Below are 57671 nucleotides of genomic sequence, written 5' to 3'. Positions count from 1 at the left end.
TGGGGCCGCTTTCCTGGGACGCGAAAGGCGACCTGAAGGGCTTCGAGTTCGGCGTGTTTGACTGGCATGCGAACGGGACTGCTACTGACGCCAAATAATTTTCCCTTCGCCTTTCGCGCCGCAGGTGCGTTGGCTGCGTTATTCAACCCCGGTCACTTACTTATGTAAGCTCCCGGGGATTTCATAACTTGCCGCCTTCCTGCAACACGAAATGCTTGGGAAAAGCCGCAAAAAGGCAACGTAAGTTGCCTTTTTTAATGTTTTCTCCCTCTCCCTGTGGGCTGAGGAATCCCCAGTAATTTTTTACCTGAAGCGATGAATGTTGCATCAGTAAAATTAATGGCTTACAGCGACGCCCTGGTCCGGCTGTAAATCGCCGAAGCGTTTCCGTAAGGCCGGGGCGAGGCGCAGGGATGCGCCGAGATGGCGTGGCCTGCAGGGATGCAGGCTCATGCCCGACCCGATAGCCTGAAGGAATAAGCTGAGGGGACCGCGAAGCGGCGATTTACCGCCGGGAGCCCGGGTCGCCAGGGTGGTGGCGATTGAGCCACCCTGGCACGTTCACCGGTGATGTCCTTACAGAGTAGCAAGGAACGTAAAGTGAACGGAATAACCTCCACTGCCGTATGTTCCCCCTCACCCCAGCCCTCTCCCTCAATGGAGAGGGGGTCGTCCGTGCAGGCATTATTTTATGGGGATCCTTCACCCCTGTGGGAGAGGACCGAGGTGAGGGCATCAGGCCGCACACATCAACCCTGCCTCTTCTCCCACCCATTCTCCTGCGCCGTAAACCCTAACGCCTGCATAAATGCCGCCATCACGCCACGGTCTTCCACGCCCACGTCGGACATCCACCAGGAGGTCACGCTCGGGTTTTCGCGGATCACTTCTTCAATCAAATACTGCCCCACACCGCGACGACGGGTGACGTCACGCACGCGCAGTGAATCCAGCGCCCCTTCGGTGCCGCTCAGGGTCACGCGAACTGCAGCCAGCAAACGTTCATTAAAGCGCGCGGCATAAATGCGGTGGGTCTCGTCAACGCGTAGTGACGAAGGGGAATATTCCGGCCAGATCTTGCCCAGGTCGATATGATCCTGGTCGCTAAAGGTCACCAGACGAACGATTGTCAGTTTCATTAGCTTGTTGTCCAAATCAAATTGAGTAGGGGCAGTGTACTCAATTTATTCACTCAGCGGCTTCCTCTTTTTATTCTCATTAACCAGGTGATTAGTTTTTTGGCAACGCGATGGGCAGTTTGAAAACACATGGATCGAAAAATAAGCAGAATTTTAACCTGAATGGTAGTGATTTATTCGGCGCTTTGTACCGTTATTTTATGCTGCAAACTGCACTTTTATTTGTTTATCTCTGCCTGAATTCAGAATATTATCTTTGCTTAATAGCCTGAAAAATAGAGATTTTAGTTTGGTTTTTGTGAAAAAACTGCGCTAAACCATTAAAGGCACTGGTAAAAATAGCGTTGTGCATTAAAAGTACAGAATGCTTTTTAACCAGAATAAAACAAAATATAAACACGACATCACGAATGGGGATTCAGAGATGAAAAGGAACGCGAAAACGTTACTCGCGGGGATGGTTGCATTGTCGATTTCGCATGCAGCCATGGCGGAAGAGATTAAAGTTGCTGTAGTCGGTGCGATGTCCGGTCCTGTTGCCCAGTGGGGGGATATGGAGTTCAACGGTGCGCGCCAGGCCATCAAAGACATCAACGCCAAAGGTGGCATCAAAGGCGACAAACTGGTCGGCGTGGAATACGACGATGCCTGCGATCCCAAACAGGCCGTCGCTGTCGCCAACAAAATCGTCAACGACGGTATTCAGTATGTGATTGGCCACCTGTGCTCATCCTCCACCCAGCCGGCGTCTGATATCTACGAAGACGAAGGCATTCTGATGATCACCCCGGGTGCGACCAACCCGGAGCTGACCCAACGCGGCTATCAGCACATTATGCGTACCGCGGGTCTGGACTCCTCTCAGGGCCCAACCGCCGCCAAATACATCCTCGACACCGTTAAGCCACAGCGCATTGCCATTATTCATGACAAGCAGCAGTACGGTGAAGGCCTGGCGCGTTCCGTTCAGGACGGCCTGAAAAAAGGCGGCGCGAATGTCGTCTTCTTCGATGGAATTACCGCCGGTGAGAAAGATTTCTCAGCCCTGATTGCCCGTCTGCAAAAAGAGAATATTGATTTCGTTTACTACGGTGGCTACTACCCGGAAATGGGCCAGATGCTGCGCCAGGCGCGTTCGGTAGGGCTGAAAACCCAGTTTATGGGACCGGAAGGCGTGGGTAACGCCTCCCTGTCAAACATCGCGGGTGATGCCGCCGAAGGCATGCTGGTCACGATGCCAAAACGCTATGACCAGGATCCGGCCAACAAGGCTATCGTTGATGCGCTCAAGGCGCAGAAGAAGGATCCGAGTGGTCCGTACGTCTGGATCACCTACGCGGCTGTGCAGTCTCTGGCAACCGCACTGGATCGCTCCGGCAGCAAAGAACCGCTGGATCTGGTGAAAGATTTAAAAGCACACGGGGCGAACACCGTGATTGGGCCGCTGAACTGGGATGAGAAAGGCGATCTGAAGGGATTTGAGTTTGGTGTCTTTAAGTGGCACGCCGACGGTTCATCCTCGGCCGCCAAATAATTATCCCACCGCCCGGACTGACGGGCGGGTATAAAAAGGTTTGCATATGTCCGAGCAGTTTCTCTATTTCCTGCAGCAGATGTTTAACGGCGTCACGCTGGGAAGCACCTACGCGCTGATCGCCATCGGCTATACGATGGTTTACGGTATTATCGGCATGATTAACTTCGCCCACGGCGAGGTGTACATGATCGGTAGTTATGTCTCCTTTATGATCATCGCCGCGCTGATGATGATGGGTATCGACAGCAGCTGGTTGCTGGTCGCTGCCGGGTTTGTCGGCGCGATCGTGATTGCCAGTGCCTACGGCTGGAGCATCGAACGCGTGGCCTACCGGCCGGTGCGCAGCTCCAAGCGCCTGATTGCCCTGATCTCCGCCATCGGTATGTCAATCTTCCTGCAAAACTACGTCAGCCTGACCGAAGGCTCGCGCGACGTGGCGCTGCCAAGCTTGTTTAATGGCCAGTGGGTTGTCGGGGCGAGTGATAACTTCTCTGCGTCTATTACCACCATGCAGCTGGTTATCTGGATCGTGACCTTCATTGCGATGCTGGCGCTGACCTTGTTCATTCGTTATTCCCGCATGGGGCGCGCCTGTCGTGCCTGCGCGGAAGACCTGAAGATGGCGAGCCTGCTGGGCATTAACACTGACCGCGTGATTGCACTCACCTTCGTGATTGGCGCGGCAATGGCTGCTGTCGCAGGTGTGCTGCTCGGTCAGTTCTACGGTGTGATTAACCCGTACATCGGCTTTATGGCCGGGATGAAAGCTTTCACCGCCGCGGTGCTGGGTGGTATCGGCAGTATTCCGGGCGCGATGATTGGCGGTCTGATCCTCGGTGTGGCGGAAGCGCTCTCCTCGGCGTATCTGAGTACGGAATATAAAGATGTGGTGTCGTTTGCCCTGCTGATTCTGGTTCTGCTGGTAATGCCTACCGGTATTCTGGGTCGTCCGGAGGTAGAGAAAGTATGAAACCGATGCATTTTGCAATGGCGCTGCTCTCTGCCGCCATGTTCTTCGTGCTGGCGGGCGTCTTTATGGGCGTTCAGTTAGAGCTGAACGGTACTAAGCTGGTGGTGGACACCGCAGCAGACATCCGCTGGCAGTGGGTGTTTATCGGCACTGCCGTGGTGTTCCTGTTCCAGCTGCTGCGTCCGCTGTTCCAGAAGACGCTGAAAGGCGTTTCTGGCCCGAAATTCGTGCTGCCTGCGATTGATGGTTCAACCGTTAAACAGAAGCTGTTCCTCGTCGCCCTGCTGGTGGCGGCAGTGGCGTGGCCGTTCGTGGTATCGCGCGGGACGGTAGACATTGCCACCCTGACCATGATCTACGTGATACTCGGTCTGGGTCTGAACGTGGTAGTGGGGCTCTCTGGCCTGCTGGTGCTGGGCTACGGCGGCTTCTACGCCATCGGTGCTTACACCTTCGCGCTGCTGAACCACTATTACGGCCTCGGCTTCTGGACATGTCTGCCGCTGGCAGGGTTGGTTTCTGCTGCTGCGGGCTTCCTGCTGGGCTTCCCGGTGCTGCGCTTGCGCGGTGACTACCTGGCGATTGTGACCTTAGGCTTTGGTGAAATCGTCCGTATCTTGCTGCTCAACAACACTGAAGTGACCGGTGGCCCGAACGGTATCAGCCAGATCCCGAAACCGACCTTCTTTGGTCTGGAATTCAGCCGTACCGCCCGTGAAGGCGGCTGGGATACCTTCAGCAACTTCTTTGGCGTGAAATATGACCCGTCTGACCGTGTGATCTGGCTCTACCTGGTGGCGCTGCTGCTGGTGGTGATTACCCTGTTCGTGATCAACCGTCTGCTGCGCATGCCGCTGGGCCGCGCGTGGGAAGCACTGCGTGAAGATGAGATCGCCTGCCGCTCCCTGGGCCTGAACCCGACCCGTATCAAGCTGACCGCGTTCACCATCAGTGCCGCGTTTGCCGGTTTTGCCGGAACGCTGTTTGCCGCACGCCAGGGCTTTGTCAGCCCGGAATCCTTCACTTTTGCCGAATCTGCCTTTGTGCTGGCAATTGTGGTGCTCGGCGGGATGGGTTCGCAGTTCGCCGTTATCCTGGCGGCCATCCTGCTGGTGGTCTCGCGTGAGCTGATGCGCGACTTTAACGAATACAGCATGCTGATGCTGGGTGGTTTAATGGTGCTGATGATGATCTGGCGTCCGCAGGGCTTGCTGCCGATGACCCGTCCACAGCTGAAGCTGAAGAACGGGCAAGCGAAAGGAGAGCAGGCATGAGTCAGCCATTATTATCCGTTAACGGTCTGATGATGCGTTTTGGTGGCCTGCTGGCGGTCAACAACGTGAATCTGGATCTGCACAAGAAAGAGATTGTCTCCCTGATTGGCCCGAACGGCGCGGGTAAAACGACGGTCTTCAACTGCCTGACCGGTTTCTACAAGCCGACGGGCGGCACCATTATGTTGCGCGACCAGCACCTTGAAGGCCTGCCCGGGCAACAGATCGCCCGTATGGGCGTGGTGCGTACTTTCCAGCACGTGCGTCTGTTCCGTGAGATGACGGTCATTGAGAACCTGCTGGTGGCGCAACATCAGCAGCTGAAAACCGGGCTTTTCTCTGGCCTGCTGAAAACCCCGGCCTTCCGTCGCGCACAGGATGAAGCGCTGGATCGCGCTGCCACCTGGCTCGACCGCATCGGTCTGTTGCAGCATGCTAACCGTCAGGCTAGCAACCTGGCTTACGGCGACCAACGCCGTCTGGAGATTGTGCGTTGCATGGTGACGCAGCCGGAAATCCTGATGCTCGACGAGCCTGCTGCTGGCCTCAACCCGAAAGAGACCAAAGAGCTGGACGAGCTGATTGCTGAACTGCGCGATCACCACGACACCACCATCCTGTTGATTGAGCACGATATGAAGCTGGTGATGGGCATTTCTGACCGTATCTACGTGGTAAACCAGGGCACGCCGCTGGCAAACGGCACGCCGGAAGAGATCCGCAACAACCCGGACGTGATCCGCGCATACCTTGGTGAGGCATAAGATGGAAAAAGCGATGTTAACGTTCGACAAGGTCAATGCGCACTACGGCAAGATTCAGGCGCTGCACGACGTCAGCCTGCACATCAATCAGGGCGAAATCGTCACCCTGATCGGGGCCAACGGCGCGGGTAAAACCACGCTGCTCGGCACCCTGTGCGGCGACCCGCGCGCCACCAGCGGGCGGATTGTGTTCGATGGCAAAGACATTACCGACTGGCAGACCGCCAGAATCATGCGTGAAGCGGTGGCGATTGTCCCGGAAGGGCGTCGCGTGTTTTCCCGCATGACGGTGGAAGAGAACCTGGCGATGGGCGGCTTCTTCGCTCACCGCGATGAATACCAGACCCGCATCAAGTGGGTGTACGAACTCTTCCCGCGCCTGTGGGAGCGTCGTATTCAGCGTGCGGGTACCATGTCCGGTGGTGAGCAGCAGATGCTGGCGATTGGCCGTGCGCTGATGAGCCAGCCGCGATTGTTGCTTCTCGATGAACCGTCGCTGGGGCTTGCGCCAATCATCATCCAGCAGATTTTCGACACCATCGAACAGCTGCGTAAAGAGGGAATGACCATCTTCCTCGTCGAGCAGAATGCTAACCAGGCGCTGAAGCTTGCAGACCGTGGCTACGTACTGGAGAACGGTCGCGTGGTACTCTCTGATACTGGCGATGCGCTACTCGCGAACGAAGCGGTGCGGAGTGCTTATTTAGGCGGCTGAGCCGTCTTCATCGCCCGGTGGCGCTTACGCTTACCGGGCCTACGGGATCGAGTAGGCCGGGTAAGGCGTAGCCGCCACCCGGCTTTTTTTCACCCCCAACCCCCTTCACACAACCATCATCCCCCTGACGCCTGGCTGTCATCTACCTGTAAACAAACAGTTATTTTTCTGTCATTCGAGCATGTCATGTTACCTCGCGACCATAAAACGCGTGATATCGCGCATCCGGCATAATAAGAGAGACGACTATGACATCGTTACGACACACAGCTTTGGGTCTGGCAATCGGTCTGGCTTTTGCGACGAACGCAATGGCTGTCACCACCATTCCGTTCTGGCATTCCATGGAAGGGGAGTTGGGTAAAGAAGTTGACTCCCTGGCGCAGCGTTTCAACGACACTCATCCGGATTACAAAATTGTGCCGGTGTACAAAGGTAACTACGAGCAGAGCCTGAGCGCAGGTATCGCTGCTTTCCGTACCGGTAATGCACCTGCACTGTTACAGGTTTATGAAGTGGGTACCGCCACCATGATGGCCTCTAAAGCCATCAAGCCGGTGTATGAAGTCTTTAAAGATGCGGGTATCAACTTCGACGAATCCCAGTTCGTGCCAACCGTTTCCGGTTACTACACCGATTCCAAAACCGGTCACCTGCTGTCTCAGCCGTTTAACAGCTCTACCCCTGTGCTGTACTACAACAAAGACGCCTTCAAGAAAGCCGGTTTAGATCCAGAGCAACCGCCAAAAACCTGGCAGGATTTGGCGGAGTACACCGCGAAGCTGAAAGCGGCAGGGATGAAGTGCGGCTATGCGAGCGGCTGGCAGGGCTGGATCCAGATTGAAAACTTCAGCGCCTGGCATGGCCTGCCGGTGGCGACCAAAAACAACGGTTTCGACGGCACCGATGCGGTACTGGAGTTCAACAAACCAGAGCAGGTGAAACACATTGCACTGCTGGAAGAGTTGAACAAGAAGGGCGATTTCAGCTATTTCGGCCGTAAAGACGAATCTACCGAGAAGTTCTACAACGGTGATTGCGCTATTACCACCGCCTCTTCCGGTTCACTGGCAGACATCCGTCATTACGCCAAATTCAACTACGGCGTGGGCATGATGCCATACGACGCTGATGTGAAAGGTGCGCCACAGAACGCCATCATCGGCGGGGCGAGCCTATGGGTGATGCAGGGCAAAGACAAAGGGACCTACAAAGGCGTAGCCGAGTTCCTTGACTTCCTGGCGAAACCAGAAAATGCCGCCGAATGGCACCAGAAAACCGGCTACCTGCCAATCACCAAAGCCGCGTATGACCTGACTCGCGAGCAGGGCTTCTACAGCAAGAACCCGGGCGCGGACATCCCGACGCGTCAGATGCTGAACAAGCCGCCATTGCCTTACACCAAAGGTCTGCGTCTGGGCAATATGCCGCAGATCCGCACCATCGTCGATGAAGAACTGGAAAGCGTGTGGACCGGGAAGAAAACGCCACAGCAGGCGCTGGATTCAGCGGTAGAGCGCGGGAATCAGCTGCTGCGTCGTTTTGAGCAGTCGACCAAATCGTAATCTTTTTCCCCTCACCCTAACCCTCTCCCACAGGGAGAGGGCCGGGGTGAGGGGAAACCAACTAGAGTTATCCTATGTCCTCATCTCGTCCGGTGTTCCGTTCCCGCTGGCTGCCCTATCTGCTGGTCGCGCCGCAACTGGTCATCACCGTTATCTTCTTTATCTGGCCTGCGGGCGAAGCGCTATGGTACTCGGTCCAAAGCGTCGATCCGTTCGGGCTTTCCAGCCAGTTTGTTGGCCTGGATAATTTCACCGCGCTGTTCCATGACAGCTACTATCTGGACTCTTTCTGGACGACGATGAAATTCAGCGCGCTGGTGACCGTCAGCGGTCTGGTTGCATCGCTGTTTTTCGCCGCGCTGGTGGATTACGTGGTACGCGGCAGCCGTCTGTATCAGACGCTGATGCTCCTGCCTTACGCCGTTGCGCCCGCCGTCGCTGCCGTGCTGTGGATCTTCCTGTTTAACCCTGGCCGCGGGTTGATTACCCACTTCCTGGCAGAATTCGGCTACGACTGGAACCACGCGCAGAACAGCGGTCAGGCGATGTTCCTGGTGGTGTTTGCCTCGGTGTGGAAGCAGATCAGCTATAACTTCCTGTTCTTCTTTGCCGCGTTGCAATCCATTCCGCGCTCGCTGGTGGAAGCCGCGGCGATTGATGGCGCAGGCCCGATCCGCCGCTTCTTTAAACTGGCGCTGCCGCTGATCGCCCCGGTGAGTTTCTTCCTGCTGGTGGTCAACCTGGTGTACGCCTTCTTCGACACCTTCCCGGTGATCGATGCCGCCACCGCCGGTGGTCCGGTACAGGCGACGACCACGCTTATCTATAAGATCTACCGCGAAGGTTTTGCTGGCCTGGATCTCTCAGCCTCCGCAGCGCAATCCGTCGTGCTGATGTTCCTTGTCATCATCCTCACGGTGGTGCAGTTCCGTTATGTCGAAAGTAAGGTGCGCTACCAATGATTGAGAACCGTCGCGGGCTGACGATTTTCAGCCATACCATGCTGATTTTAGGGATTATTGTCATCCTGTTCCCGTTGTACGTGGCCTTTGTCGCCGCCACGCTGGACACCAAGGCGGTGTTTGATACGCCGATGACGCTGATCCCGGGCGGTCATCTTTTCGAGAATATGTCGACCATCTGGACGCAGGGCGTGGGTGTTAACAGCGCACCGTTCTGGTTGATGATGCTCAACAGTTTCATCATGGCGTTCGGTATCACGGTGGGCAAAATTACAGTGTCGATGCTCTCGGCCTTTGCCATCGTCTGGTTCCGCTTTCCGCTGCGTAACCTGTTCTTCTGGATGATCTTCATTACCCTGATGCTGCCGGTGGAGGTGCGTATCTTCCCGACGGTGGAGGTCATCGCCAATCTTGGGATGCTCGACAGCTATGCGGGCTTAACCTTGCCGCTGATGGCCTCGGCGACCGCCACCTTCCTGTTCCGCCAGTTCTTTATGACCCTGCCGGACGAGCTGATTGAAGCCGCGCGTATCGACGGCGCTTCACCGATGCGCTTCTTCCGCGACATCGTGCTGCCGCTGTCGAAAACCAACCTCGCGGCGCTGTTTGTGATCACCTTTATCTATGGCTGGAACCAGTACCTGTGGCCGCTGCTGATTATTCAGGACGTTAACCTCGGTACTGCCGTGGCAGGCATTAAAGGCATGATCGCCACTGGTGAAGGTACCACCCTCTGGAACCAGGTGATGGCGGCGATGCTGCTCACCCTTATCCCACCCGTAGTCATTGTTTTAGCCATGCAGCGTGCATTTGTCCGTGGCCTGGTCGATAGCGAGAAATAAGATGGCAGGTTTAAAACTTCAGGCAGTTACTAAAAGCTGGGATGGCAAAAACCAGGTTATTCAGCCGTTAACGCTCGACGTGGCGGACGGCGAGTTTATCGTGATGGTCGGGCCGTCTGGCTGCGGTAAATCCACCCTGCTGCGCATGGTGGCAGGGCTTGAGCGCGTGACTTCCGGGGATATCTGGATTGACCGTCAGCGCGTCACCGAGATGGAGCCGAAAGACAGAGGCATCGCGATGGTGTTCCAGAACTACGCGCTCTATCCGCACATGAGCGTGGAAGAGAACATGGCCTGGGGGCTGAAAATACGCGGGATGGGCAAAGGGCATATCGAGGAGCGCGTGAGAGAAGCGGCGCGCATTCTGGAGCTGGATGGCCTGCTGAAGCGCAGACCGCGCGAGCTTTCCGGTGGCCAGCGTCAGCGTGTGGCGATGGGCCGCGCGATTGTGCGTGACCCGGCGGTGTTCCTGTTTGATGAACCGCTCTCCAACCTCGACGCCAAGCTGCGTGTGCAGATGCGCCTGGAGCTACAGCAGCTGCATCGCCGCCTGAAAACCACCTCTTTGTACGTGACCCACGATCAGGTCGAAGCGATGACGCTCGCCCAGCGCGTGATGGTGATGAACAAGGGGATAGCTGAGCAGATTGGTACCCCGGTTGAAGTGTATGAAAAACCGGCCACCCGCTTTGTGGCGAGCTTTATCGGCAGCCCGGCAATGAACCTGCTGGAAGGGCGTATTAGCAGTGCGGGAACCCATTTTGAGCTGGAAAGCGGGATGGCATTGCCGATCAACTGGTACTATCGTGGCTACGCCGGACGTAAAATGACGCTCGGTATCCGCCCGGAGCATATTGGTTTAACCTCTCAGGCGGAAGGCGGCGTACCGCTGGTGATGGATACGCTGGAGATGCTGGGGGCTGATAACCTGGCGCACGGACGTTGGGGCGAGCAAAAAATGGTGGTGCGTCTGGCACATCAGGAACGCCCTAAAGCAGGCAGCACGCTATGGCTGCATCTGCCGGAAAATCACCTGCACTTATTTGACGGTGAAACAGGACAACGAGTATGAGCAACTGGCCTTATCCCCACATCGTCGCCCACCGTGGCGGCGGTAAACTGGCGCCGGAAAACACCCTGGCAGCAATTGATGTTGGCGCACGTTACGGCCACACAATGATTGAATTCGATGCCAAGCTGTCGAAAGACGGCGAAATTTTCCTGCTGCATGATGACAACCTCGAACGCACCAGCAACGGCTGGGGCGTGGCGGGTGAATTGCCGTGGCGCGATCTGCTGAAAGTGGATGCCGGAAGCTGGTACAGCGGTGAATTCAAAGGCGAGCCGCTGCCGCTGCTGGTGGAAGTGGCGGAACGCTGCCGTCAGCACGGGATGATGGCCAACATTGAAATCAAACCGACAACCGGCACTGGACCACTAACAGGCAAGGTCATCGCACTGGCAGCGCGTGAGTTGTGGGAAGGAATGACCGCACCGTTGCTCTCCTCGTTCGAAATTGACGCGCTGGAAGCGGCACAGGCGGCCGTACCGGAGCTGCCGCGTGGGCTGCTGCTGGACGAGTGGCGCGAGGACTGGCGTGAGCTGACGACACGCTTAGCGTGTGTCTCTATCCATCTCAATCACAAGCTGCTGGATGAGGCGCGCGTGAAGATGCTGAAAAACGCGGGTCTGCATATTCTGGTCTACACCGTCAATAAACCCCAGCGTGCAGCCGAACTGCTGCGCTGGGGTGTGGACAGCATCTGTACCGATGCGATTGACCTGATCGGCCCGGACTTTAGTTCTGCGGATTAAGCATACTGCCGTTCGACTGCTGCGGTAGCATATGCTGCTGGCCGCTGCTCTGCATTGTTCCGTTGCCTAACATGCCACCGTTATGGTTGGGCAACGGCTGTTCCCGTACCTGACCCTGCTGCACGCGCTGAGTGTTAGCGTTCATCTGATTTTGCAGGCTCTGCTGTTGCATCTGGGTCTGCGTTTTCAACTGCTGGTTAAGCATCCCTTTTTGCTGCTGCTGCTGGCTCATCATCTCCGTCTGCATACGCTGCTGGCTTGGAATGACATAACCCTGCTGGTTCGGATTGTTCATGGTATTCAGTGGCTGTGCGAGCGCGGTAAACGGTAACAGCGCGGTAAGAATCAGTAAGCGTTTCATTGTCATTTCCTCCTTTTGAGGCCTCTCTTAAGTTTACCCTGATTTCACCATGACGATGATTTTTTAGGAGTTGTGAACCAGGCTTAAGCGGGGAATATGGATCCCTTCACCTGGAGAACAATAATGATGAAACCAACATTTTTACGCTGGGTAGCGATCGCCGCGCTGATGGCTGGCGGCACATTTAGCGTGGCGGCCAACCCGCCAGCGGCACCGCCAGTCTCCTATGGCGTGGAGGAAGATGTTTTCCATCCCGTGCGGGCGACACATGGCATGGTGGCTTCGGTGGATGCGCTGGCAACAAAAGTGGGCGTCGATATTCTTAAGCAGGGCGGTAACGCGGTGGATGCGGCTGTTGCCGTCGGGTACGCGCTGGCGGTGACGCATCCGCAGGCGGGTAACCTGGGGGGCGGGGGCTTTATGATGCTGCGCACCAAAGACGGGAAAACCACGGCTATCGACTTCCGTGAAATGGCTCCCGGCAAGGCTTCCCGTGATATGTTTCTTGACGATCAGGGCAACCCGGACAGCAAAAAATCGCTGACCTCGCATCTCGCATCCGGCACGCCGGGCACCGTGGCGGGTTTCTCGCTGGCGCTGGAAAAATACGGCTCGATGCCGCTGAACAAGGTCGTCCAGCCTGCGATTAAACTGGCGCGGGAGGGCTTTATTGTGAATGACGCCCTGGCCGATGATCTCAAAACCTACGGCAGTGAAGTCATTCCGAACCATGAAAACAGCAAGGCGATCTTCTGGAAAAACGGTGAGCCGCTGAAGAAGGGCGATAAGCTGGTGCAGAAGAACCTCGCCAAAAGCCTGGAGCTGATTGCGGAGCACGGCCCGGACGCCTTCTACAAAGGCGCGATTGCTGACCAGATTGCTGAAGAGATGCAAAAGAACGGCGGGCTCATCACCAAAGCGGATCTGGCAGAATACAAGGTGGTGGAGCGTGCGCCGATCAGTGGAACCTATCGCGGCTATGAAGTCTTCTCCATGCCACCACCGTCCTCTGGTGGCATTCACATCGTGCAGATCCTCAACATTCTTGAAAACTTCGATATGCACAAATTCGGCTTCGGCAGTGCCGATGCCATGCAGGTGATGGCCGAGGCGGAAAAGCATGCCTACGCTGACCGTTCGGAATATCTCGGCGATCCGGACTTCGTGAAGGTGCCGTGGCAGGCGCTGACCAATAAGGCTTATGCCAAATCGATTGCTGAACAGATCGACATCAACAAGGCTAAGCCGTCGAGCGAGATCCGCCCCGGTAAGCTGGCACCGTACGAAAGCAACCAGACCACCCATTTCTCGGTGGTGGATAAAGACGGTAACGCGGTGGCAGTGACCTATACACTCAATACCACTTTCGGTACCGGGATTGTGGCGGGCAACAGCGGCATTCTGCTGAACAACGAGATGGATGACTTCTCTGCCAAACCGGGCGTGCCGAACGTCTACGGGCTGGTCGGTGGTGATGCGAATGCGGTGGGGCCGAAGAAACGTCCATTGTCGTCCATGTCGCCTACCATCGTGGTGAAAGACGGTAAAACCTGGCTGGTGACCGGTAGTCCTGGTGGTAGCCGTATTATCACTACTGTGCTGCAAATGGTCGTGAACAGTATCGACTTTGGGATGAACGTTGCCGAAGCGACCAATGCCCCGCGTTTCCACCATCAGTGGCTGCCGGATGAGCTGCGTGTCGAGAAAGGCTTTAGCCCGGATACGATCAAACTGCTGGAGCAGCGCGGACAGAAGGTGGCGGTGAAAGAGGCAATGGGGAGCACCCAGAGCATTATGGTCGGGCCGGATGGCGCGCTGTTTGGGGCGTCGGACCCGCGTTCGGTGGATGATTTAACGGCGGGGTATTAACGTATTGCCCGGTGGCGCTGCGCTTACCGGGCCTACAACTGCACGAACGTAGGCCGGGTAAGGCGAAGCCGCCACCCGGCAACACACTACTTCATTCTCGCCATATAATACGCATCGACATACTCGCCGTTGCGCAGCGCGTAACGTTTGCCGGTGCCTTCAATTTCGAATCCGTGCTTCTTGTAGACCGCAATGGCCGGTTCGTTATCGACAAACACCGTCAGCTCAATACGATCAACCCGCAGCCAGTTGTCGCACATATCAATCATGGTGCGAAGCAGCGCACTGGCAACGCCGCGGTTGTGCCACTGCACCCCTACACAAATACCGAAATCAGCGACGTGGCTGCGGCGCGGCCGCTGTGCGACATCGATCGTGAGATGCCCGACGACGATATCATCAATGCAGGCAACTAACTGCTTAATCCCAGGCTGATCGCTTAGCCGCATCTGCCACATTTCCATAGAAGGATGAGGGACTTGTAGCGTGTTGTGGTACACCTCCGGCTGGGCGTGGATCTGACGGATGGCGTCATAATCTTTCGGTTCAGCGTGGCGTATCACTATCTCACTCATTCCTTCGTCCTCTGTGGGTTAATGTCCTCTTTAACATCAGTGACTTTAAAATTTGAGTCAACCGCTATTTTTTGCAAAAAGTATTGGACAACTGCGAATGAGAATGATTATTATTGTCCTGCATTCAGGAAGACCGCTACGGGAACCTGAAAGCACGACATTGCTCACATTGCTTCCAGTATTACTTTAGCCAGCTTTTAGCTGGCTTTTTTTTTGTTATGGTAGGTCTCAGTAACCTTCCAAAAGGACTGAGCCATGACACTACATTGCGCATTTATTGGATTTGGTAAAAGTACGACCCGCTATCACCTTCCGTATGTCCTTCACCGTAAAGATTCCTGGCATGTGGCCCATATCTACCGCCGCCGCGCGAAGCCAGAGGAGCAGTCTCCGCAGTATTCCCACATCCATTTCACCAGCGTTCTGGACGAAATCCTTAACGATCCGCAGGTGAAACTGGTTGTTGTCTGTACTCATGCTGACAGCCATTTTGACTACGCGAAACGCGCTCTGGAAGCAGGTAAAAACGTACTGGTGGAAAAGCCGTTTACGCCGACTATCGCCGAAGCGAAGGCGTTGTTCGCACTGGCGAAAAGCAAAGGACTGACCGTTACGCCATATCAAAACCGTCGCTTTGACAGTTGCTTCCTGACGGCGAAAAAAGTGATTGAGAGCGGTAAGCTCGGTGACATCGTGGAAGTCGAAAGTCACTTCGACTACTACCGCCCGGTAGCAGAAACTCAACCAGGCCTGCCGCAGGATGGCGCGTTCTATGGGCTGGGCGTACACACCATGGATCAGGTCATCTCCCTGTTTGGCCGCCCGGACCACGTGGCATATGACATCCGCAGCCTGCGTAACAAAGCCAACCCGGACGACACGTTTGAAGCGCAGCTGTTCTACGGTGACCTGAAAGCCATTGTCAAAACCAGCCATCTGGTGAAAATCGACTATCCGAAATTTATCGTTCACGGTACGAAAGGCTCGTTTATCAAGTACGGTATCGACCAGCAGGAGACCAGCCTGAAGGCCAATATCATGCCAGGTGAACCGGGCTTTGCGGCGGATAATTCGGTTGGCGTACTGGAATATGTAAAGGCGGATGGCACGACAGCCAGAGAAGAGTTGAAGCCCGAGGTGGGTGATTATGGCCGCGTGTACGATGCACTGTTTGCGACTATCAATAGCGGTGCAGTGAATTACGTCAAGGAATCTGACGTACTGACTAACCTTGAAATCCTTGAACGGGCCTTTGAACAGGCTTCTCCTGCCACGGTAACCCTCGCGAAATAAGCAAAAATGGCTCCTCTGCACTTGTTCATAATTTTTGAACAGAGGAGTCAATTTTCACCCTCTATGATCCCAGGCCGTTTGCGTCCACACTTACTCCATCGAAACGAACTGAGGGTGAAAACAATGATCTACTTACGCAAAGCAAACGAACGTGGTCACGCGAATCATGGCTGGCTGGACTCATGGCATTCATTCTCGTTTGCCGACTACTACGACCCAAACTTCATGGGCTTCTCCGCACTGCGCGTGATTAACGACGACGTGATTGATGCAGGGCAGGGCTTCGGCACCCACCCGCACAAAGACATGGAAATTCTGACCTATGTGCTGGAAGGGGCGGTTGAGCACCAGGACAGCATGGGCAACAAAGAGCAGGTTCCTGCGGGTGAGTTCCAGATTATGAGCGCGGGTACCGGGGTGCGTCACTCTGAGTACAACCCGAGCAAAACGGAAAAACTGCACCTGTATCAAATCTGGATTATTCCAGAAGAAACCGGCATCACGCCACGCTATGAGCAGCGCCGCTTCGACGCGAAACAGGGTAAACAACTGGTGCTGTCCCCGGATGCGCGAGAAGGCTCCCTGAAAGTGCATCAGGATATGGAACTGTATCGCTGGGCGCTGGCGAAAGACGAACAGTCTGTTCATCAGATTGCTGCTAACCGCCGCATCTGGATCCAGGTGGTGAAAGGTGAAGTCACCATCAACGGTACTAAAGCAACAACGGCTGATGGTCTGGCCATCTGGGACGAGCAGGCGATCTCCGTACACGCTGACAGCGAAAGTGAAATTCTGCTGTTTGACCTGCCTCCGGTGTAATAAATCATAAATAAATGCCCAACCTTCCCTCTGACAGGGGAAGGTTGGGCTTTGTCCGTGATAAACTGAGCAAATCTCTCACTTCAAGATTTCTCAGGACGATGAAAAAGAAACGCCCCGTACTTCAGGATGTCGCCGACCGCGTTGGTGTGACCAAAATGACGGTCAGCCGATTTTTACGTAACCCGGAGCAGGTTTCCGTGGCGCTGCGTGGCAAGATTGCCGCGGCTCTTGATGAACTGGGGTATATCCCTAACCGCGCACCCGATATTCTCTCCAATGCGACCAGTCGTGCGGTGGGCGTCCTGCTTCCCTCTTTAACCAACCAGGTTTTCGCCGAAGTGCTGCGCGGAATTGAAAGTGTGACCGATGCGTTTGGTTATCAGACCATGCTTGCGCACTACGGGTACAAGCCGGAGCTGGAAGAGGAACGTCTTGAGTCCATGCTTTCCTGGAACATCGACGGCCTGATCTTAACGGAACGTACCCACACGCCGCGCACGCTGAAGATGATTGAAGTGGCGGGTATTCCGGTGGTGGAGCTGATGGACAGCCAGTCCCCATGCCTCGATATCGCCGTGGGTTTTGATAACTTCGAAGCGGCACGTCAGATGACGGCGGCGATTATCGCGCGCGGTCATCGTCACATCGCCTATCTGGGAGCGCGTCTTGATGAACGTACTATCATCAAACAGAAGGGATACGAGCAGGCGATGCTCGACGCGAACTTAGTCCCGTACAGCGTGATGGTGGAGCAGTCCTCTTCCTATACGTCGGGTATTGAGCTGATGCGTCAGGCGCGGCGCGAGTATCCGCAACTGGACGGTATTTTCTGTACCAACGATGACCTTGCTGTCGGTGCAGCGTTCGAATGTCAGCGTCTGGGACTTTCCATCCCGCGTGATATGGCGATTGCCGGTTTCCACGGCCACGATATCGGCCAGGTCATGGAGCCGCGTCTGGCGAGCGTCCTGACACCGCGTGAACGTATGGGCCGTATTGGCGCAGAACGCCTGCTGGCGCGCATTCGTGGCGAGACGGTTACTCCTAAAATGTTAGATTTAGGTTTCACCTTGTCACCGGGTGGATCTATTTGAGCTGACAAATTTGAACTAGCTCACACTTATTCACTTCTCGCACGTTTGGATATTGCTTCTATTTTGCCCCAGCAGGACAATGTTACCGATAACTGTTACCCGTAACAATTGACTGAGGGACACCCTTTGAGCACGACTAATCATGATCACCACGTCTACGTCCTGATGGGCGTTTCCGGTAGCGGGAAATCAGCCGTGGCCAGCGAAGTGGCGCATCAACTCCAGGCTGCGTTTCTTGATGGTGACTTCCTCCATCCGCGCAGCAATATCATGAAAATGGCCTCCGGCGAGCCGCTGAACGACGACGACCGCAAACCGTGGTTGCAGGCGTTGAATGATGCCGCGTTCGCGATGCAGCGCACCAACAAAGTTTCCCTTATCGTTTGCTCCGCGCTGAAAAAAACCTACCGCGACCTGCTGCGTGACGGCAACCCGAACCTCTCTTTCATCTACCTGAAAGGGGATTTTGAGGTGATTGAAAACCGTCTTAAGGCGCGTAAAGGTCACTTCTTCAAAACTCAGATGCTGGTGACGCAGTTCGAAGCGCTGCAGGAACCGGGTGAAGATGAGAAAGATGTCTTAGTGGTTGATATCGATCAGTCACTGGAAGGTGTTGTCGCCAGCACCATCGAGGTCATTAATAAAAGGCAGTAAGTTTTGAGTACATTAACGCTTGTTTTGACAGCAGTGGGTTCCGTGTTGCTGCTGCTGTTTTTAGTGATGAAGGCGCGTATGCACGCTTTCGTTGCTTTGATGGTGGTTTCTATTGGTGCAGGTCTCTTTTCTGGAATGCCGCTCGACAAAATCGCTGCGACCATGGAAAAAGGGATGGGCGGTACGCTGGGCTTCCTGGCGATTGTCGTCGCGCTTGGGGCAATGTTTGGCAAGATTTTACATGAGACAGGCGCTGTTGATCAGATAGCCGTCAAGATGCTGAAATCCTTCGGACATAACCGTGCGCATTATGCGATTGGCCTGGCCGGTCTGATTTGTGCGCTGCCGCTGTTCTTTGAAGTGGCGGTTGTGTTGCTGATTAGCGTGGCGTTCTCTATGGCGCGCCACACCGGGACTAACCTCGTGAAACTGGTTATCCCACTGTTTGCGGGCGTGGCAGCAGCAGCGGCGTTCCTGCTGCCTGGGCCAGCACCGATGTTGCTGGCATCTCAGATGCACGCTGATTTCGGCTGGATGATGCTGATTGGCCTGTGTGCGGCAATCCCGGGGATGATTATTGCCGGTCCGCTGTGGGGCAACTTCATCAGCCGTTACGTTGAACTGCACATTCCGGATGACATCACCGAGCCGCACCTGGGCGAAGGTAAAATGCCTTCCTTCGGCTTCAGTCTGTCACTGATCCTGCTGCCGTTGGTGCTCGTTGGGCTGAAAACCATTGCCGCGCGCTTTGTGCCGGTGGGTTCCAGCGCGTACGAATGGTTTGAGTTTATTGGCCATCCGTTCACGGCGATCCTGGTGGCGTGTCTGGTGGCGATTTATGGCCTGGCGATGCGTCAGGGCATGCCAAAAGACAAAGTGATGGAAATCTGCGGTCATGCGCTGCAACCAGCCGGCATTATTCTGTTGGTGATTGGTGCGGGCGGGGTGTTCAAGCAGGTTCTGGTTGATTCCGGCGTGGGTCCAGCTCTGGGTGAAGCGCTGACTGGAATGGGCCTGCCGATTGCGGTGACCTGCTTCGTGCTGGCGGCTGCAGTACGTATTATCCAGGGTTCGGCGACTGTCGCGTGCTTAACCGCTGTGGGGCTGGTAATGCCGGTGATTGAACAGCTGCATTACTCCGGTGCGCAAATGGCTGCGCTGTCTATCTGTATTGCGGGCGGGTCTATCGTGGTTTCTCATGTGAATGACGCAGGCTTCTGGCTGTTCGGTAAATTTACCGGTGCCACCGAAGCGCAGACGCTGAAAACCTGGACGCTGATGGAAACCATCCTCGGTACGACAGGCGCAATTGTCGGGATGATTGCCTTTACGCTGCTGAGCTAAATGCGGTGATGTGGCAAGGCTAAAAATAAGGCCCGGTAGCGTTAGCGCTTACCGGGCCTTAATCATTCTGCGAATGACAGGCCGGGAAGAGTGAAAACTCCGCCCGGCTTTTTATTATCACTCGCCCTGCGTTGAACTCTCAATCGTCAGACGCACATCAGACGTGATCAGTTCAGCCAGCATCTGGTAGACCTTCAGCGTCTCTTCCGGCTCGGCATCGCCCGTATCACTGATAAAGCCTTCATCACGCAGCGTCAGAACCAGTGAACTGAAGACCGCTTTGTCGAAGAATTCAGGAGCGTTAATACCGTGCAGAACGGACAGGCGCTGTGCCAGCGTCCGGCTCTCTTTCTCCAGCGTTCCACGGTTGATAGACGGGTTCGCACTGAGCAACCAGAATGTAATGGCATAACGTTGCAGCGTTTCACGCGCACCGGCCGCCAGCAGTTGCAGGGTACGGGAACGTGACGGATTGATGTGCAGCTCGTCGTTCACAACGGTGATCAGCCCCTGACGACGCAGTTCTTCCGTCAGTTTATCCAGCTCGCCAGCCAGCTCATCCTTGCTCCAGCGCAAGAACAGCTCCGCTTTCAGCATCGGGTAGAGCGTGTCAACGTGACGCAACAGCTCCTGACGTGAAATGCGACGATGCTGGGTGATGATAGCTGCCATGAGTGACGGCAGCATCAGCATATGGGCAATATTGTTGCGATAGTACGTCATCAGCACGGCCTGCTCGCGCGGCAGAATGACGATGTCGCCGATCGTGTCTTTTTCGACTTCAAACTTGTTCATCTGCAAAGCGTGATCAATAAGCTCACTGGCGCTCGCAGAAGGTGCCGTCGAGTCAACCGAGTACGGGACGTTACGCATCATATCGAGATAACAATCCAGCTGCTCTGTCAGTTGTTCGCGAGTCAGCGAGCGCTGACGAGACGCCAGAAGCGCGGTACAACACAGGTTCATGGCGTTAGCCGCACCAGCGTTGTTAATGCGCACCATCAGCTCAGACGCGATGCCGTTGACCGTTGGCGTCAGCCAGGCTGGACGAACGGCTTCGATAGGGTCGATAGACTCGCGCCACTCCGGAACGTGATGGTTCAAGTACGTCATCAGCGGCATCGGCTCGCCAAAGTTCACGTAGCCCTGGCCAAGATTACGGAGCTTGCTCAAACCGCGCAGCATTTGCGGCAGGCTCTCTTTCTCTTTGGTTGCACCACGCAGCTCTTTAGCGTAAGTCCCCACCTCCATCACATGCTCATAGCCGATGTAGATTGGCACCAGTGTGATTGGACGGGTTCCTCCGCGCAGCATGGCCTGAATGGTCATGGACAGCGTGCCGGTCTTCGGATCGAGCAGACGTCCGGTACGGGAGCGGCCACCTTCCACAAAGTACTCAACGGAATAACCGCGGCTGAACAACTCACCCAGATACTCGCGGAACACCGTGGAGTAGAGCTTGTTGCCCTTAAAGGTACGACGAATAAAGAATGCACCCAGACGGCGGAAAATCGGGCCAGCTGGCCAGAAATTCAGGTTGATGCCGGCAGCGATATGCGGCGGTACCAGCCCCTGGTGATAGAGCACATAGGAGAGAAGCAGGTAGTCCATGTGGCTGCGGTGGCAGGGGACATAGACAATTTCATGGCCATCGTGCGCCAGTTGGCGTACACGCTCGGCGTTATGGACGTTGATGCCCTGATAGAGACGGTTCCAGGTAAAGCTGAGAATACGATCGGACAGGCGAATCATCTCGTAAGAGAAGTTCGCTGCAATCTCTTCCATCAGTGCAATGGCGTTCTGCTGGGCTTTCTCATGCGAAATCTTTTTGCTGCGTGCTTCGTCTTCAACGGCACGGGCAATCGCTTTGGAGGCCAACAGCTTGTTGAACAGATCCTGACGCGCCGGGAGACGCGGCCCAACGGCAGCGAGGCGCTGACGGGCGAAGTGCATACGCGCTACGCGCGCCAGTTTTTGCGCGATGATCTTGTCAGTGCCATGCTCGTCCGCCATTCGACGCAGCGAAACGGAAGGGGAAAAACGCACAAAGCTGTCGCGTCCCAGCCAGGAGACCGCGAAGAACTTCTGGATGCCGTTAAGCATGCGCAGCGGTGGATTCTCTTCACCTTTTTCACGACCCGGGCGACGACCAAACATCACCGATACTGGCACCATCTGCACATCCAGATCAGGATTGCTGCGGTGCAGGTCGAGATAGTCATGGAACAGCTTGATGGACTCTTCTTTCGGCGTGTAATAGGTAAACACGCGCGGTCCACCGTGAATGAACACGTAGCGCGGCAGCAGCGTACCGTCAACTTCAAGCGGTTCAAGCGGGTCAGGTAAGTCATGCGCCAGGCATTGGGCGCGAAGCGTCAGTAAGTCTGCCTTCGAGTTATAAGGCAAAACGTACATAATGGGGCGCGACGTATCGAGCCCTAATTCCAGCGCGGGTTCTGCTGGGATAGACTTGCTTTTTACCAGGATGCTTAATGGTAAATTAAGTAATTTGTAGTAAATTCGTGGCCAGCCGGACATAAACGATGTAAAGCCTCTGGTTAATAATGCAATTGCGGCGCAAGGATAACAGAAAGCGCGCAAAATTTCTGTTGTTACCCGTCATACTTCAGGCGGCAGCGAAACGCGCTGCCACTCTAGTTACTGACGCTATTTCCAATAAAAGGTTCTTTTAATGGCCAATAATACCACTGGGTTAACCCGAATCATCAAAGCCGCCGGCTATTCCTGGAAAGGTTTCCGTGCCGCGTGGATCAATGAAGCCGCCTTTCGCCAGGAGGGCGTCGCCGCTATCATCGCGGTGATTATCGCCTGTTTCCTTGATGTTGATGCAATAACACGCGTTCTTCTGATCGGCTCCGTACTGTTGGTGATGATAGTGGAAATTCTCAATAGCGCTATTGAGGCTGTTGTTGACCGGATTGGCTCAGATTTCCACGAGCTCTCTGGCCGGGCAAAAGACATGGGCTCCGCTGCCGTGTTGCTGGCGATTATTACTGCGGTCATTACCTGGGTCACGCTGCTTTGGTCACATTTCCGATGAGCCTCGAGGAATAATTAAGTCCCTGGTTTTTTGTGCAGTTTTTGGTTCCAAAATCGCCTTTGACTGTATATACTCACAGCATAACTGTATATACACCCAGGGGGCGGAATGAAAGCGTTAACGACCAGGCAGCAAGAGGTGTTTGATCTCATCCGGGATCATATCGGCCAGACGGGTATGCCACCCACGCGTGCGGAAATCGCTCAGCGTCTGGGCTTCCGTTCTCCGAATGCTGCCGAAGAACACCTGAAAGCGCTGGCGCGTAAGGGCGTGATTGAGATTGTTTCGGGCGCGTCACGCGGTATCCGCCTGCTGGTGGAAGAAGAGACGGGCATTCCGCTGGTGGGGCGTGTTGCGGCCGGTGAGCCTTTACTGGCACAGCAGCATATTGAAGGCCACTACCAGGTCGATCCGGGGATGTTTAAACCAAGCGCTGATTTCCTGCTGCGCGTAAGTGGCATGTCGATGAAAGACATCGGTATTCTTGACGGTGATCTGCTTGCGGTTCACAAAACGCAGGATGTGCGAAACGGCCAGGTTGTGGTCGCGCGTATTGATGACGAAGTCACTGTTAAGCGTCTGAAAAAACAGGGTAATACCGTACAGTTGCTGCCTGAAAACAGCGAATTCTCCCCGATTGTGGTGGATCTTCGCGAGCAGAACTTCTCTATCGAAGGGCTGGCAGTAGGGGTGATTCGCAACGGCGAATGGCTGTAATCTCTTCCTGACAGGCTACGGCGTTGCTGTAGCCTGATTCCTTTACCTCTCCCGGTATTTTTCATGTCACTGCTGACGGCATCAGATAAGGCATTGTGGCGTCTTGCACTGCCGATGATTTTTTCCAATATCACCGTGCCCCTGCTGGGTCTGGTAGATACTGCTGTTATTGGCCATCTGGATTCACCTGTTTATCTTGGCGGTGTGGCGATTGGCGCGACGGCAACCAGCTTCCTGTTTATGCTGCTGCTCTTTTTGCGCATGAGTACTACCGGGCTCACGGCACAGGCATATGGTGCCAGAGATCCGCTGCGTCTGGCGCGCGCGTTGGTGCAGCCGCTCATTCTGGCGCTTGGTGCGGGGGCATTAATTGTTGTATTGCGCTCGCCCCTGATTGACCTCGCGCTTCACATCGTTGGCGGTAACGAGGCGGTACTGGAGCAGGCGAGACGTTTCCTTGAAATCCGCTGGCTCAGTGCACCCGCATCACTGGCTAACCTGGTTCTGCTGGGGTGGTTACTCGGCGTGCAGTATGCCCGCGCCCCCGTCATTCTGCTGGTGGTGGGAAACCTGCTCAACATTGTGCTTGATGTCTGGCTGGTAATGGGTCTGCATATGAACGTGCAGGGGGCTGCACTGGCGACGGTAATTGCCGAATACGGGACTTTTATCATCGGCCTGTGGATGGTCTGGCGTGTGCTGGCGATGCGCGGGATCTCTCTTGCGCTATTAAAAAACGCATGGCGCGGCAATATCCGTAAGCTGCTGGCACTCAACCGTGACATTATGCTGCGTTCACTTCTCCTTCAGCTCTGTTTCGGCGCGCTGACGGTTTTCGGGGCTCGGCTGGGGCCAGACATCGTTGCGGTCAATGCCGTATTGATGATGCTGCTGACCTTTACCGCTTACGCGCTGGACGGCTTTGCCTATGCTGTGGAAGCGCATTCCGGGCAAGCGTACGGTGCGCGCAAAAGCGGGCAGCTTCAGGATGTCTGGCGGGCAGCCTGTCGTCAGTCGGGGTTTGTGGCGCTGGCATTTGGTCTGGTTTATGCCGTTTTTGGCGAGCAGATTATTGCGTTACTCACCTCACTTCCCACACTGCGTGAACTGGCGAGCCACTATCTCATCTGGCAGGTGATCTTACCGGTAGTCGGTGTCTGGTGTTATCTGCTGGACGGCATGTTTATTGGTGCGACACGCGGGGCCGAAATGCGCAACAGTATGGCGGTGGCGGCAGCCGGGTTTGGTCTGACGCTGCTGACGCTTCCCTGGCTTGGCAATCACGGTTTGTGGCTGGCGTTGGCCGTTTTCCTCTCGTTGCGGGGGTTGTCTCTGGCCTTTATCTGGCGCCGTCACTGGCGAAATAATACCTGGTTTCCCTCGCGCCCCGATATATCGTGACGGTTAAAGATTCCGAATATGAAATTAACCACAGAATCCTTAACTACAATAATTATCACGTCCAGCAGAAAAGAACGTAACGGACGTTACGACCTAACGCTTAACATGAGGACACGATGATGAATAAAGACGAAATCAGCGGCAACTGGAAGCAGTTCAAAGGTAAAGCGAAAGAACAGTGGGGTAAGCTGACGGATGACGATATGACCGTCATCGAAGGTAAACGCGATCAGCTTGTCGGTAAAATCCAGGAGCGGTACGGCTACGCAAAAGACCAGGCGGAAAAGGAAGTCGGCGACTGGGAAAAACGCAACGACTACCGCTGGTAACCGGGTAATACCCGCAAGTACAAGGAAGTACACCCTGAGGGCGGCCATGAGCCGCCTTTTTGGTTGCTAGCGAGGTTTTTTCTTCACAACAATTGTGTGGTCGTGCTGGCACTTGTCGTGATGGCTGCATGATTCCACTTCGACACAGGCAGAGCACAGCCCGTGTGCTTCAATAACGTTATGACGCAAGGCAAAGCCCATTTTGGCCGCCAGCGTATGCATAATGTCTTCAACACCTTCAGCCCCTTCTTCTTTCACCACGCCACATCGGTCACAGATAAACATCGCCGATGTGTGGGTTGGCTGGTCAAACAGATGACACAGCACATAGCTGTTTGTGGATTCAACCTTATGCACGAAACCTTGTTCCAGCAGGAAATCCAGCGCGCGATAAACCGTAGGTGGTTTGGCCTGCGGCTCGCTTTCGCGGAGCAGGTCGAGCAGATCGTATGCGCTGATGGCTCCCTGTTGCAGACTCATCAGGCGTAATACCTCAAGGCGCTGCGGAGTCAGGCGCACATTGCGTTGCGCGCAGAGCTTTTCGGCCTGCGCTAACAGCTCTTTTGTGGACTTATCCATTTAGCACCCCGGATGTTATACGACGGAAAACCCTCACTTTATCATGTTCTGCTAAAAACACCGAGATCCGCCTGTCTGTGCTATACCTGACGCATTGCAAACCGGGAAATTAACAATGAAAAGACCTGACTGTATTCGACACTGGCGCGATGTGGAAGGCGCTGATAACTCAACTTATCCCGACAGTGACGAGCGTTTTTCCATCGGTGCGCCGTTGGCTCGCAAGCTCGGGCTTGGGCGTATTGGCATCCATCATGAGCGTCTACCCCCCGGACGTCGGACATCCTATCCCCATGCGGAAAGCGACGAAGAAGAGTTCATTTATGTGCTTGAAGGATATCCTGAAGCCTGGATTAATGGCTATTTGTGGAAGCTTGAACCTGGCGATAGCGTAGGGTTTCCCGCCGGAACGGGTATCTGCCATACCTTTATCAACAACACGGACGAAGAGGTTCGGCTCCTGGTGGTGGGCGAAGCCAACAAGAAGCACAACCGCATCTACTATCCGCTCAACCCAGTATATGCCGCCACGCGAGAGGATCGCTGGGTCGATCACCCGCCCCAGTTTTTCGGGCCGCATGATGGAAAACCTGGGAAAAAATAATTTCCTCTTCTATAAATATTGAGGACCGTCACAAATTACAACAGGTCTGGTTAGAATTTAACTTAAGGAAATGGCGGGTCTTTTTGTACTTATTCACAGCAATAGTTCGTACCTGTTTGGGTGATAACAGACAGGGGTTATTTCATAACAGACTATAAGACGAGCATACTGTGAAAAAACATTTTAAATTTTCGGTGGTTAGCATCGCTGTCTCCTTGTTTATGGCAAATCAGGCCGGAGCAGCCAATACCTGGACAGAAGCACGTAGCGATGCAATGGGAGGAACTGGGGTCGCGGCTGGGAGCTATGGCAGCGGGGTGTTAATCAACCCGGCGTTGCTTGCAAAGGCGAAACCTGACGAAGGCATTACAGTGATCCTGCCCTCTATCGGTGCGCAAATTTCAGACAAAGACAATCTGCGCGATAAGATTGATGACATCAGCGATGATGTCAGCAACTATCGCAGTACCCTGGATAATATCAATCCTATCGATCTCCTTAATCCTTCCAGCGCTGCATCGCGACAGGTCTCTGCCGCCGCAGGCGACCTTGCCGATCAACTGGATTCACTGAAAGGGAAAACCGCCAGCGGTAAAGCCGGGGGTGGGATTGCTGTAAGTATTCCTAATGACGTGCTCTCAGTGGCCTTCGTGGCCAAAGCCAATGCACGTGCTCGCGTGAGCTCTTACATCGATCAGGGCGATATCGACAAATTGCGCGCGGTGGAAGCCGTTCCGGCGGCCGTATTTGGGGTTGACCCGAATGATTTGAAATCAAAGGGTTTTGGTCGTGCGGCAATCGTTTCAGACTATGGTGTGGCAGTAGCGCGTCAGTTTGATATCAGCGGCGTGCCTGTTTCCGTGGGTATCACTCCTAAGCTGCAACAGACCTGGCTCTATAACTACACGGTCTCGATCTACAACTTTGACAGTGGCGATATCAACAGCAGCCGCTATCGCAACGACGATACCGGGTTTAACGTTGATGCTGGCCTTGCTGCTGATTTCGGCGAAAACTGGACGGTGGGGTTGACCGGGAAAAACCTTTTCTCGCGCGATATCGATACCAAAGTAGTGGATGGTGTGCGTGATACTTATCAAATCAGCCCTGTCGTTACGGCGGGTGCGGCCTGGCATACCGATCTCCTGACGCTGACAGCGGATGGTGACCTGACCGAAACCAAAGGTTTTAAAAGCGAAGAGAACTCCCAATATGTTGGCGTGGGTGCGGAAGTGACGCCATTGAGCTGGCTGGCGGTTCGCGCAGGTTATCGTGCCGATGTGAAAGACAATGACAGCAATGTCTTTACCGCGGGTGTGGGGTTTGCACCGCTTAACACGGTTCATATCGACCTGATGGGTCTGTATGGTGAAGACGAAACCTGGGGTGCGGGGGCACAACTGAGCATGACGTTCTAAAGTCCACCGGAGGCGCTGCGCCTCCGGCTTTTCTTTGTGCTATAGTAGCGCCCCTTTTCACCAGATGCTTAAAACTTCGCCATGTCGTCAGAATTACAGACTGCTTTCCCTGCACACCGTTTCTCCATTGCGCCAATGCTCGACTGGACGGACAGACACTGCCGCTACTTCCTGCGTCAGCTCTCCCGTCATACGTTGCTGTACACCGAAATGGTCACAACCGGTGCGATTATTCACGGTAAAGGAGACTATCTGGCTTACAGCGAAGAGGAGCACCCGGTTGCCCTGCAGCTTGGCGGTAGCGATCCGGCCGCGCTGGCGCACTGTGCGAAGCTGGCAGAAGAGCGTGGTTACGATGAGATCAACCTGAACGTAGGCTGCCCGTCTGACCGCGTGCAAAACGGTATGTTTGGCGCGTGCCTGATGGGGAATGCACAACTGGTGGCAGACTGCATTAAGGCGATGCGCGATGTCGTCTCCATTCCGGTGACGGTCAAAACCCGTATCGGGATTGACGACCAGGACAGCTACGAATTCCTGTGTGATTTCATTAATACGGTATCCGGAAAAGGTGAGTGTGAGATGTTTATCATCCATGCACGTAAAGCCTGGCTCTCCGGCCTTAGCCCGAAAGAGAACCGTGAAATCCCGCCACTGGACTACCCTCGCGTGTATCAACTGAAGCGTGACTTCCCGCACCTGACGATGTCGATCAACGGCGGCATCAAGTCGCTGGAAGAGGCCAAAGCGCATCTGGAACATATGGATGGTGTGATGGTCGGGCGCGAGGCGTATCAGAACCCGGGCATTCTGGCGATGGTCGATCGCGAAATCTACGGTGTAGAAGGCGCAGATACCGATCCGGTTGCGGTGGTACGTGCCATGTATCCGTACATCGAACGCGAGCTGAGCAACGGCACGTATCTTGGCCATATCACCCGCCACATGCTTGGCCTGTTCCAGGGGATTCCGGGCGCGCGTCAGTGGCGTCGTTACCTGAGCGAGAATGCGCATAAAGCCGGTGCCGACATCGAGGTGCTGGAACATGCGCTGAAACTGGTGGCAGATAAGCGATAAATTTCGCTAAAAGATCGTCAAATTCACCACGCCCTGCAAATTTTTGCGGGGCGTTTTTCTTTTATAACAAGGGGTTAGTTTTGGCATGCTTTTTGTAATGCTTACTGCATTACTCAGGAGCGTGTGGGAGAAAAACATGCTGGAACTACTTTTTGTGATTGGTTTTTTTGTCATGCTATTAGCCACGGGCGTTTCGCTGCTCGGCATTCTGGCCGCTATCGTTGTCGCCACGGTGGTGATGTTTATCGGCGGATTATTTGCCCTGATGATCAAGCTGTTGCCGTGGTTACTGCTGGCTATTGTGGTGGTGTGGGTGATACGGGCGATTAAAACGCCAAAAGTGTCCACTTATCAGCGTAATAACCGCTTTCGTTACTAAGGTATTGAGGGGTTCGTCACATACTTGTAACTTTTCTGGTGGCATTGCTTAGAACAGAATAGGATTTACTTATCGAATCTGTCACTATGACTGCCGCTAAAGAATTCATCGAGCTGTACCCTACATACAGCCGAACTAAAAAAAGAAAGGGCTTCCTCAGGGAAGCCCAATTTCTTTTCTGGATTCAGGGGATTAACAGACTTGAACCCTGCGTCACCCTGCTCTCAAGTACCTCATGCGCGCGTTGCGCATCGGCCAGCGGATATTTCTGCGCATCTGCCACATCCACTTTAATTACCCCACTGGCGATCAGCGAGAACAGCTCGTTACTGGCTTCCTCAAGCTCTTCCCGGTTAGTGATGTAGCCTTGCAGGGAAGGGCGAGTCACATACAGAGAACCTTTCTGGTTCAGAATGCCAAGGTTAACCCCGGTCACAGCGCCTGACGCATTACCGAAACTCACCATTAGCCCGCGGCGCTGCAGACAGTCCAGAGAGGCTTCCCAGGTATCTTTCCCCACCGAGTCATACACTACGCGCACTTTTTTGCCGTTAGTGATTTCTTTCAGCCGCTCGACAATGTTCTCTTCACGATAGTTAATCACCTGCCAGGCTCCCGCCTGCAAGGCGCGCTGCGCTTTTTGCGCATTGCCCACGGTACCGATCAGTTTTGCCCCCAGCGCTTTTGCCCACTGACACGCGATCAGCCCCACACCACCCGCAGCGGCATGAAACAGGAACTGCTCGTCAGGTTTAATTTCGTAGGTTTTACGCAGCAGGTAGTAGACCGTAAGCCCTTTCAGAAATGAGGCTGCAGCTTGCTCAAAGGAGATGGCGTTGGGCAGCAGGGCGGCTTTATCCGCCGGGACGTTGTGAACGGAACTGTATGCTCCCAGAGCAGACTGCGCATACACCACGCGATCACCCTCTTTAAGATGCTTAACGGCATGGCCAGTTTTGATAACCACTCCTGCCGCTTCGGTACCCAGACCGCTTGGCAGTGACGGAGGCGGGTAGAGGCCTCCGCGAATATAGGTATCAATGTAGTTAATACCTATGGCTTTGTTTTCAACCTGAACTTCGTTTTCGCCAGGTGCTACAGGGGTAAATTCCACCGCTTTCAGCACTTCTGGCCCACCGTGTTTCTGGAATTCAATGCGCGTTGCCATGCTCCCTCCGTAAGAAAAATATGGTAATCTTTCGACCCACTCTTTATCTCGGTAACTCCATTCACTATGGCAGGAAACAAACCCTTCAACAAACAGACTGAACCTCGCGAGCGTGATTACCAGGTCGCAGGATTAAAAGTCCCGCCGCACTCGATTGAAGCGGAACAGTCGGTGTTGGGCGGTTTAATGCTGGATAATGAACGCTGGGACGACGTCGCTGAGCGCGTGGTGTCTGAGGATTTCTACACCCGACCACATCGTCATATCTTTACCGAAATGGCGCGTCTGCAGGAGTCGGGCAGCCCGATTGACCTGATCACACTTGCGGAATCGCTGGAGCGACAGGGACAACTGGACAGCGTCGGTGGGTTTGCCTACCTGGCAGAATTATCGAAAAATACACCAAGTGCGGCGAATATCAGTGCATACGCCGATATCGTGCGTGAACGTGCTGTAGTTCGTGAGATGATTTCGGTAGCGAATGAGATCGCCGAGGCTGGTTTTGATCCGCAGGGTCGCACCAGTGAAGATCTGCTCGATCTCGCCGAATCCCGGGTCTTTAAAATCGCGGAAAGCCGCGCAAATAAAGATGAAGGCCCGAAAAACATTGCTGATGTGCTCGACGCCACCGTCGCCCGTATCGAACAACTGTTCCAGCAGCCACATGACGGTGTGACCGGTGTGAACACCGGTTATGACGATCTCAATAAGAAAACCGCTGGCCTGCAGCCGTCGGATCTGATTATCGTTGCGGCGCGTCCGTCGATGGGTAAAACGACATTTGCGATGAACCTCGTCGAAAACGCAGCGATGTTGCAGGACAAGCCGGTACTGATTTTCAGTCTTGAGATGCCCTCCGAGCAGATTATGATGCGTTCCCTGGCGTCACTCTCGCGCGTGGATCAGACCCGCATTCGTACCGGTCAGCTGGATGACGAAGACTGGGCGCGGATCTCCGGCACCATGGGCATTCTGCTGGAAAAACGGAATATCTATATTGATGACTCCTCCAGCCTGACGCCGACGGAAGTCCGCTCCCGTGCGCGTCGTATCGCCCGTGAACACGGCGGCATCGGCCTTATCATGATCGACTACCTTCAGCTGATGCGCGTCCCGTCGCTCTCCGACAACCGTACGCTGGAAATTGCAGAGATTTCCCGCTCACTCAAGGCGTTAGCCAAAGAGCTGCACGTGCCAGTGGTGGCACTCTCACAGCTTAACCGCTCCCTGGAACAACGCGCCGACAAACGCCCGGTCAACTCCGACCTGCGTGAGTCTGGCTCCATCGAGCAGGATGCTGACTTAATCATGTTTATCTACCGTGATGAGGTTTATCACGAGAACAGCGACCTGAAAGGGATCGCCGAAATTATTATTGGTAAGCAACGTAACGGCCCAATCGGTACGGTACGTTTGACCTTTAACGGACAGTGGTCGCGTTTCGACAACTATGCCGGTCCTCAATATGATGATGAGTAATTTCTAAGGAATTCAAATGCAAGCGGCAACAGTAGTCATTAACCGCCGCGCTCTGCGACACAACCTGCAACGACTGCGCGAACTGGCTCCCGCCAGCAAGCTCGTTGCAGTCGTGAAAGCGAACGCTTACGGACACGGTCTTCTTGAGACCTCGCGAACGCTCCCCGATGCCGACGCCTTTGGCGTCGCCCGTCTTGAAGAGGCCATCCGTCTGCGCGCGGGTGGGATCACACAACCCATTTTACTGCTGGAAGGCTTTTTCGAAGCCACTGATTTGCCCACTATTGCTGATCAGCACCTGCATACCGCCGTTCACAACGAAGAACAACTGGCTGCGCTGGAAACCGCCGAGTTAAGCGAGCCGGTAACCGTGTGGATGAAGCTCGATACAGGCATGCACCGACTGGGCGTGCGTCCGGAAAACGCACAAGCGTTTTATCAGCGTTTATGTCAGTGCAAAAATGTGCGCCAGCCAGTGAACATCGTCAGTCACTTTGCTCGTGCTGATGAGCCTGAATGTGGTGCGACCGAACAACAGCTCGATATCTTTAATACCTTCTGCGAAGGTAAGCCGGGAATGCGCTCGATTGCCGCGTCTGGCGGTATTTTGCTGTGGCCGCAATCGCACTTCGACTGGGCGCGTCCGGGCATTATTCTTTACGGCGTATCGCCGCTGGAGAACAAACCCTGGGGGCCGGATTTTGGCTTCCAGCCAGTGATGTCATTGGTGTCTAACCTGATTGCCGTGCGTGAGCACAAAGCGGGTGAACCCGTGGGCTACGGGGGAACCTGGATCAGCGAGCGTGATACCCGTTTGGGCGTTGTGGCGATGGGCTATGGAGATGGTTATCCACGTGCCGCGCCGTCGGGTACGCCAGTGTTGGTTAATGGTCGCGAAGTGAAGATTGTTGGTCGCGTGGCGATGGACATGATTTGCGTCGATCTGGGGCCGGAAGCGCAGGAGAAAGCGGGTGACGCAGTGGTGATGTGGGGTGAAGGCTTGCCTGTCGAACGCATTGCTGAAATCACGAAAGTGAGTGCTTACGAACTTATCACGCGCCTGACGTCGCGGGTAGCGATGAAGTACATAGATTAATCCATGGCTGGAGTGAGAGTGTTACTCTCACTCCACGTTTATTAACATCCCCTCGATCTTCTGCCATATCCGGTTTATTGTTGAAATCCCTGCCTCATCGAATTCCGGAGAACCATCGCGTGTTTCAGAAAGTTGACGCCTATGCCGGCGACCCTATTCTCTCCTTAATGGAGCGTTTCAAAGAAGATCCTCGCAGCGACAAAGTGAACCTCAGCATTGGTCTGTATTACAACGAGGATGGCATTATTCCTCAGTTGCAGGCGGTTGCAGAAGCCGAAGCACGCCTGAATGCTGTACCACATGGCGCATCGCTTTATCTGCCGATGGAAGGGCTAAATACTTACCGTAACACCATCGCGCCGCTGCTGTTTGGTGCCGATCATCCGGTGCTTGCGCAAAAACGTGTCGCCACCATCCAGACGCTTGGCGGGTCAGGTGCGCTGAAAGTCGGTGCAGACTTCCTGAAAAAATACTTCCCGGATTCCGGGGTATGGGTGAGTGATCCTACGTGGGAAAACCACGTGGCTATCTTTGAAGGCGCAGGTTTTAAGGTCGCGACTTATCCATGGTTCGACAGCGAAACCAACGGTGTGCGTGTAGAGGCACTGCTGGAAAAACTGCACACCCTGCCGGAGCGCAGTATTGTGCTACTGCATCCATGCTGTCATAACCCGACCGGTGCGGACCTCACTAATGACCAGTGGGATGCGGTAATTGAGGTACTGAAAACGCGTAATCTGATCCCATTCCTCGACATTGCCTATCAGGGCTTTGGCGCAGGCATGGAAGAAGATGCTTATGCAATCCGCGCCGTTGCCAGCGCAGGCCTGCCGGCACTGGTGAGTAACTCTTTCTCTAAAATCTTCTCTCTGTATGGCGAACGCGTCGGCGGTCTGTCCGTAGTGTGTGAAGATGCCGAAGCCGCCAGCCGTGTGCTGGGTCAACTGAAGGCGACGGTGCGCCGCATTTACTCCAGCCCACCAAACTTTGGTGCGCAGGTCGTCGCCACGGTTCTTGGTGATGAGCAACTGAAAGCATCCTGGCTTGCTGAAGTGGAATCAATGCGTACGCGCATTCTGGCGATGCGTCAGGAGCTGGTTAACGTCCTGAAAAAGGCCGTGCCGGGCCATAACTTCGACTATCTGCTCAAGCAGCGCGGGATGTTCAGTTATACCGGTCTGAGTGCCGCTCAGGTTGATCGCCTGCGCGAAGAGTTCGGTGTCTACCTGATTGCCAGCGGCCGTATGTGCGTGGCGGGGCTGAATGCCAGCAATGTTCAGCGCGTGGCGCAGGCATTTGCTGCCGTGATGTAAGTAAGTGATCACATTCTCTCTTCTTGCTGAAGAGAGAATGTGATCTTTCTTCTTTTTTCGCTGATCCATAAGCAAAAACTCCTTTCCTTCGCTTCCCGCTGGGGTTATGGTCGGATAGTTTTTTGACCATTCGCTCAAAATAAAACGATAACAAACTGAATATTCAGGGGAAAACATGCGCAAGATCACACTGGCGCTCAGCGCCGCCTGCTTATTGTTCTCGCTTAATAGTGCAGTCGTTGCGCGAGCTTCCGCACCGACACCGCTTTACACCGGAACCACCGCCGCCATCCTTGCCGAGCAGGCGCCTGTTCACTGGGTCTCTGTGGCACAAATCGAAAACAGTCTGATGGGGCGTCCGCCAATGGCTGTGGGCTTCGATATTGACGATACCGTCCTGTTCTCAAGCCCGGGTTTCTGGCGCGGCAAGAAAACATATTCACCAGACAGCGAAGACTATCTGAAGAACCCGGAGTTCTGGGAAAAAATGAACAACGGCTGGGATGAGTTCAGCATCCCGAAAGAGGTCGCCCGATCGCTTATTGCCATGCATGTTAAGCGCGGCGACAGCATTTACTTTGTTACCGGACGTAGTCAGACCAAAACGGAAACGGTATCCAAAACCTTGCAGGACGATTTTCTGATCCCTGCCGCTAACATGAATCCAGTCATTTTTGCGGGAGATAAACCCGGTCAGAACAGCAAAACGCAGTGGCTGGAGCAGAAAAATATCAAAGTGTTTTATGGCGATTCTGATAACGATATCACCGCCGCGCATGATGTGGGGGCCAGAGGGATCAGGGTGTTACGCGCCTCTAATTCGACCTATCGACCACTGCCGATGGCCGGGAAATTTGGTGAAGAGGTGATTGTTAATTCTGAATACTGAGGTATGCTGGTTTTTTGTACAAATCACGCCTGCCGGGTTTACCTTTTGTCGTCTTGCTGCACACTTAAAGAGGCAGGAACTCAGGTCGTGTCCAACCCATTTACAGGGGAGCTAAGATGACAATTTCGGAGATACTCCAGTACTGCATGAGTAAGCCCGGCGCTGAACAAAGCGTCCACAGCGACTGGAAAGCCACGCAGATCAAAGTGGGTGACGTGCTTTTTGCGATGGTGAAAGAGGTTGAAGGCCGTCCGGCGGCTGCACTGAAAACCAGCCCGGAACTGGCTGATTTATTACGCCAGCAGCACCATGACGTCCGACCGAGCCAGCATCTCAACAAGGCTCACTGGAGCACTGTCTACCTCGACGGCTCTCTGCCGGGCTCGCAAATTTACTATCTGGTGGATGCATCGTACAAGCAGGCAGTTGAACTGCTGCCGGAAACGACCCGACAGCAGCTCTCCGTGTGACAATTACAGCAATGGTTTAAGGAAGCGTGCGGTGTGCGAGGCTTCGCACTCTGCAACGGTCTCTGGCGTACCGGAGACGAGGATTTCACCGCCGCCGCTACCGCCTTCCGGGCCAAGATCGACAATCCAGTCAGCGGTTTTAATCACATCAAGGTTGTGCTCAATCACCACAATGGTGTTGCCCTGGTCTCTGAGCTGATGCAGTACGTCCAGCAACTGCTGGATATCGGCAAAGTGCAAACCTGTGGTGGGTTCATCCAGGATATAAAGCGTCTGGCCCGTGCCACGTTTGGAAAGCTCACGCGCCAGCTTCACGCGCTGGGCTTCACCACCCGAAAGCGTCGTTGCTGACTGACCGAGACGGATATAGGTCAGCCCCACATCCATTAACGTTTGCAGCTTACGCGCCAGCGCCGGGACGGCATCGAAGAACTCGCGTGCTTCTTCAATGGTCATATCCAGCACTTCATGGATAGTCTTGCCTTTGTACTTAATTTCCAGCGTTTCGCGGTTATAGCGTTTGCCTTTGCACTGGTCGCACGGCACGTAGATATCCGGCAGGAAGTGCATCTCAACTTTGATCACCCCATCGCCCTGGCACGCTTCACAGCGTCCGCCACGCACGTTGAAGCTGAAACGTCCTGGTGTATAGCCGCGTGAACGAGATTCCGGTACGCCAGCAAAGAGTTCACGTACAGGCGTAAAGACGCCAGTATAGGTCGCCGGGTTAGAACGTGGGGTACGGCCAATCGGGCTCTGGTCGATGTCGATAACCTTGTCGAAATGCTCCAGCCCTTGAATATCGCGGTATGGTGCAGGTTCAGCAAGCGTTGCGCCGTTCAGCGCCGTCTGTGCTATCGGGAACAGCGTATCGTTGATCAGCGTTGATTTACCGGAACCGGACACGCCGGTGATGCAGGTAAACAGGCCAACCGGCAGCGTCAGGGTGACGTCTTTCAGGTTGTTGCCGCGTGCGCCAGTCAGCTTCAGCACTTTTTCCGGGTTCGCTGCCACGCGTTGTTTCGGCACGTCAATCTTGCGCTTACCGCTCATATACTGGCCGGTTAGCGATTCAGGTACCGCCATGATATCTTTCAGCGTCCCTTCCGCGACCACCTGGCCGCCATGCACGCCTGCACCTGGACCAATGTCGATAACGTGGTCAGCGGCTCGAATCGCGTCTTCATCATGCTCGACCACAATCACCGTGTTACCGAGGTTACGCAGGTGGATCAGCGTGCCGAGCAGGCGTTCGTTATCACGCTGGTGCAGGCCGATAGATGGCTCATCCAGGACGTACATCACGCCAACTAAACCCGCACCGATTTGGCTGGCAAGACGGATACGCTGGGCTTCTCCGCCGGAGAGCGTTTCAGCGGAGCGGGAAAGTGTCAGGTAGTTCAGGCCGACGTTCACCAGGAATTTCAAACGATCCCCGATCTCTTTCAGCACTTTCTCGGCGATTTTCGCGCGCTGGCCGGAGAGTTTCAGGTTGTTGAAGAAGTCCATCGCGTGGCCGATGCTCATGTCTGAGATGGTCGGCAGCGCCGTGTTTTCGACAAACACGTGGCGCGCTTCCCGACGCAGACGTGTACCGTCACAGGTGGCGCACGAGCGGTTGCTGATGAATTTTGCCAGTTCTTCGCGTACTGCGCTGGATTCGGTCTCTTTGTAGCGGCGCTCCATGTTGTGCAGCACCCCTTCAAACGGGTGGCGACGCACGGAGGTATCACCGCGATCATTCATGTACTTGAACTCGATGTTCTCTTTGCCGGAACCGAACAGAATCACTTTGTGCACACTCGGGCTCAGGCTGGCCCACGGGGCTTCAACATCGAACTTATAGTGCTCTGCCAGCGATTTCAGCATCTGGAAGTAGTAGAAGTTACGCTTGTCCCAGCCGCGAATGGCGCCGCCCGCTAGAGACAACTCCGGGTTCTGGATCACTCTGTCCGGGTCGAAATACTGCTGAACGCCAAGGCCGTCACACGTCGGGCACGCGCCCGCCGGGTTGTTGAAGGAGAACAGGCGCGGTTCCAGCTCGCGCATGCTGTAGCCGCAAATCGGGCAGGCAAAGTTGGCGGAGAAGAGCAGCTCTTCTGCTTTTGGGTCGTCCATATCGGAGACTACGGCCGTGCCACCAGAGAGTTCCAGTGCCGTTTCAAAGGATTCCGCCAGACGTGTCGCGAGATCGTCACGTACTTTGAATCGGTCAATCACCACTTCGATGGTGTGCTTTTTCTGCAGCTCCAGCTTGGGTGGGTCTGACAGGTCACACACTTCACCGTCGATACGAGCGCGGATATAACCCTGGCTTGCGAGGTTCTCCAGCGTTTTGGTGTGTTCGCCTTTACGTTCTTTAATGATGGGTGCCAACAGCATCAGGCGTTTGCCTTCAGGCTGCGACAGCACGTTATCCACCATCTGGCTCACGGTCTGGGCCGCCAGCGGGACGTCGTGGTCCGGGCAGCGCGGCTCACCCACACGGGCATACAGCAGACGCAGGTAGTCGTGAATTTCGGTAATGGTACCGACCGTTGAACGCGGGTTATGCGAGGTAGACTTCTGCTCAATGGAGATGGCAGGGGACAACCCTTCAATATGGTCGACATCCGGTTTTTCCATCAGCGACAGGAACTGACGCGCGTACGCAGAGAGTGATTCAACGTAACGACGCTGTCCTTCGGCATATAAAGTGTCGAAAGCCAGTGAGGATTTGCCAGACCCCGAAAGCCCGGTCACGACGATGAGTTTGTCGCGAGGGATTATGAGGTTGATATTCTTGAGATTGTGGGTGCGGGCGCCCCGAACTTCGATCTTATCCATTCACCTTTCCCGGTTGGAACACGGATTGCCTGGTTTGTTTGAAGGACAAACGGCTGTCAGAAACGGCTAATTATGACACAATTTAACCTGTTTGAATATACAGTATTGGAATGCATTTTCCGATTGGCTATGTAACAATGTAGCGTTCGCACGAGAACTCTGGAATCCATCTCGCAGCTATCAAAATGCAGCATGGAAATGGTACACTCGCGCGTTTACACTATTAAGAAACGTATTCAGGAGACACGAACATGGCCAGCAGAGGCGTAAACAAGGTGATTCTCGTCGGTAATCTGGGCCAGGACCCGGAAGTACGCTACATGCCGAGTGGTGGCGCAGTTGCCAACATTACGCTGGCTACTTCCGAATCCTGGCGTGATAAAGCGACCGGTGAGATGAAAGAGCAGACTGAATGGCACCGTGTTGTGCTGTTTGGCAAACTGGCAGAAGTGGCCGGTGAATATCTGCGTAAAGGTTCTCAGGTTTATATCGAAGGCCAGCTGCGTACCCGCAAATGGACCGATCAGTCCGGCGCTGAGAAATACACTACTGAAGTGGTGGTAAACGTTGGCGGCACCATGCAGATGCTGGGTGGCCGTCAGGGTGGTGGCGCACCAGCAGGTGGTGGTCAGCAGCAGGGCGGTTGGGGTCAGCCTCAGCAGCCGCAGGGTGGCAACCAGTTTAGCGGCGGCGCACAGTCTCGCCCGCAGCAGCAGTCTGCTCCTGCACCGTCTAACGAACCACCAATGGATTTCGACGACGATATTCCGTTCTGATCCTCTGATATCCAAACAAAAAACCCAGACAATAGTCTGGGTTTTTTTATTCCGTAAGGGATCAGGTAATCACCATCGGCCAGTCTGGCGGTGTGTGGCTCATTGCTTCAACCATCACCACTTTAATATTTTCCCAGACGGCGGCAATGTCCAGCAGGGTGATGCCAAGCAGACCAGTGGCAAACCAGCAAGCTGCGCCTAACCCCAACAGAGTGCTGATGATAGCAAGGCCAGCGTAATCAGACTTACGAAACTGAATGTTCAGCGTGCTGGCTAAAAACATCAATACCGCACTCAACAACGGCCAGCGTAAGAGAACCATGCTGGTAGTAATGGTTGCCATAAAACCCATCCTCTACAAAACAGACTCACTGAATGAAACAGTGTTTATTATTACACAAGATATGTGAACTATATCACGTTTGATGATTTATTCGCCAGAGTCAGGGGCGTGAAAATGGGTGGATTTACAACTGAGTGAAGGGGGAGGTATCAGAAAGAAAATATATCTTTGCAGGCTAAGAAACCCTTTTCCCCTGCTCTTCATAACGAATTCATTGAGATAGCAAAACCTCTGCAAGACGGCGCCTGTTGTACAGCGTTTACAGCAATAAACCTATGGATTATGCTTGAGTGGACATATTAATTTACTCGCAGCTAACCTTTCAGGTTTTTGAATTTTATTATTATTTTATTTATTTGTCCGTTTTTAATTACACACAACAGTCGTTTCATTTCGCTGTGCTGATATTCAGCCTCCAGCTTTGGCTGACCAGTTTTTGAATCTGAAGAAAGTTGCGTCCGGTTTATCGCGTGATAATCGGCGAAAAGATGAAAAAAAAACGATGTGAGATTGTCAATGACAGCATGCAGGCTTTGCATGCACTGGCTAAGTTGATGCCCCAGCTTCACACTCAGTGTTCACTGGCAGAAATGCTGGAGACGATCAATCGATCTCTGGGGGCAAGCCTTGCCTGGGTTAGCGTTAATGATAATGACGGACTGCACCGTGTGGTCTGCGCGGGTGATGTAGCCTGCCACTCTTTTGAAGTCGCCGATTTTCTGGCGGGAACCCTGTTACAGCGACATCACCGGTCATGGCGGGTGGTCTACTGGAAAGAGAAGATTGGTCGCGCCTTATTTCCTCCGCAGCACCCTGGCTATACGCAATTGCAAAGCGGTGTACTATGCAAACTTTCGACCCATAACTGGCATTGCAGGGGATATTTCTTTCTGGCATTTGATGAGAAATTGTATTCTCTGCCAATCCTGAAAAATATCGTCGTGGTGCTGGTCGAAAAATTAAAAGACTATTTTGAGGAAATTATTGCCCGCGAGAAAACTGCACAGGAAATGCAGCGTGTCGTGACACAATATAAGACCCTGTTTGAACGGGCTCCGGTTTTAATGAACTCTTTCGACAAATTTAACCGCTGCGTGTTGTGGAATGCCGAGTGTGAAAAAGTATTTGGCTGGACGATGGCGGAGATCGGGGCTCATGCCGATCCGCTCTCGCTGTTTTACCCCGATCCTGAAGAGCGGCGTCGGGTAAGAGAGTCGGTAAATGTCTCTCCCCTCAAGGACATGTATGAGTGGCATCCGCTACGTAAAGACGGTACGCAGTTGACCGTATTGTGGTCAAACATACTGTTGCCGGACAACTCTATCCTGAATATTGGGCTCGACATTACCGAGCGGAAGAAAGCAGAGCAGCAGTTGGAAGTGAAAGCCACGATTGACGATCTCACCGGCTGTTTTAACCGTTCGGCGATTTTGCAGCAGCTGGAACTCGCTCAATCAGCAAATGCCAGGCGGGAGGCTAACAGCCATTTTTGTGTCCTGATGTTTGACCTGGATTTTTTTAAACAAATCAATGATGAGTGGGGACACCAGGTAGGCGATGCGGCGCTTCTTCACTTTTGTGATTGTATCCGTGAGTTAGCCCCTTCAGATTCTGCATTAGGGCGCGTGGGAGGGGAGGAGTTTTTGCTTCTGCTGGCGCAAACTCATGGTCATGACGCGGCGCAACTGTCCGCCAGGCTGCATACCGCGCTAAAAACCAAACCGCTGAGGGTTGGAGAGAAAAAACTGGAGCTGTCGTTTAGTGCTGGGGTCGTGGAGGTGTGCGGGGATCAGTTCGATACGTCGGCATTGCTGACGCGCGCTGATAAAGCATTATATGACGCCAAGCGTACGGGGCGGGGAAAAACGGTAGTGGCAGCTGACTATTTATAAATCAGCGAACAAAATACACCCGAAAAAATAGCATAGAATTTCATGAAGAAGTTGTGCTTTTTTCATGCTGTCAAAAGTTTGGCTTAATCAACGATCCTCTGTTGTGTTATCTTCGCACTTCCCTTATGGGATGGATAAATATTTTCCTTAATTGAAACGGAACGAATACTTACAGTTTAGCTTACGGGAAAATATTATCGTCATAACGAAATTTAAGATTTTTAATACTAAAAGTCAGTTGCTAACTTCGCATGATTCATGCAACGTAATCACCTGTTTAGCAAAGCATCCGGCCTTCATTACTACAGGCGTACAACATGCAGGGATATAGGGCGGGAAATGAATCGTAGCGCGCGGCGCAAGATGCTCAGGGTGGTAGGGATCATCATGGTAGTTATGCTACCGGTGATGCTTGCGCTATGGTTTGCCCAGCTAAGAGCCGTATCGGAAACAAGCGCTCAGCTACGTACCTTTGCTGAACTGGCTTTAGACAAAACAGAACTGGTTATTCAACAGGTTGAACTGGCCCGGGACGAGGCGACAAAATACCAGGGCGAACTTTGCACGCCAGGACATCGTCAATATATGCTGAACGTTGTTCGTGGCCGTCTGTTTGTCGCCGATTTAATTTATGCCGAAGGTCAGAATTTTCTTTGTTCGACCGTTTTTACACCGGAACATCCATACTCAATTTCCGTCGCCAATTACACGCGTAAACCTGACGTCGCTATCTATTATTATCGCGATACCCCATTTTATACTGGTTATAAAATGACATATATGCAGCGTGGTAATTATGTGGTGGTGGTCAATCCGCTTTCGTACAGTGAAGTGATGTCAAACGATCATTCCCTTTCATGGGGAGTGTACGACACGATAACCAACGCATTCTTTTCCGTTAGCCAAAAAGCCAATATTTCTTTATTAAATTCGATGATTCGGGATAAGGAATCGGTATTTCAAAAAGATAACCGTTTTTATACCGTCGTGAAATCGCCAAAAAGACCTATTGCGGCTATTGTGTCAACATCGAATAAACGCTTTTATGAAACGCTTTATCATCAGGCAACATTGACGCTGCCACTGGGGATGATCTGCAGCATTATTATTTTGCTGGTATGGTCGCGTACCCATCGTGAACTTAATTCCCCAGGGCGGTTGTTGCAACGCGCGCTCAACAAACGCCAGCTTTGTGTGCACTATCAGCCGATCATTGATATCAAGAACAACCAGTGTGTAGGGGCTGAAGCGCTGTTACGTTGGCCTGGTTTTAACGGACAGGTGATGAGCCCGGCTGAGTTTATTCCGCTGGCTGAAAAAGAGGGAATGAGCGAGCGGATAACGGATTATGTTGTTGAGGAGGTGTTCAGCGATCTGGGCCATTTCCTGGCTGCGCATCCGCATCTCTATATCTCGATTAACCTGTCGGCCACGGATTTCCACTCTTCGCGGCTGATCGCCATGATTTCTGACAAGGCCCGCCACTATGACGTGCGCGCGCAGCAGATCAAAATCGAAGTGACGGAACGCGGGTTTATTGATGTGCCAAAAACCACGCCGGTGATTCAGGCTTTCCGTCAGGCAGGTTATGAAGTGGCAATCGATGATTTCGGGACGGGTTACTCTAACCTGCATAACCTCTATTCGCTGAACGTTGATATCCTCAAAATCGATAAATCCTTTATCGACACCTTAACGACCAACAGCACCAGTCACTTGATCGCCGAGCATATTATCGAGATGGCACAAAGCCTGCGGCTTAAAACCATTGCGGAAGGTGTAGAGACGGCAGAGCAGGTCGGTTGGTTGTTGAAGCGCGGTGTTCAGTTCTGTCAGGGATGGCACTTCGCGAAAGCGATGCCGCCCCAGGAGTTTATGACCTGGCAGCAGCAACCTTTGCATTGATAGTGATTAATTCAACTGATGGCGATAATCGCTTGGCGTGCGGTCAAATTCGCGACGGAACACGCGGGAAAAGGTTTGTTGCGACACATAGCCAAGATCCATTGCGATATCAAAAATGGGCCGCTGCGTGGAGCGTAGCGCCTGAGCTGCCAGCAGCAGTCTGCGCTGACGAATGTATTCACCCAACGTCTGATGCATAACCGTCCGGAACATTCTCTGTAAATACCATTTCGAATAGCCCGATTTTTTAGCGACCACATCAATGTTCAACGGTTGGTCGATATGTTCATCAATCCATTCAATAAGTGTCTGAATAATCTGCTGATGCGACATACGGTTGCCCCTCTGTAGATACAACTTTCCTGGTTAATTCGTCGTTTTCTCTGCGGGGGAGTATAATTCCTCAAGTTAACTTGAGGTAAAGAGGTTTTATGGAAAAGAGATTGCCGCGAATTAAAGCACTTTTAACACCTGGTGAAGTGGCGAAGCGAAGCGGTGTTGCGGTATCGGCGCTCCACTTCTATGAAAGCAAAGGGTTAATCAAGAGTATCCGTAACGGTGGAAACCAGCGTCGCTATACCCGCGACGTGCTCCGCTATGTGGCGATTATCAAAATTGCGCAACGAATCGGAATTCCCCTGGCCACCATCGGCGAGGCATTTGGTGTGCTGCCGGAAGGTCACACCCTAAGCCCGAAAGTGTGGAAAGAGCTTTCATCCCAGTGGCGTGAAGAACTGGACAGGCGTATCCATACGTTGGTCGCACTGCGTGACGAGTTGGATGGTTGCATTGGTTGCGGCTGTTTGTCCCGTAGTGATTGTCCGTTGCGTAACCCGGGCGACAGGCTGGGTGAACAGGGGACGGGGGCGCGGTTGCTGGAAGAGGATTAATAAAGAACTAAAGCGCCACATAAGGGCGCTTTAGTTTTTCCCGGTCTTTGTCTTTCTCTCTATCCCGCTGGTTCACGGGAGGGTTTCCCCCGACATCAGCACCCCTCATGTCGAGCTGGTTGGGGAGGTTCCGGATTGTGCTGACACTTTAATTCTATGCAAGACCCGTCATTTCGCCAGCTACGCCGGTTGTTTTTTAGCCGAATTTTTTTCGCGGTGTTGTTCGATTTTCTATAGTTAAAAAGTATGAATAACAGGAGACAACCATGCTCACGGTACACCACCTTAACCAGTCGCGCTCACATCGCGTGATCTGGGCGCTGGAAGAACTCGCCCTGCCTTATGAGATCATTCACTACCAGCGCGAAAAGAATATGCTGGCTCCTGAGTCCCTCAAAAAAGTGCACCCGTTGGGCAAATCGCCAGTCGTCGAAGATAACGGCCTGATTCTGGCCGAGTCAGGCGCCATTCTGGAGTATCTGCAGGAAACGTACGATCCCGACTCACGGTTGAAACCCTTAGATCCCGCTCATAAGGTGCAATATCGCTTCTGGCTGCATTATGCCGAAGGGTCGCTGATGCCGCTGTTACTCATGAAGCTGGTGTTTAACAGCCTCGGTAAACCCCCTGTGCCGTTTGGTATCCGAACACTGGGCAAAGCGCTGGGGCAGGGAGTGCAAAAAGCCTATCTCAACCGTCAGCTGGAAACCCATGCACGTTTCATTGATTCACATCTTGCGGAAAACAGCTGGTTTGCCGGGGACGCGATGAGCATGGCCGATATTCAGATGAGTTTCCCGATCTTTGCCCTGCTGGCGCGGGGTGGCATCAATAATCTGCCGCATATTCAGGCATGGAAGAAAAAGATTGAGAATAGCCCTGCCTGGCAAAGAACACTGGAACAAGGTGGTCCTTTATCAATCCCGGGTGACGATTGAAATGTAAACGAATTGCGCATAAACGATAACGTTTGCGCATCCTCTGTTTATTTCTTCAGCGTCATAAGTGAATTTTAGCGAAAAACGACAAAGTTCAGTTGAAAAGGGCGGTGATTAGGCTAGATAATCGTTTGCCTTAATTTGACCACCCGTTTGTAAGTGCGGAGCTAAACGTTTGCTTTTTTTGTGACGCCCTTTCGTCACAAACGCAACTCAAGGATTTGACGTTTAGCTGGCAGTGGCGTCTCCACCACGCTTACGGACTTTCTAAAAAACTCTCAGGGGATGTTTTCTATGTCTACGCCATCTGCGCGTACTGGCGGTTCACTTGACGCCATGTTTAAAATTTCGGCTCGCGGCAGCACCGTGCGTCAGGAAGTTGTTGCCGGTCTGACAACGTTCCTGGCGATGGTTTACTCCGTCATTGTTGTGCCGGGCATGCTGGGCAAAGCGGGCTTCCCGCCTGCAGCTGTCTTTGTTGCTACCTGCCTTGTGGCCGGTGTGGGCTCCATCGTGATGGGGCTGTGGGCGAACTTGCCGCTGGCGATTGGTTGCGCCATCTCTCTGACGGCGTTTACCGCATTCAGTCTGGTGCTGGGCCAACACATCAGCGTACCGGTTGCGTTGGGCGCCGTGTTCCTGATGGGTGTGCTGTTTACCGTTATTTCAGCGACCGGCATCCGTAGCTGGATTTTGCGCAACCTGCCGCACGGTGTAGCGCACGGTACGGGTATCGGTATCGGCCTGTTCTTGCTGCTGATTGCCGCCAACGGCGTCGGTCTGGTCATCAAGAACCCGCTGGACGGTCTGCCGGTTGCGCTTGGTCACTTCGCGAGCTTCCCGGTGATTATGTCCTTGATTGGCCTGGCGGTGATTATCGGTCTGGAAAAACTGAAAGTTCCGGGTGGTATTCTGCTGACCATTATCGGGGTTTCTATTGTTGGCCTGATTTTCGATCCAAACGTCCACTTCTCCGGTATTTTCGCCATGCCGTCGCTGAGCGATGACAAAGGCAACTCCCTGATTGGTAGCCTGGATATCGTCGGCGCGCTGAACCCGGTGATTCTGCCAAGCGTGCTGGCGCTGGTGATGACCGCTGTGTTTGATGCGACCGGTACAATCCGTGCAGTCGCGGGGCAAGCGAACCTGCTGGATAAAGACGGTCAGATTATTGATGGCGGAAAAGCGCTGACGACCGACTCCCTGAGCAGCGTCTTCTCTGGTCTGGTGGGTGCGGCTCCGGCTGCAGTATACATCGAGTCCGCAGCGGGTACGGCGGCGGGCGGTAAAACCGGCCTGACGGCGATCACCGTCGGCGTGTTGTTCCTGCTGATCCTGTTCCTTTCTCCGCTGTCCTATCTGGTTCCGGCGTATGCGACCGCACCAGCGCTGATGTACGTTGGCCTGCTGATGCTGAGCAACGTGGCAAAAATCGACTTTGCTGACTTTGTGGATGCGATGTCCGGCCTCATCACTGCGGTATTTATTGTGCTGACCTGTAACATCGTGACCGGCATTATGATCGGTTTCGCATCATTGGTGATTGGTCGTCTGGTCTCTGGTGAGTGGCGCAAACTGAACATCGGCACGGTGGTGATCGCTGTTGCGCTGGTGGCGTTCTACGCGGGCGGTTGGGCAATCTAAGTTGTCCTTTGATGCGAAAACGGGTGGCTCAGGCCGCCCGTTTTTATTTTCAGGACTCATCCCGTTGCCTTTTACGTTACTCTGAGGAAGATAGAATAAAAGGCACGACGCCTTCCGTAGTAGATAAGCAACACAGCAAACAGGGAACGCATGGAAATCTTCTTCACAATACTCATCATGACCCTTGTGGTCTCGCTATCCGGGGTGGTTACACGCGTACTACCCTTTCAGATCCCTCTGCCATTAATGCAAATTGCCATCGGCGCGCTGCTGGCGTGGCCGACGTTTGGCCTGCACGTGGAGTTCGATCCCGAACTGTTCCTCGTGCTGTTTATCCCGCCACTGCTGTTTGCTGATGGCTGGAAAACGCCCACGCGCGAATTCCTTGAGCACGGGCGAGAGATCTTCGGTCTGGCACTGGCGCTGGTGGTGGTCACTGTGGTCGGAATTGGTTTTCTGATCCACTGGGTGGTGCCGGGTATCCCGTTAATTCCCGCTTTTGCGCTGGCTGCCGTGCTGTCACCAACCGATGCTGTGGCGCTTTCCGGCATCGTGGGTGAAGGACGTATTCCAAAGAAAATCATGGGGATTTTACAGGGTGAGGCGCTGATGAATGACGCCTCCGGCCTGGTTGCCCTGAAGTTTGCGGTAGCGGTCGCGATGGGCACGATGGTCTTTACCGTCGGCGGCGCGACGCTGGAATTCTTCAAAGTGGCGATTGGCGGTATCCTGGCCGGTTTCGTGGTGAGCTGGCTGTATGGACGTTCGCTGCGATTCCTCAGCCGTTGGGGCGGTGATGAGCCTGCAACGCAAATCGTGCTGCTGTTCCTTCTGCCTTTTGCCTCTTATCTGATTGCCGAACATATAGGCGTGTCAGGCATTCTGGCGGCGGTGGCGGCAGGCATGACCATCACCCGCTCCGGCGTGATGCGTCGCGCACCGTTGGCTATGCGTCTGCGCGCGAACAGCACCTGGGCAATGCTGGAATTTGTCTTTAACGGCATGGTGTTCCTGCTCCTGGGCCTGCAATTGCCAGGCATTATGGAGTCCTCACTGGTGGCGGCAGAAGCCGACCCGAACGTTGAAGTCTGGATACTGTTTACCGATATCGTGCTGATCTACCTGGCGCTGATGCTGGTGCGTTTCGGTTGGCTGTGGACGATGAAAAAGTTCAGCATGCGTTTCCTGACGAAAAAGCCGATGGAGTTCGGCTCGTGGACTACGCGTGAGCTATTGATTGCCTCTTTCGCGGGGGTACGCGGGGCGATTACCCTCGCCGGTGTGCTCTCTATTCCACTGCTGCTGCCGACGGGCGATGTCTTCCCGGCGCGCTATGAACTGGTGTTCCTTGCGGCAGGTGTGATTCTGTTCTCGCTGTTTGTTGGTGTGGTGATGTTGCCTATTTTGCTGCAGCACATTGATGTGGGTGATTCGACCCAACAGCATAAGGAAGAGCGCATTGCCCGTGCGGCGACTGCCGAAGTGGCGATTGTGGCAATTCAGAAAATGGAAGAACGTCTGGCCGCCGATGCGGAAGAGAACATCGACAATCAGCTGCTGACGGAAGTCAGTTCCCGCGTGATTGGTAACCTGCGTCGTCGTGCCGATGGGCGTAACGATGTGGAAAGCTCGTTGCAGGAGGAGAACCTGGAACGTCGGTTCCGTCTGGCGGCGCTGCGTTCAGAGCGTGCCGAACTGTACCACCTGCGCGCCACGCGACAGATCAGTAACGAGACGCTGCAAAAGCTGCTGCATGATCTGGATCTGCTGGAAGCGTTGTTGATAGAGAATCAGTAACCTTTTCCCCTCTCCCCATAGGGGCGAGGGGCTCGATCGGTTCCCTCTCCCAAAGGGAGAGGGCTAGGGTGAGGGGTTAGGGACCCAAAACCCTTCACAACACTGCAGCCATGCCTGTGCGCTGTGCGACAAATACACCCCTTCGCGCCATATCATCCCTAACTGCCAGTGAAGATTGCTCTCCAGCGGGATCCAGCGCAGCGTGTTTTTATCCAGTCGCTCGCAAATCGGTTGTGGCAGGATGGCAATCCCCACACCTGCCTGCACCATCGCGGCCAGGAAATCCCACTGACCGCTGCGCACCGCAATGCGCGGCTTCACGTTATGTTGATTAAATAACGTCATCAACTGGCGGCTGAGCGCAAAGTCTTCGTTGTAAATCAGCAGCGGGTGTTCGCCGAGAAGCTCGGGTTTCACCGAGTCTCTATTCAGCCAGTCGCCGGAGCGGGGAACCAGTACGCACAGTGGATGGCTGAAGAGCGGCAGTGTCGCCAGGCCACTCTCTTCCTCAACGGGGAGGGCGGTCATCGCCACGTCCAGCTCGCCGTTGATAACCGCCTGCTGGACGGTTAATCCGCCAAACTCAGATATCTTCAGCTCAACGCCGGGATAGCGCTGACGAAACAGGCTAATTGGCCCGGCCATCATCATCCCTACCATCGGCGGAATGCCGAGACGAAGCACACCTTTCGTCAGATGATTGATATCGTCCAGCTCCGCTTCCAGTTGACGGAACTCCGCCAGGATTGCCAGCCCACGTTCAAAGACGACGCGTCCGGTATCGGTCAGTAACAGCTTGCGCCCGTCGCGGATCAGCAAAGTGCAGTTCAGTTCATCTTCGAGGTTTTTCAGCATCTTGCTGATGGTGGGTTGGGTAACAAACAACTTCTCCGCTGCGCGGGTAAAACTTTGCTGACGAACCACTTCGACAAAATAGCGCAGCGTTCTTATGTCCATGATTATTCCTCGAAACTATACCTTTGATGATTTTAATTCATTTCTGTCCATACCGTGCGCTCACTATACTGGCGCTTCGTCTCATTTTTGAGGAACCCCCCATGGCCGTGGCGTTAAGCCGTGTTACGCCTGCCGTTGTGCAACGACTCCAGGTACCGGTTCAGGTACTGCTCTACGCGGGACTGTTTGTTTTTGCGGAATATCTTGTCGGCTGGTTGCATCTGCCGCTGCCAGCCAACCTGGTGGGGATGATGCTGATGCTTACGCTCATCCTTTGTCGCGTTATTCCCCTCAAATGGGTGCGGGCTGGCGCGCGCTGGCTGCTGGCGGAGATGCTGCTGTTCTTTGTCCCTGCTGTGGTGGCGGTGGTGAACTATGCGCAACTGCTGATGGTGGATGGCTGGCGCATCTTTGCAGTTATCGCGCTGAGCACGCTGATGGTGCTGGGAGCGACCGCCTGGGTGGTAGATAAAGTCTATCGGTTTGAAATCAGCAGGCACAGAAATGACTAACTTTCAGATAAGCGTGCTGTGCCTGATTGCGACGCTGGTGATCTACTTTGCTAACAAGCGGCTGTATCGCCGTTTTCACGCCCTGCCGCTGATGCCGCTGGTCTTCACACCGATCCTGCTGGTGATGATGCTGGTCTTCGGTCACATCTCCTGGCAGAACTACATTGGCGAATCCCACTGGCTACTGTGGCTGCTGGGGCCAGCAACTATCGCCTTTGCCGTCCCGGTGTATGACAACCTGGCGATTATCAAACGCCACTGGATGTCACTCAGTGCAGGCGTGATCACCGCCACGGTGGTGGCGGTCTGTAGCTCGGTCTGGCTGGCGCGGCTGTTTACGCTTCCCGATGAAATTCAGCGCAGCCTGGCCGTACGTTCGGTGACGACGCCATTTGCGCTGGCCGCAGCCAAACCGCTTGGCGGACAGCCGGATCTGGTGGCGCTGTTTGTTGTTGTCACCGGCGTCTTCGGCATGGCGGTGGGCGATATGCTGTTTCTGCGCCTGTCTATTCGGGAAGGAATGGCGAAAGGCGCGGGGTTTGGCGCGGCATCGCACGGTGCGGGCACGGCACGTTCCTATGAACTGGGTCAGCAGGAGGGCGTCGTGGCAAGCCTGGTGATGATGCTCTCTGGTGTGGTGATGGTACTGATTGCGCCGCTGGTGGCGTGGGTGATGTTCTAAATTCCCCGGCCAGAGTGACCGGGGAGAAAGACTTAGTGTGCGCGGCCTTGTTCAACGCCCAGGCCGGTTTGAGAGCGGATAAACTGGGCGCGGAATTTCTCGCGTTCCAGGTTACCCTCCGGGGAGTTATCGGTGGCCGAGAAGACCCAGATACCGATGAACGCCACGGCAATAGAGAACAGTGCCGGGTATTCATACGGGAAAATCGCAGTTGCGTGGCCGAGGATCTGTACCCAGATGGTTGGACCCAGAATCATCAGGATCACCGCCGTCAACAGTCCCAGCCAACCACCAATCATCGCCCCACGGGTGGTCAGTTTTGACCAGTACATGGAGAGCAGGATGATAGGGAAATTGCAGCTTGCCGCGATCGAGAAGGCCAGCCCCACCATAAAGGCGATGTTCTGCTTCTCAAAGAGAATACCCAGCAGAATAGCGACCACACCCAGCACCAGCACGGTGATCTTGGAAACCTTCAGCTCATCACGTTCACTCGCGCCTTTACGGAAGACGTTGGCGTAGAGGTCGTGTGACACCGCAGATGCACCTGCCAGCGTCAGCCCTGCTACCACCGCAAGAATGGTGGCGAAGGCCACGGCGGAGATAAAGCCGAGGAACAGGTTACCGCCCACCGCGTCGGCCAGATGTACCGCCGCCATGTTATTACCACCAATCAGCGCCCCCGCCGCATCTTTGAACACCGGGTTTGCTCCCACCAGCATGATGGCACCAAAGCCGATGATAAAGGTCAGGATATAGAAGTAACCCATGAAACCAGTGGCGTAGAAAACGCTCTTGCGTGCTTCGCGTGCATCGCTCACGGTGAAGAAACGCATCAGTATGTGCGGCAAACCTGCGGTACCGAACATCAGACCCAGACCGAGCGAAAGGGCTGAAATCGGGTCTTTCACCAGGCCGCCAGGGCTCATAATGGCTTCGCCTTTCGGGTGGACCGCCATCGCTTCGGTAAACAGGTTATTGAAGCTGAACCCAACGTGTTTCATCACCATGAAGGCCATAAAGCTGGCGCCGAACAGCAGCAGGACGGCTTTGATGATCTGCACCCAGGTCGTTGCCAGCATGCCGCCGAAAAGGACGTACATCACCATCAGAACGCCAACCAATACCACTGCGACGTGGTAGTTCAGGCCGAACAGGAGTTCGATTAATTTACCCGCGCCGACCATCTGCGCAATCAGATACAGCGCAACCACCACCAGCGAGCCACAGGCTGAGAGGGTGCGAATTGGTCCCTGTTTCAGGCGATAAGATGCGACGTCTGCAAAGGTGTAGCGTCCCAGGTTACGCAGGCGTTCAGCAATCAGGAACAGAATGATTGGCCAGCCGACCAGGAAGCCGAGCGAGTAAATCAGACCATCGTAGCCTGAGGTATACACCAGGGCAGAGATGCCGAGGAACGAGGCCGCGGACATAAAGTCGCCGGCAATCGCCAGCCCATTCTGGAAACCGGTGATGTTGCCGCCCGCAGTGTAGTAATCGTTACGGGAGCGCACGCGTTTCGACGCCCAGTACGTGATGTACAGCGTCAGCAGGACGAAAATCAGGAACATCACAATCGCCTGCCAGTTGGTTGGCTGGCGCTGTACCTCGCCGGTAATGGCATCCGCCGCGTGGGCGGCAAAGGGAAGTGTGGCGGCTAGCGCCGTCAGGACTCGCTTCATGATGCTTTTACCTCTCTCAGTACCGCTTTATTAAGACGATCGAATTCACCGTTTGCGCGCCAGACGTACACGCCGGTCAGCACAAATGAAATCACAATCACGCCAATGCCAATGGGGATCCCGCGCGTGACGCTGGTCCCCTCGTGGAGCGGGGTACCGAGCCAGTGTGGGGCAAAGGCGATAAGCAGAATAAAGCCGACGTAGATAATCAGCATGATGATGGAAAGGAAGAAGGCAAACCGTTGCCGTTTATCGACGAGCTCCCTGTAGTGCGCACTATTCTCTATCTGCTGACAAATATCGTTATTCATCACAGAGTCTCCAGAAGTATTGGTAGGGGAGGTTTTATTATTCCCTCTCCCTTGCGGGAGAGGGTTAGGGTGAGGGGGTTACGAAGGCATTGCGATGGCCTGCTTCTCTTCGAGCAGTTTGTCCACCACGCCCGGATCGGCGAGTGTTGAAGTATCACCGAGGTTACTGGTGTCACCTGCCGCGATTTTGCGCAGAATACGGCGCATAATTTTGCCTGAACGGGTTTTCGGCAGCGAGTCAGTCCAGTGCAGAACATCCGGTGTGGCAAGCGGGCCAATCTCTTTACGTACCCAGTTGCGCACCTCGGCATACAGCTCTGGCGATGGCTCTTCACCGTGGTTCAGGGTGACATAGGCGTAAATCGCCTGGCCTTTGATGTTATGCGGGATACCCACAACGGCGGCTTCAGCAATCTTCGGATGAGACACCAGCGCAGATTCAATCTCGGCGGTGCCCAGACGGTGGCCGGAGACGTTCAATACATCGTCCACGCGTCCGGTTATCCAGTAGTAACCATCTTCATCGCGACGCGCGCCATCGCCACTGAAGTACATGTTTTTAAAGGTCGAGAAATAGGTCTGCTCGAAGCGTTCGTGATCGCCGAACAAGGTGCGCGCCTGACCTGGCCAGGAGTCAGTGATCACAAGGTTGCCTTCGGTTGCCCCTTCCAGCGGATGACCTTCGTTATCTACCAGCGCAGGTTGTACACCGAAGAATGGGTTCGTTGCAGAACCCGCTTTCAGTTGGGTCGCACCTGGCATTGGGGTGATCATAAAGCCGCCCGTTTCGGTCTGCCACCAGGTGTCCATCACCGGGCATTTCTCATTACCGATTTTCTTCCAGTACCACTCCCAGGCTTCCGGGTTGATAGGCTCACCCACGGAACCAAGAATGCGCAGGGAAGAGCGGTCAGTACCTTCGATGGCTTTATCGCCTTCCGCCATCAGCGCACGGATCGCCGTTGGCGCAGTATAGAGAATGTTGACCTTGTGTTTGTCGACCACCTGGCACATACGCGCCGGGGTTGGCCAGTTCGGTACACCTTCAAACATCAGCGTAGTGGCACCGCAGGCCAGTGGGCCGTACAGCAGGTAGCTGTGCCCGGTTACCCAACCCACATCAGCAGTACACCAGTAAATGTCGCCCGGGTGATAATCGAAAACGTATTTGAAGGTGGTAGCCGCATAGACCAGATAGCCGCCAGTGGTATGCAGCACACCCTTCGGCTTGCCGGTCGAACCGGAGGTGTAAAGAATGAACAGCGGATCTTCTGCATTCATCTCTTCTGGCTGGTGCTGGTCACTCGCTTTTTCAATCAGATCGCTCCACCACAGGTCACGACCTTCTTTCCAGTCGATCTTACCGCCGGTACGCTTGAGCACCACAACGTTGCTGACGCTTTTCACGTTCGGGTTTTTCAGTGCTTCGTCGACGTTTTTCTTCAGCGGAATACTGCGACCAGCGCGCACGCCTTCATCGGCGGTGATCACCAGTTTAGAATTTGAATCGACAATACGACCAGCAACCGCTTCTGGCGAGAAGCCGCCGAAGATGACGGAGTGGATCGCGCCGATGCGCGCGCATGCCAGCATGGCAACCGCCGCTTCGGGTACCATCGGCATATAAATAGCCACGACATCGCCTTTCTTAATGCCCTTTTCCAGCAGGACGTTGGCGAAACGGCACACGTCGCGGTGCAATTCTTTATACGTTATGTGTTTGCTCTGCGAGGCATCATCGCCTTCCCAGATAATGGCCGTCTCATTCCCGTGTTCGGCAAGGTGACGGTCAAGGCAGTTTGCCGCCAGGTTCAGCGTGCCATCCTCGTACCATTTTATGGAGACGTTGCCTGGCGCAAAGGAGGTGTTTTTCACCTTCTGATAAGGTTTGATCCAGTCAAGGATATGACCCTGTTCACCCCAGAAGATGTCCGGGCTGTTGATAGATTGCTGATATTTCTCGTGGTACTGCTCCGGGGTGATCAGGCAACGGTCCGCAATGTTTGCGGGAATGTCATGTTTGTGTATTTGGCTCATGGCTTTTTTTCTCCTTGTAAGATGTTAATAATATGTCGCAAAAACGTTAATTGTAGGGGCTTTACAAGCTTTGTTTATTATTTGGGCGGCAGATCACGCATTGTTTGAATAGTATGAAAAATGAGCGAATGAAACTTTGAAGAAAAATAATTTAGCGAGACGATTATTCACAATTTAACCTAAAAAAGCGTTTTTATAACAAAAGGTTATTTATCGGAATTACCACAAACTCTCGTCATAGCAACTTTTCGTAGTGAAACGCATCGTTCTTTAAGGCTTGCGCAACATACCGCGCAAATGATACTCATACGCCGCGTTAAAAAATCCCATAAACCAACGCAACACAATTCATACCCTTTCAGTATGGCTCCATATTCATGCAGTTTGAGTGATCAGGGAGCTTCATTGAGGAAGTCAGTTTCTATGAAAAACGTTAAAGTCAGCCTGGCCTGGCAAATTTTGCTAGCCCTTGTGCTGGGCATCTTGCTGGGCAGTTACCTCCATTATCACAGTGACAGCCGCGAATGGCTGATTGCGAACCTGCTCTCGCCAGCAGGCGATATCTTTATTCATCTGATCAAGATGATTGTGGTACCCATTGTGATCTCGACGCTGGTGGTCGGTATAGCGGGCGTCGGCGATGCGAAACAGTTAGGCCGTATCGGGGCGAAAACCATTATCTATTTCGAAGTAATCACGACGATTGCCATTATCCTGGGCATTACGATGGCGAATGTGTTCCAGCCAGGCTCCGGGATTGATATGTCGCAACTGGCGACGGTGGATATTTCGAAATATCAAAGTACGACTGCTGATGTGCAGAGCCATGCGCATGGCCTGATGGGAACGATCCTGTCACTGGTGCCAACTAACGTCGTGGCATCTATGGCGAAGGGCGAGATGCTGCCTATTATCTTCTTCTCGGTGCTGTTTGGTCTGGGCCTCTCTTCCCTGCCTGCGACACACCGTGAGCCGCTGGTGACGGTGTTCCGCTCAATCTCTGAAACCATGTTCAAAGTGACTCACATGGTGATGCGCTATGCGCCGGTTGGGGTGTTTGCGCTTATTGCTGTGACCGTAGCGAATTTCGGTTTCGCCTCCCTGTGGCCGCTGGCGAAGCTGGTGATTCTGGTGCACTTTGCCATCCTGTTCTTTGCGTTGGTGGTGCTGGGCATCGTGGCGCGTCTGTGCGGGTTGAGTATCTGGATCCTGATCCGTATTCTCAAAGATGAGTTGATTCTGGCTTATTCCACGGCAAGCTCTGAGAGCGTACTGCCGCGCATTATTGAGAAGATGGAAGCCTACGGCGCACCGGCGTCGATCACCAGCTTCGTGGTGCCAACCGGTTACTCCTTTAACCTGGATGGCTCTACGCTGTATCAGAGTATTGCGGCGATCTTCATCGCTCAGCTGTACGGGATTGACCTGTCGCTGTGGCAGGAAATCGTGCTGGTGCTGACCCTGATGGTGACCTCAAAAGGTATCGCAGGTGTACCGGGCGTTTCGTTCGTGGTGCTGCTGGCAACGCTGGGTAGCGTCGGGATCCCGCTGGAAGGCCTGGCATTCATCGCCGGTGTTGACCGTATCCTCGACATGGCACGTACAGCGCTGAATGTGGTGGGTAACGCCCTGGCGGTGCTGGTGATTGCCAAGTGGGAACACAAATTCGACCGTAAAAAAGCGCTGGCGTATGAACGCGAGGTGCTGGGTCGTTTTGATAAGACGGCTGACCAGTAATGTAAAAAGCCGGGTGGCCTGCGCCACCCGGCAATGTTTACTCCCCGCTCAACGCATCAAACTCTTCGCATCCCGTATCAAACCCTTCAGTACAACTCAGGTTCAACCAGTACAGCGCTTTCTGTTTATTGGGGATGATAAAGCCCTTCTCACCCTGTCTGAACAACATTCCAGCCCAGTACTCGGCGTAGCCCGTACGTGAAAGTGCTGAACTGCGTTTAAACCATGATGCCGCCTGAACATCGTCCTGAGCCACTTCTACACCGTTGGCATAAATCAAACCCAGCAGCAGTTGCGCATCTACCGCCGAGTCATTGTCGATATCTTCGGTTGCCGTTTGCAGCAGTTTGATGGCCTGTGGATAGTCGGTTTTGCCTGCCAGGGTGTTGACCAGCACGCGTGCCAGCATGATCGCCCCTCGTTTACTGCCTGCGATGTTCGCCTGCTGCGCCAGTGCTTTAGCCTGCGCATAATCACCCTGTGTAAACTGAATTTGCGACAGCAGTGCCATCGCATCGACGTCGCCCCCTTTTGCCGCTTTCTCTGCCCACAGCGCCGCCTGTTTGCTGTCGCCAGAGCTGAAGTACGTATCGGCAAGATAATACTGGGCGCGGGCATCACCCGCTTCAGCTTGCTCTTTATACTGGCTGCCAATCTCATCGGCACGGGCAAGCGACGTAAAAACTAACAACAACAGGAAAATGTGTTTCATGGATTCTTATCATCTTGGTACATGCCGCGCAGTATAATCGCGGTGGCAGAAGAAAAAAATGGGTGCATTAAGACCTCAGCATCCGACAAGCCGGGCGGAACCGTCGTTCCGCCCGAAGAGGTTAGCCTGCGTTGCAGGCTAATTTCGCCGCCACCTCCTGATGTTCACTCTTTATTGAAAACTCGCAGAGTTTGCCGCGAGTAATAAAGGTAAATATCACTATCGTCAGGCAGATAATAAAGACAATGCCTAACGCAGTTTTTAATGGCGTCATGCCTTTTACTCCTTGTGAAAACTAGAATAAGAGGCTACTCTCAACCTGTTGGGGGTTGAGGGGTAGCCTCGGGTTGTACTGACCCCAAAAAGTTGGACAGTTAAGGAAGGTGCGAATAAGCAGGTCATTTCTTCCCAAGCTGACTCGCTGATTAAAATTTCGCGGATCTGGGCCGATTTTT

General features: G+C 54.0%; 55 protein-coding genes (1 of these 55 running past the window's edge). 40 read left to right on the top strand and 15 right to left on the bottom strand.

What is annotated here, in order from left to right; genetic code table 11:
- A protein-coding gene (gene livJ / locus V6E55_RS14460; protein ID WP_147279804.1) for a branched chain amino acid ABC transporter substrate-binding protein LivJ crosses the window boundary here: on the top strand, positions 1-98 show its end. 1003 nt of this gene lie to the left of the window's left edge; 98 of the gene's 1101 nt are visible here — the last part of the coding sequence; its start codon lies beyond the left edge, outside the window; it ends in the stop codon at positions 96-98.
- 651 nt (positions 99-749) lie between these two features.
- On the opposite strand, the gene panM is transcribed toward livJ, so the two are convergent.
- Positions 750-1139 (bottom strand): aspartate 1-decarboxylase autocleavage activator PanM, encoded by a 390-nt coding sequence (panM, locus tag V6E55_RS14455; RefSeq protein ID WP_316943167.1) that lies wholly within the window; start codon positions 1137-1139, stop codon positions 750-752.
- A gap of 424 nt (positions 1140-1563) precedes the next feature.
- Here panM and livK point away from each other — a divergent pair, with 424 nt between their 5' ends.
- From livK to ugpQ, 10 genes are all read left to right on the top strand, one after another.
- A complete protein-coding gene (gene livK, locus V6E55_RS14450) occupies positions 1564-2673 on the top strand; it encodes a high-affinity branched-chain amino acid ABC transporter substrate-binding protein LivK (protein ID WP_114979557.1) in 1110 nt (369 codons plus the stop codon).
- A 46-nt stretch (positions 2674-2719) separates the two neighbouring features.
- Complete coding sequence (livH, locus tag V6E55_RS14445; protein WP_028017954.1) at positions 2720-3646, top strand: high-affinity branched-chain amino acid ABC transporter permease LivH; 927 nt, start codon at positions 2720-2722, stop codon at positions 3644-3646.
- Positions 3643-4920: a branched chain amino acid ABC transporter permease LivM gene (gene livM, locus V6E55_RS14440; RefSeq protein WP_013099130.1), complete on the top strand. Its 1278-nt coding sequence runs from the start codon at positions 3643-3645 to the stop codon at positions 4918-4920. Before livH ends, livM begins: the two co-directional genes overlap by 4 nt.
- Positions 4917-5684, top strand: coding sequence for a high-affinity branched-chain amino acid ABC transporter ATP-binding protein LivG (livG, locus tag V6E55_RS14435; RefSeq protein WP_008500101.1), 768 nt, complete (start codon positions 4917-4919; stop codon positions 5682-5684). Before livM ends, livG begins: the two co-directional genes overlap by 4 nt.
- Before the next feature lies 1 nt (position 5685).
- A complete protein-coding gene (gene livF / locus V6E55_RS14430) occupies positions 5686-6399 on the top strand; it encodes a high-affinity branched-chain amino acid ABC transporter ATP-binding protein LivF (RefSeq protein WP_022651964.1) in 714 nt (237 codons plus the stop codon).
- 248 nt (positions 6400-6647) lie between these two features.
- A complete protein-coding gene (gene ugpB, locus V6E55_RS14425; RefSeq protein WP_114979556.1) occupies positions 6648-7964 on the top strand; it encodes a sn-glycerol-3-phosphate ABC transporter substrate-binding protein UgpB in 1317 nt (438 codons plus the stop codon).
- A gap of 74 nt (positions 7965-8038) precedes the next feature.
- The gene (gene ugpA, locus V6E55_RS14420) at positions 8039-8926 is read left to right on the top strand and encodes a sn-glycerol-3-phosphate ABC transporter permease UgpA (protein WP_129996894.1); all 888 of its coding nucleotides are present in this window, start codon (positions 8039-8041) and stop codon (positions 8924-8926) included.
- A complete protein-coding gene (ugpE, locus tag V6E55_RS14415; RefSeq protein WP_028017952.1) occupies positions 8923-9768 on the top strand; it encodes a sn-glycerol-3-phosphate ABC transporter permease UgpE in 846 nt (281 codons plus the stop codon). Before ugpA ends, ugpE begins: the two co-directional genes overlap by 4 nt.
- Before the next feature lies 1 nt (position 9769).
- On the top strand, positions 9770-10840 hold the full coding sequence (locus V6E55_RS14410; RefSeq protein WP_236921069.1) for a sn-glycerol-3-phosphate import ATP-binding protein UgpC: 1071 nt from the start codon (positions 9770-9772) through the stop codon (positions 10838-10840).
- Positions 10837-11583, top strand: coding sequence for a glycerophosphodiester phosphodiesterase (ugpQ, locus tag V6E55_RS14405; RefSeq protein WP_316943163.1), 747 nt, complete (start codon positions 10837-10839; stop codon positions 11581-11583). Before V6E55_RS14410 ends, ugpQ begins: the two co-directional genes overlap by 4 nt.
- On the opposite strand, the gene V6E55_RS14400 is transcribed toward ugpQ, so the two are convergent.
- Positions 11567-11944 carry a DUF2756 family protein gene (locus V6E55_RS14400; RefSeq protein WP_108089399.1) on the bottom strand — a complete coding sequence of 126 codons (378 nt, stop codon included), beginning with the start codon at positions 11942-11944 and terminating at the stop codon, positions 11567-11569. The two genes, ugpQ and V6E55_RS14400, sit on opposite strands and share 17 nt — an antisense overlap.
- A gap of 123 nt (positions 11945-12067) precedes the next feature.
- Between V6E55_RS14400 and ggt the strand changes: the two genes are divergently transcribed.
- Positions 12068-13813, top strand: coding sequence for a gamma-glutamyltransferase (gene ggt / locus V6E55_RS14395; protein ID WP_316943161.1), 1746 nt, complete (start codon positions 12068-12070; stop codon positions 13811-13813).
- Positions 13814-13899: 86 nt separating this feature from the next.
- Here the strand turns inward: ggt and yhhY are convergent, their stop codons facing one another.
- Entirely contained in the window at positions 13900-14388 is a 489-nt protein-coding gene (gene yhhY / locus V6E55_RS14390; protein WP_316943159.1) for an N-acetyltransferase, read from the bottom strand.
- A gap of 255 nt (positions 14389-14643) precedes the next feature.
- Here yhhY and V6E55_RS14385 point away from each other — a divergent pair, with 255 nt between their 5' ends.
- The 5 genes from V6E55_RS14385 (at position 14644) to gntU (ending at position 19595) form a co-directional block, all read left to right on the top strand.
- Complete coding sequence (locus tag V6E55_RS14385; protein ID WP_236921066.1) at positions 14644-15681, top strand: oxidoreductase; 1038 nt, start codon at positions 14644-14646, stop codon at positions 15679-15681.
- A 123-nt stretch (positions 15682-15804) separates the two neighbouring features.
- Positions 15805-16500, top strand: coding sequence for a pirin family protein (locus V6E55_RS14380; protein WP_028017945.1), 696 nt, complete (start codon positions 15805-15807; stop codon positions 16498-16500).
- Between the two features lie 101 nt (positions 16501-16601).
- Positions 16602-17597, top strand: a complete 996-nt coding sequence (gene gntR, locus V6E55_RS14375; RefSeq protein WP_114979549.1) for a gluconate operon transcriptional repressor GntR — start codon at positions 16602-16604, stop codon at positions 17595-17597.
- A 126-nt stretch (positions 17598-17723) separates the two neighbouring features.
- Positions 17724-18251: a gluconokinase gene (gntK, locus tag V6E55_RS14370; RefSeq protein ID WP_114979548.1), complete on the top strand. Its 528-nt coding sequence runs from the start codon at positions 17724-17726 to the stop codon at positions 18249-18251.
- Positions 18252-18254: 3 nt separating this feature from the next.
- Positions 18255-19595, top strand: a complete 1341-nt coding sequence (gene gntU, locus V6E55_RS14365; protein ID WP_316943157.1) for a gluconate transporter — start codon at positions 18255-18257, stop codon at positions 19593-19595.
- A 117-nt stretch (positions 19596-19712) separates the two neighbouring features.
- Here gntU and plsB read toward each other — a convergent pair whose 3' ends face one another.
- Positions 19713-22133 (bottom strand): glycerol-3-phosphate 1-O-acyltransferase PlsB, encoded by a 2421-nt coding sequence (plsB, locus tag V6E55_RS14360; protein WP_114979546.1) that lies wholly within the window; start codon positions 22131-22133, stop codon positions 19713-19715.
- Positions 22134-22287: 154 nt separating this feature from the next.
- Between plsB and V6E55_RS14355 the strand changes: the two genes are divergently transcribed.
- From V6E55_RS14355 to V6E55_RS14340, 4 genes are all read left to right on the top strand, one after another.
- Entirely contained in the window at positions 22288-22656 is a 369-nt protein-coding gene (locus tag V6E55_RS14355) for a diacylglycerol kinase (protein ID WP_023334158.1), read from the top strand.
- A gap of 108 nt (positions 22657-22764) precedes the next feature.
- Positions 22765-23373, top strand: coding sequence for a transcriptional repressor LexA (gene lexA, locus V6E55_RS14350; protein WP_025757830.1), 609 nt, complete (start codon positions 22765-22767; stop codon positions 23371-23373).
- Positions 23374-23436: 63 nt separating this feature from the next.
- A complete protein-coding gene (gene dinF, locus V6E55_RS14345) occupies positions 23437-24774 on the top strand; it encodes an MATE family efflux transporter DinF (protein ID WP_316943156.1) in 1338 nt (445 codons plus the stop codon).
- 119 nt (positions 24775-24893) lie between these two features.
- On the top strand, positions 24894-25103 hold the full coding sequence (locus V6E55_RS14340; protein ID WP_028017939.1) for a CsbD family protein: 210 nt from the start codon (positions 24894-24896) through the stop codon (positions 25101-25103).
- A gap of 66 nt (positions 25104-25169) precedes the next feature.
- On the opposite strand, the gene zur is transcribed toward V6E55_RS14340, so the two are convergent.
- Positions 25170-25682 (bottom strand): zinc uptake transcriptional repressor Zur, encoded by a 513-nt coding sequence (gene zur / locus V6E55_RS14335; RefSeq protein WP_028017938.1) that lies wholly within the window; start codon positions 25680-25682, stop codon positions 25170-25172.
- A gap of 115 nt (positions 25683-25797) precedes the next feature.
- On the opposite strand from zur, the gene V6E55_RS14330 reads away from it, so the two are divergent.
- From V6E55_RS14330 to pspG, 4 genes are all read left to right on the top strand, one after another.
- Positions 25798-26286: a cupin domain-containing protein gene (locus V6E55_RS14330; protein ID WP_114979544.1), complete on the top strand. Its 489-nt coding sequence runs from the start codon at positions 25798-25800 to the stop codon at positions 26284-26286.
- A gap of 170 nt (positions 26287-26456) precedes the next feature.
- Positions 26457-27704, top strand: coding sequence for a conjugal transfer protein TraF (locus tag V6E55_RS14325; protein WP_316943155.1), 1248 nt, complete (start codon positions 26457-26459; stop codon positions 27702-27704).
- Between the two features lie 81 nt (positions 27705-27785).
- A complete protein-coding gene (dusA, locus tag V6E55_RS14320; protein WP_316943154.1) occupies positions 27786-28781 on the top strand; it encodes a tRNA dihydrouridine(20/20a) synthase DusA in 996 nt (331 codons plus the stop codon).
- Positions 28782-28917: 136 nt separating this feature from the next.
- Positions 28918-29160 (top strand): envelope stress response protein PspG, encoded by a 243-nt coding sequence (gene pspG, locus V6E55_RS14315; protein ID WP_114979541.1) that lies wholly within the window; start codon positions 28918-28920, stop codon positions 29158-29160.
- A 184-nt stretch (positions 29161-29344) separates the two neighbouring features.
- On the opposite strand, the gene V6E55_RS14310 is transcribed toward pspG, so the two are convergent.
- Positions 29345-30328: a quinone oxidoreductase gene (locus tag V6E55_RS14310; protein ID WP_114979540.1), complete on the bottom strand. Its 984-nt coding sequence runs from the start codon at positions 30326-30328 to the stop codon at positions 29345-29347.
- Positions 30329-30394: 66 nt separating this feature from the next.
- On the opposite strand from V6E55_RS14310, the gene dnaB reads away from it, so the two are divergent.
- The 5 genes from dnaB to V6E55_RS14285 all read left to right on the top strand — a co-directional run bounded on the left by dnaB (position 30395) and on the right by V6E55_RS14285 (position 35575).
- The gene (dnaB, locus tag V6E55_RS14305) at positions 30395-31807 is read left to right on the top strand and encodes a replicative DNA helicase (protein ID WP_316943153.1); all 1413 of its coding nucleotides are present in this window, start codon (positions 30395-30397) and stop codon (positions 31805-31807) included.
- Between the two features lie 16 nt (positions 31808-31823).
- Positions 31824-32903 (top strand): alanine racemase, encoded by a 1080-nt coding sequence (gene alr, locus V6E55_RS14300; protein ID WP_316943152.1) that lies wholly within the window; start codon positions 31824-31826, stop codon positions 32901-32903.
- A 119-nt stretch (positions 32904-33022) separates the two neighbouring features.
- Entirely contained in the window at positions 33023-34216 is a 1194-nt protein-coding gene (tyrB, locus tag V6E55_RS14295) for an aromatic amino acid transaminase (protein ID WP_316943151.1), read from the top strand.
- A gap of 175 nt (positions 34217-34391) precedes the next feature.
- Positions 34392-35105, top strand: a complete 714-nt coding sequence (aphA, locus tag V6E55_RS14290) for an acid phosphatase AphA (protein ID WP_028017930.1) — start codon at positions 34392-34394, stop codon at positions 35103-35105.
- Positions 35106-35221: 116 nt separating this feature from the next.
- Positions 35222-35575 carry an MmcQ/YjbR family DNA-binding protein gene (locus tag V6E55_RS14285; protein ID WP_028017929.1) on the top strand — a complete coding sequence of 118 codons (354 nt, stop codon included), beginning with the start codon at positions 35222-35224 and terminating at the stop codon, positions 35573-35575.
- A gap of 3 nt (positions 35576-35578) precedes the next feature.
- Here the strand turns inward: V6E55_RS14285 and uvrA are convergent, their stop codons facing one another.
- Positions 35579-38401 carry an excinuclease ABC subunit UvrA gene (gene uvrA / locus V6E55_RS14280; RefSeq protein ID WP_028017928.1) on the bottom strand — a complete coding sequence of 941 codons (2823 nt, stop codon included), beginning with the start codon at positions 38399-38401 and terminating at the stop codon, positions 35579-35581.
- Positions 38402-38652: 251 nt separating this feature from the next.
- On the opposite strand from uvrA, the gene ssb1 reads away from it, so the two are divergent.
- Positions 38653-39177, top strand: a complete 525-nt coding sequence (gene ssb1, locus V6E55_RS14275) for a single-stranded DNA-binding protein SSB1 (RefSeq protein WP_008503384.1) — start codon at positions 38653-38655, stop codon at positions 39175-39177.
- 61 nt (positions 39178-39238) lie between these two features.
- On the opposite strand, the gene V6E55_RS14270 is transcribed toward ssb1, so the two are convergent.
- Positions 39239-39520, bottom strand: coding sequence for a YjcB family protein (locus V6E55_RS14270; RefSeq protein WP_028017927.1), 282 nt, complete (start codon positions 39518-39520; stop codon positions 39239-39241).
- Positions 39521-40008: 488 nt separating this feature from the next.
- Between V6E55_RS14270 and V6E55_RS14265 the strand changes: the two genes are divergently transcribed.
- Both V6E55_RS14265 and V6E55_RS14260 read left to right on the top strand, forming a co-directional pair.
- On the top strand, positions 40009-41412 hold the full coding sequence (locus tag V6E55_RS14265; protein WP_236920661.1) for a sensor domain-containing diguanylate cyclase: 1404 nt from the start codon (positions 40009-40011) through the stop codon (positions 41410-41412).
- 339 nt (positions 41413-41751) lie between these two features.
- Entirely contained in the window at positions 41752-43317 is a 1566-nt protein-coding gene (locus tag V6E55_RS14260) for an EAL domain-containing protein (RefSeq protein WP_236920662.1), read from the top strand.
- A gap of 6 nt (positions 43318-43323) precedes the next feature.
- On the opposite strand, the gene soxS is transcribed toward V6E55_RS14260, so the two are convergent.
- Entirely contained in the window at positions 43324-43650 is a 327-nt protein-coding gene (gene soxS / locus V6E55_RS14255; protein WP_013095071.1) for a superoxide response transcriptional regulator SoxS, read from the bottom strand.
- A gap of 98 nt (positions 43651-43748) precedes the next feature.
- Here soxS and soxR point away from each other — a divergent pair, with 98 nt between their 5' ends.
- The 4 genes from soxR (at position 43749) to V6E55_RS14235 (ending at position 48586) form a co-directional block, all read left to right on the top strand.
- Complete coding sequence (gene soxR / locus V6E55_RS14250) at positions 43749-44207, top strand: redox-sensitive transcriptional activator SoxR (RefSeq protein ID WP_114979535.1); 459 nt, start codon at positions 43749-43751, stop codon at positions 44205-44207.
- Between the two features lie 266 nt (positions 44208-44473).
- A complete protein-coding gene (locus V6E55_RS14245) occupies positions 44474-45145 on the top strand; it encodes a glutathione S-transferase family protein (RefSeq protein WP_236920663.1) in 672 nt (223 codons plus the stop codon).
- A 294-nt stretch (positions 45146-45439) separates the two neighbouring features.
- A complete protein-coding gene (ghxP, locus tag V6E55_RS14240) occupies positions 45440-46789 on the top strand; it encodes a guanine/hypoxanthine transporter GhxP (protein WP_028017923.1) in 1350 nt (449 codons plus the stop codon).
- Between the two features lie 150 nt (positions 46790-46939).
- Positions 46940-48586: a Na+/H+ antiporter gene (locus V6E55_RS14235; RefSeq protein WP_316943150.1), complete on the top strand. Its 1647-nt coding sequence runs from the start codon at positions 46940-46942 to the stop codon at positions 48584-48586.
- A gap of 63 nt (positions 48587-48649) precedes the next feature.
- Here V6E55_RS14235 and V6E55_RS14230 read toward each other — a convergent pair whose 3' ends face one another.
- Complete coding sequence (locus V6E55_RS14230; protein WP_316943149.1) at positions 48650-49543, bottom strand: LysR family transcriptional regulator; 894 nt, start codon at positions 49541-49543, stop codon at positions 48650-48652.
- 101 nt (positions 49544-49644) lie between these two features.
- On the opposite strand from V6E55_RS14230, the gene V6E55_RS14225 reads away from it, so the two are divergent.
- Together V6E55_RS14225 and V6E55_RS14220 are read left to right on the top strand one after the other, a co-directional pair.
- Positions 49645-50055: a CidA/LrgA family protein gene (locus V6E55_RS14225; protein WP_129996884.1), complete on the top strand. Its 411-nt coding sequence runs from the start codon at positions 49645-49647 to the stop codon at positions 50053-50055.
- Positions 50048-50737, top strand: a complete 690-nt coding sequence (locus V6E55_RS14220; RefSeq protein WP_129996883.1) for an LrgB family protein — start codon at positions 50048-50050, stop codon at positions 50735-50737. The genes V6E55_RS14225 and V6E55_RS14220 overlap by 8 nt, the downstream gene beginning before the upstream one ends.
- A 32-nt stretch (positions 50738-50769) precedes the next feature.
- Here V6E55_RS14220 and actP read toward each other — a convergent pair whose 3' ends face one another.
- The 3 genes from actP to acs all read right to left on the bottom strand — a co-directional run bounded on the left by actP (position 50770) and on the right by acs (position 54767).
- Entirely contained in the window at positions 50770-52419 is a 1650-nt protein-coding gene (gene actP, locus V6E55_RS14215; protein WP_114979529.1) for a cation/acetate symporter ActP, read from the bottom strand.
- Positions 52416-52730: a DUF485 domain-containing protein gene (locus V6E55_RS14210; RefSeq protein ID WP_114979528.1), complete on the bottom strand. Its 315-nt coding sequence runs from the start codon at positions 52728-52730 to the stop codon at positions 52416-52418. Before V6E55_RS14210 ends, actP begins: the two co-directional genes overlap by 4 nt.
- Before the next feature lie 78 nt (positions 52731-52808).
- Positions 52809-54767 (bottom strand): acetate--CoA ligase, encoded by a 1959-nt coding sequence (gene acs / locus V6E55_RS14205; RefSeq protein ID WP_316943148.1) that lies wholly within the window; start codon positions 54765-54767, stop codon positions 52809-52811.
- Positions 54768-55190: 423 nt separating this feature from the next.
- Here acs and gltP point away from each other — a divergent pair, with 423 nt between their 5' ends.
- Complete coding sequence (gene gltP / locus V6E55_RS14200; protein WP_316943147.1) at positions 55191-56504, top strand: glutamate/aspartate:proton symporter GltP; 1314 nt, start codon at positions 55191-55193, stop codon at positions 56502-56504.
- A gap of 37 nt (positions 56505-56541) precedes the next feature.
- Here gltP and V6E55_RS14195 read toward each other — a convergent pair whose 3' ends face one another.
- Positions 56542-57216: a tetratricopeptide repeat protein gene (locus V6E55_RS14195; protein WP_114979526.1), complete on the bottom strand. Its 675-nt coding sequence runs from the start codon at positions 57214-57216 to the stop codon at positions 56542-56544.
- Between the two features lie 121 nt (positions 57217-57337).
- The gene (locus tag V6E55_RS14190) at positions 57338-57490 is read right to left on the bottom strand and encodes a Hok/Gef family protein (protein WP_023299102.1); all 153 of its coding nucleotides are present in this window, start codon (positions 57488-57490) and stop codon (positions 57338-57340) included.
- Positions 57491-57671: the final 181 nt, after the last annotated feature.

Source organism: Enterobacter sp. 342 (assembly GCF_036663495.1).
In the GTDB taxonomy this organism is placed as follows: domain Bacteria; phylum Pseudomonadota; class Gammaproteobacteria; order Enterobacterales; family Enterobacteriaceae; genus Enterobacter.
This window is presented reverse-complemented; position numbering and strand designations above follow the sequence as displayed.

Excerpts from the sequence above, each read along its gene's own strand:
- panM (WP_316943167.1), bottom strand. The coding sequence starts at position 1,139 with ATGAAACTGACAATCGTTCGTCTGGTGACCTTTAGCGACCAGGATCAT.
- livK (WP_114979557.1), top strand. The coding sequence starts at position 1,564 with ATGAAAAGGAACGCGAAAACGTTACTCGCGGGGATGGTTGCATTGTCG.
- livH (WP_028017954.1), top strand. The coding sequence starts at position 2,720 with ATGTCCGAGCAGTTTCTCTATTTCCTGCAGCAGATGTTTAACGGCGTC.
- livM (WP_013099130.1), top strand. The coding sequence starts at position 3,643 with ATGAAACCGATGCATTTTGCAATGGCGCTGCTCTCTGCCGCCATGTTC.
- livG (WP_008500101.1), top strand. The coding sequence starts at position 4,917 with ATGAGTCAGCCATTATTATCCGTTAACGGTCTGATGATGCGTTTTGGT.
- livF (WP_022651964.1), top strand. The coding sequence starts at position 5,686 with ATGGAAAAAGCGATGTTAACGTTCGACAAGGTCAATGCGCACTACGGC.
- ugpB (WP_114979556.1), top strand. The coding sequence starts at position 6,648 with ATGACATCGTTACGACACACAGCTTTGGGTCTGGCAATCGGTCTGGCT.
- ugpA (WP_129996894.1), top strand. The coding sequence starts at position 8,039 with ATGTCCTCATCTCGTCCGGTGTTCCGTTCCCGCTGGCTGCCCTATCTG.
- ugpE (WP_028017952.1), top strand. The coding sequence starts at position 8,923 with ATGATTGAGAACCGTCGCGGGCTGACGATTTTCAGCCATACCATGCTG.
- V6E55_RS14410 (WP_236921069.1), top strand. The coding sequence starts at position 9,770 with ATGGCAGGTTTAAAACTTCAGGCAGTTACTAAAAGCTGGGATGGCAAA.
- ugpQ (WP_316943163.1), top strand. The coding sequence starts at position 10,837 with ATGAGCAACTGGCCTTATCCCCACATCGTCGCCCACCGTGGCGGCGGT.
- V6E55_RS14400 (WP_108089399.1), bottom strand. The coding sequence starts at position 11,944 with ATGAAACGCTTACTGATTCTTACCGCGCTGTTACCGTTTACCGCGCTC.
- ggt (WP_316943161.1), top strand. The coding sequence starts at position 12,068 with ATGATGAAACCAACATTTTTACGCTGGGTAGCGATCGCCGCGCTGATG.
- yhhY (WP_316943159.1), bottom strand. The coding sequence starts at position 14,388 with ATGAGTGAGATAGTGATACGCCACGCTGAACCGAAAGATTATGACGCC.
- V6E55_RS14385 (WP_236921066.1), top strand. The coding sequence starts at position 14,644 with ATGACACTACATTGCGCATTTATTGGATTTGGTAAAAGTACGACCCGC.
- V6E55_RS14380 (WP_028017945.1), top strand. The coding sequence starts at position 15,805 with ATGATCTACTTACGCAAAGCAAACGAACGTGGTCACGCGAATCATGGC.
- gntR (WP_114979549.1), top strand. The coding sequence starts at position 16,602 with ATGAAAAAGAAACGCCCCGTACTTCAGGATGTCGCCGACCGCGTTGGT.
- plsB (WP_114979546.1), bottom strand. The coding sequence starts at position 22,133 with ATGTCCGGCTGGCCACGAATTTACTACAAATTACTTAATTTACCATTA.
- V6E55_RS14355 (WP_023334158.1), top strand. The coding sequence starts at position 22,288 with ATGGCCAATAATACCACTGGGTTAACCCGAATCATCAAAGCCGCCGGC.
- lexA (WP_025757830.1), top strand. The coding sequence starts at position 22,765 with ATGAAAGCGTTAACGACCAGGCAGCAAGAGGTGTTTGATCTCATCCGG.
- dinF (WP_316943156.1), top strand. The coding sequence starts at position 23,437 with ATGTCACTGCTGACGGCATCAGATAAGGCATTGTGGCGTCTTGCACTG.
- V6E55_RS14340 (WP_028017939.1), top strand. The coding sequence starts at position 24,894 with ATGAATAAAGACGAAATCAGCGGCAACTGGAAGCAGTTCAAAGGTAAA.
- zur (WP_028017938.1), bottom strand. The coding sequence starts at position 25,682 with ATGGATAAGTCCACAAAAGAGCTGTTAGCGCAGGCCGAAAAGCTCTGC.
- V6E55_RS14330 (WP_114979544.1), top strand. The coding sequence starts at position 25,798 with ATGAAAAGACCTGACTGTATTCGACACTGGCGCGATGTGGAAGGCGCT.
- dusA (WP_316943154.1), top strand. The coding sequence starts at position 27,786 with ATGTCGTCAGAATTACAGACTGCTTTCCCTGCACACCGTTTCTCCATT.
- pspG (WP_114979541.1), top strand. The coding sequence starts at position 28,918 with ATGCTGGAACTACTTTTTGTGATTGGTTTTTTTGTCATGCTATTAGCC.
- V6E55_RS14310 (WP_114979540.1), bottom strand. The coding sequence starts at position 30,328 with ATGGCAACGCGCATTGAATTCCAGAAACACGGTGGGCCAGAAGTGCTG.
- dnaB (WP_316943153.1), top strand. The coding sequence starts at position 30,395 with ATGGCAGGAAACAAACCCTTCAACAAACAGACTGAACCTCGCGAGCGT.
- alr (WP_316943152.1), top strand. The coding sequence starts at position 31,824 with ATGCAAGCGGCAACAGTAGTCATTAACCGCCGCGCTCTGCGACACAAC.
- aphA (WP_028017930.1), top strand. The coding sequence starts at position 34,392 with ATGCGCAAGATCACACTGGCGCTCAGCGCCGCCTGCTTATTGTTCTCG.
- V6E55_RS14285 (WP_028017929.1), top strand. The coding sequence starts at position 35,222 with ATGACAATTTCGGAGATACTCCAGTACTGCATGAGTAAGCCCGGCGCT.
- uvrA (WP_028017928.1), bottom strand. The coding sequence starts at position 38,401 with ATGGATAAGATCGAAGTTCGGGGCGCCCGCACCCACAATCTCAAGAAT.
- ssb1 (WP_008503384.1), top strand. The coding sequence starts at position 38,653 with ATGGCCAGCAGAGGCGTAAACAAGGTGATTCTCGTCGGTAATCTGGGC.
- V6E55_RS14270 (WP_028017927.1), bottom strand. The coding sequence starts at position 39,520 with ATGGCAACCATTACTACCAGCATGGTTCTCTTACGCTGGCCGTTGTTG.
- V6E55_RS14265 (WP_236920661.1), top strand. The coding sequence starts at position 40,009 with ATGAAAAAAAAACGATGTGAGATTGTCAATGACAGCATGCAGGCTTTG.
- V6E55_RS14260 (WP_236920662.1), top strand. The coding sequence starts at position 41,752 with ATGAATCGTAGCGCGCGGCGCAAGATGCTCAGGGTGGTAGGGATCATC.
- soxS (WP_013095071.1), bottom strand. The coding sequence starts at position 43,650 with ATGTCGCATCAGCAGATTATTCAGACACTTATTGAATGGATTGATGAA.
- soxR (WP_114979535.1), top strand. The coding sequence starts at position 43,749 with ATGGAAAAGAGATTGCCGCGAATTAAAGCACTTTTAACACCTGGTGAA.
- V6E55_RS14245 (WP_236920663.1), top strand. The coding sequence starts at position 44,474 with ATGCTCACGGTACACCACCTTAACCAGTCGCGCTCACATCGCGTGATC.
- ghxP (WP_028017923.1), top strand. The coding sequence starts at position 45,440 with ATGTCTACGCCATCTGCGCGTACTGGCGGTTCACTTGACGCCATGTTT.
- V6E55_RS14235 (WP_316943150.1), top strand. The coding sequence starts at position 46,940 with ATGGAAATCTTCTTCACAATACTCATCATGACCCTTGTGGTCTCGCTA.
- V6E55_RS14230 (WP_316943149.1), bottom strand. The coding sequence starts at position 49,543 with ATGGACATAAGAACGCTGCGCTATTTTGTCGAAGTGGTTCGTCAGCAA.
- V6E55_RS14225 (WP_129996884.1), top strand. The coding sequence starts at position 49,645 with ATGGCCGTGGCGTTAAGCCGTGTTACGCCTGCCGTTGTGCAACGACTC.
- V6E55_RS14220 (WP_129996883.1), top strand. The coding sequence starts at position 50,048 with ATGACTAACTTTCAGATAAGCGTGCTGTGCCTGATTGCGACGCTGGTG.
- actP (WP_114979529.1), bottom strand. The coding sequence starts at position 52,419 with ATGAAGCGAGTCCTGACGGCGCTAGCCGCCACACTTCCCTTTGCCGCC.
- V6E55_RS14210 (WP_114979528.1), bottom strand. The coding sequence starts at position 52,730 with ATGAATAACGATATTTGTCAGCAGATAGAGAATAGTGCGCACTACAGG.
- acs (WP_316943148.1), bottom strand. The coding sequence starts at position 54,767 with ATGAGCCAAATACACAAACATGACATTCCCGCAAACATTGCGGACCGT.
- gltP (WP_316943147.1), top strand. The coding sequence starts at position 55,191 with ATGAAAAACGTTAAAGTCAGCCTGGCCTGGCAAATTTTGCTAGCCCTT.
- V6E55_RS14195 (WP_114979526.1), bottom strand. The coding sequence starts at position 57,216 with ATGAAACACATTTTCCTGTTGTTGTTAGTTTTTACGTCGCTTGCCCGT.
- V6E55_RS14190 (WP_023299102.1), bottom strand. The coding sequence starts at position 57,490 with ATGACGCCATTAAAAACTGCGTTAGGCATTGTCTTTATTATCTGCCTG.